At 71.8% G+C, this 53,600-nt stretch carries 57 protein-coding genes; 36 read left to right on the top strand and 21 right to left on the bottom strand.

Going from position 1 to position 53,600, the window contains the following annotated elements:
* The first annotated feature begins 261 nt into the window (after window positions 1-261).
* Window positions 262-681, top strand: coding sequence for a DUF1348 family protein (locus tag AC07FT_RS09975; RefSeq protein ID WP_471196477.1), 420 nt, complete (start codon window positions 262-264; stop codon window positions 679-681).
* A 67-nt stretch (window positions 682-748) separates the two neighbouring features.
* Entirely contained in the window at window positions 749-1,720 is a 972-nt protein-coding gene (locus AC07FT_RS09970; RefSeq protein WP_471196862.1) for an alpha/beta hydrolase, read from the top strand.
* Between the two features lie 15 nt (window positions 1,721-1,735).
* Here the strand turns inward: AC07FT_RS09970 and AC07FT_RS09965 are convergent, their stop codons facing one another.
* The gene (locus tag AC07FT_RS09965) at window positions 1,736-2,323 is read right to left on the bottom strand and encodes an HhH-GPD-type base excision DNA repair protein (RefSeq protein WP_479175486.1); all 588 of its coding nucleotides are present in this window, start codon (window positions 2,321-2,323) and stop codon (window positions 1,736-1,738) included.
* Between the two features lie 163 nt (window positions 2,324-2,486).
* On the opposite strand from AC07FT_RS09965, the gene AC07FT_RS09960 reads away from it, so the two are divergent.
* Complete coding sequence (locus tag AC07FT_RS09960; RefSeq protein WP_479175484.1) at window positions 2,487-3,272, top strand: SigB/SigF/SigG family RNA polymerase sigma factor; 786 nt, start codon at window positions 2,487-2,489, stop codon at window positions 3,270-3,272.
* 33 nt (window positions 3,273-3,305) lie between these two features.
* On the top strand, window positions 3,306-3,974 hold the full coding sequence (locus AC07FT_RS09955; RefSeq protein ID WP_254741219.1) for a dienelactone hydrolase family protein: 669 nt from the start codon (window positions 3,306-3,308) through the stop codon (window positions 3,972-3,974).
* 6 nt (window positions 3,975-3,980) lie between these two features.
* On the opposite strand, the gene AC07FT_RS09950 is transcribed toward AC07FT_RS09955, so the two are convergent.
* A complete protein-coding gene (locus AC07FT_RS09950) occupies window positions 3,981-5,048 on the bottom strand; it encodes an ATP-dependent DNA ligase (RefSeq protein WP_479175483.1) in 1,068 nt (355 codons plus the stop codon).
* 78 nt (window positions 5,049-5,126) lie between these two features.
* Between AC07FT_RS09950 and ligD the strand changes: the two genes are divergently transcribed.
* Entirely contained in the window at window positions 5,127-6,137 is a 1,011-nt protein-coding gene (gene ligD / locus AC07FT_RS09945) for a non-homologous end-joining DNA ligase (RefSeq protein WP_471196467.1), read from the top strand.
* A gap of 58 nt (window positions 6,138-6,195) precedes the next feature.
* Window positions 6,196-7,197, top strand: coding sequence for a GlxA family transcriptional regulator (locus AC07FT_RS09940; protein ID WP_479175480.1), 1,002 nt, complete (start codon window positions 6,196-6,198; stop codon window positions 7,195-7,197).
* A 28-nt stretch (window positions 7,198-7,225) separates the two neighbouring features.
* Here AC07FT_RS09940 and AC07FT_RS09935 read toward each other — a convergent pair whose 3' ends face one another.
* From AC07FT_RS09935 to AC07FT_RS09925, 3 genes are all read right to left on the bottom strand, one after another.
* Window positions 7,226-9,295, bottom strand: a complete 2,070-nt coding sequence (locus AC07FT_RS09935) for a SpoIIE family protein phosphatase (protein WP_471196462.1) — start codon at window positions 9,293-9,295, stop codon at window positions 7,226-7,228.
* A gap of 86 nt (window positions 9,296-9,381) precedes the next feature.
* Complete coding sequence (locus AC07FT_RS09930; protein WP_479175478.1) at window positions 9,382-10,236, bottom strand: caspase family protein; 855 nt, start codon at window positions 10,234-10,236, stop codon at window positions 9,382-9,384.
* Window positions 10,237-10,270: 34 nt separating this feature from the next.
* A complete protein-coding gene (locus tag AC07FT_RS09925; RefSeq protein ID WP_479175476.1) occupies window positions 10,271-11,914 on the bottom strand; it encodes an amidohydrolase family protein in 1,644 nt (547 codons plus the stop codon).
* A gap of 152 nt (window positions 11,915-12,066) precedes the next feature.
* Between AC07FT_RS09925 and AC07FT_RS09920 the strand changes: the two genes are divergently transcribed.
* Complete coding sequence (locus AC07FT_RS09920) at window positions 12,067-12,888, top strand: uracil-DNA glycosylase family protein (protein WP_308358457.1); 822 nt, start codon at window positions 12,067-12,069, stop codon at window positions 12,886-12,888.
* A gap of 30 nt (window positions 12,889-12,918) precedes the next feature.
* Here AC07FT_RS09920 and AC07FT_RS09915 read toward each other — a convergent pair whose 3' ends face one another.
* Window positions 12,919-13,431 (bottom strand): hypothetical protein, encoded by a 513-nt coding sequence (locus AC07FT_RS09915; protein ID WP_479175474.1) that lies wholly within the window; start codon window positions 13,429-13,431, stop codon window positions 12,919-12,921.
* Complete coding sequence (locus AC07FT_RS09910) at window positions 13,428-13,859, bottom strand: ATP-binding protein (RefSeq protein ID WP_479175473.1); 432 nt, start codon at window positions 13,857-13,859, stop codon at window positions 13,428-13,430. The genes AC07FT_RS09915 and AC07FT_RS09910 overlap by 4 nt, the downstream gene beginning before the upstream one ends.
* Before the next feature lie 544 nt (window positions 13,860-14,403).
* Between AC07FT_RS09910 and AC07FT_RS09905 the strand changes: the two genes are divergently transcribed.
* Complete coding sequence (locus tag AC07FT_RS09905; RefSeq protein ID WP_479175684.1) at window positions 14,404-15,219, top strand: SDR family NAD(P)-dependent oxidoreductase; 816 nt, start codon at window positions 14,404-14,406, stop codon at window positions 15,217-15,219.
* Between the two features lie 46 nt (window positions 15,220-15,265).
* Here AC07FT_RS09905 and AC07FT_RS09900 read toward each other — a convergent pair whose 3' ends face one another.
* Window positions 15,266-16,666 carry a hypothetical protein gene (locus tag AC07FT_RS09900; protein ID WP_479175472.1) on the bottom strand — a complete coding sequence of 467 codons (1,401 nt, stop codon included), beginning with the start codon at window positions 16,664-16,666 and terminating at the stop codon, window positions 15,266-15,268.
* A 276-nt stretch (window positions 16,667-16,942) separates the two neighbouring features.
* Here AC07FT_RS09900 and AC07FT_RS09895 point away from each other — a divergent pair, with 276 nt between their 5' ends.
* From AC07FT_RS09895 to AC07FT_RS09870, 6 genes are all read left to right on the top strand, one after another.
* The gene (locus AC07FT_RS09895) at window positions 16,943-17,809 is read left to right on the top strand and encodes a helix-turn-helix domain-containing protein (protein WP_479175470.1); all 867 of its coding nucleotides are present in this window, start codon (window positions 16,943-16,945) and stop codon (window positions 17,807-17,809) included.
* A 1-nt stretch (window position 17,810) separates the two neighbouring features.
* Window positions 17,811-18,050: a DUF397 domain-containing protein gene (locus AC07FT_RS09890; RefSeq protein ID WP_479175468.1), complete on the top strand. Its 240-nt coding sequence runs from the start codon at window positions 17,811-17,813 to the stop codon at window positions 18,048-18,050.
* A gap of 180 nt (window positions 18,051-18,230) precedes the next feature.
* Window positions 18,231-18,824, top strand: coding sequence for a hypothetical protein (locus tag AC07FT_RS09885; RefSeq protein ID WP_479175466.1), 594 nt, complete (start codon window positions 18,231-18,233; stop codon window positions 18,822-18,824).
* Between the two features lie 65 nt (window positions 18,825-18,889).
* Complete coding sequence (locus AC07FT_RS09880; protein WP_479175464.1) at window positions 18,890-19,702, top strand: SAM-dependent methyltransferase; 813 nt, start codon at window positions 18,890-18,892, stop codon at window positions 19,700-19,702.
* 222 nt (window positions 19,703-19,924) lie between these two features.
* Window positions 19,925-20,665 (top strand): polyprenyl diphosphate synthase, encoded by a 741-nt coding sequence (uppS, locus tag AC07FT_RS09875; protein ID WP_479175462.1) that lies wholly within the window; start codon window positions 19,925-19,927, stop codon window positions 20,663-20,665.
* A gap of 152 nt (window positions 20,666-20,817) precedes the next feature.
* On the top strand, window positions 20,818-21,426 hold the full coding sequence (locus tag AC07FT_RS09870) for a hypothetical protein (protein WP_479175460.1): 609 nt from the start codon (window positions 20,818-20,820) through the stop codon (window positions 21,424-21,426).
* A 62-nt stretch (window positions 21,427-21,488) separates the two neighbouring features.
* Here AC07FT_RS09870 and AC07FT_RS09865 read toward each other — a convergent pair whose 3' ends face one another.
* Entirely contained in the window at window positions 21,489-22,715 is a 1,227-nt protein-coding gene (locus AC07FT_RS09865; protein ID WP_471196429.1) for an acyl-CoA dehydrogenase family protein, read from the bottom strand.
* A 168-nt stretch (window positions 22,716-22,883) separates the two neighbouring features.
* Here AC07FT_RS09865 and AC07FT_RS09860 point away from each other — a divergent pair, with 168 nt between their 5' ends.
* Window positions 22,884-23,537, top strand: coding sequence for a TetR/AcrR family transcriptional regulator (locus AC07FT_RS09860; RefSeq protein WP_471196426.1), 654 nt, complete (start codon window positions 22,884-22,886; stop codon window positions 23,535-23,537).
* A gap of 66 nt (window positions 23,538-23,603) precedes the next feature.
* On the opposite strand, the gene def is transcribed toward AC07FT_RS09860, so the two are convergent.
* Window positions 23,604-24,152 carry a peptide deformylase gene (gene def / locus AC07FT_RS09855; protein ID WP_479175458.1) on the bottom strand — a complete coding sequence of 183 codons (549 nt, stop codon included), beginning with the start codon at window positions 24,150-24,152 and terminating at the stop codon, window positions 23,604-23,606.
* Between the two features lie 185 nt (window positions 24,153-24,337).
* Here def and AC07FT_RS09850 point away from each other — a divergent pair, with 185 nt between their 5' ends.
* The 5 genes from AC07FT_RS09850 to AC07FT_RS09830 all read left to right on the top strand — a co-directional run bounded on the left by AC07FT_RS09850 (window position 24,338) and on the right by AC07FT_RS09830 (window position 28,801).
* Complete coding sequence (locus AC07FT_RS09850) at window positions 24,338-25,576, top strand: MurT ligase domain-containing protein (protein ID WP_471196422.1); 1,239 nt, start codon at window positions 24,338-24,340, stop codon at window positions 25,574-25,576.
* Window positions 25,577-25,598: 22 nt separating this feature from the next.
* Entirely contained in the window at window positions 25,599-26,336 is a 738-nt protein-coding gene (locus AC07FT_RS09845; protein ID WP_254741279.1) for a type 1 glutamine amidotransferase, read from the top strand.
* Between the two features lie 166 nt (window positions 26,337-26,502).
* Complete coding sequence (locus AC07FT_RS09840) at window positions 26,503-27,528, top strand: 6-phosphofructokinase (RefSeq protein ID WP_471196418.1); 1,026 nt, start codon at window positions 26,503-26,505, stop codon at window positions 27,526-27,528.
* A gap of 71 nt (window positions 27,529-27,599) precedes the next feature.
* A complete protein-coding gene (locus AC07FT_RS09835) occupies window positions 27,600-28,550 on the top strand; it encodes a cytochrome c oxidase assembly protein (RefSeq protein ID WP_471196415.1) in 951 nt (316 codons plus the stop codon).
* A gap of 95 nt (window positions 28,551-28,645) precedes the next feature.
* The gene (locus AC07FT_RS09830) at window positions 28,646-28,801 is read left to right on the top strand and encodes a hypothetical protein (protein ID WP_479175455.1); all 156 of its coding nucleotides are present in this window, start codon (window positions 28,646-28,648) and stop codon (window positions 28,799-28,801) included.
* A 21-nt stretch (window positions 28,802-28,822) separates the two neighbouring features.
* On the opposite strand, the gene AC07FT_RS09825 is transcribed toward AC07FT_RS09830, so the two are convergent.
* The 5 genes from AC07FT_RS09825 to AC07FT_RS09805 are packed head-to-tail and all read right to left on the bottom strand — an operon-like array spanning window position 28,823 to window position 33,325.
* Entirely contained in the window at window positions 28,823-30,373 is a 1,551-nt protein-coding gene (locus AC07FT_RS09825) for a cytochrome P450 (RefSeq protein WP_479175454.1), read from the bottom strand.
* On the bottom strand, window positions 30,370-31,026 hold the full coding sequence (locus tag AC07FT_RS09820) for a GTP-binding protein (protein WP_479175453.1): 657 nt from the start codon (window positions 31,024-31,026) through the stop codon (window positions 30,370-30,372). The genes AC07FT_RS09825 and AC07FT_RS09820 overlap by 4 nt, the downstream gene beginning before the upstream one ends.
* Entirely contained in the window at window positions 31,007-31,381 is a 375-nt protein-coding gene (locus AC07FT_RS09815; protein ID WP_479175451.1) for a DUF742 domain-containing protein, read from the bottom strand. The genes AC07FT_RS09820 and AC07FT_RS09815 overlap by 20 nt, the downstream gene beginning before the upstream one ends.
* Window positions 31,378-31,794 carry a roadblock/LC7 domain-containing protein gene (locus AC07FT_RS09810; protein WP_479175449.1) on the bottom strand — a complete coding sequence of 139 codons (417 nt, stop codon included), beginning with the start codon at window positions 31,792-31,794 and terminating at the stop codon, window positions 31,378-31,380. The genes AC07FT_RS09815 and AC07FT_RS09810 overlap by 4 nt, the downstream gene beginning before the upstream one ends.
* Window positions 31,787-33,325, bottom strand: a complete 1,539-nt coding sequence (locus tag AC07FT_RS09805) for an ATP-binding protein (protein WP_479175447.1) — start codon at window positions 33,323-33,325, stop codon at window positions 31,787-31,789. Before AC07FT_RS09805 ends, AC07FT_RS09810 begins: the two co-directional genes overlap by 8 nt.
* A gap of 301 nt (window positions 33,326-33,626) precedes the next feature.
* Here AC07FT_RS09805 and AC07FT_RS09800 point away from each other — a divergent pair, with 301 nt between their 5' ends.
* Both AC07FT_RS09800 and AC07FT_RS09795 read left to right on the top strand, forming a co-directional pair.
* Entirely contained in the window at window positions 33,627-34,328 is a 702-nt protein-coding gene (locus AC07FT_RS09800) for a lysophospholipid acyltransferase family protein (RefSeq protein ID WP_479175683.1), read from the top strand.
* Between the two features lie 63 nt (window positions 34,329-34,391).
* A complete protein-coding gene (locus AC07FT_RS09795) occupies window positions 34,392-35,447 on the top strand; it encodes an NAD-dependent epimerase/dehydratase family protein (protein WP_479175445.1) in 1,056 nt (351 codons plus the stop codon).
* 71 nt (window positions 35,448-35,518) lie between these two features.
* On the opposite strand, the gene AC07FT_RS09790 is transcribed toward AC07FT_RS09795, so the two are convergent.
* The gene (locus AC07FT_RS09790) at window positions 35,519-37,183 is read right to left on the bottom strand and encodes an alpha/beta hydrolase (RefSeq protein ID WP_479175681.1); all 1,665 of its coding nucleotides are present in this window, start codon (window positions 37,181-37,183) and stop codon (window positions 35,519-35,521) included.
* Between the two features lie 329 nt (window positions 37,184-37,512).
* On the opposite strand from AC07FT_RS09790, the gene AC07FT_RS09785 reads away from it, so the two are divergent.
* The 4 genes from AC07FT_RS09785 to AC07FT_RS09770 all read left to right on the top strand — a co-directional run bounded on the left by AC07FT_RS09785 (window position 37,513) and on the right by AC07FT_RS09770 (window position 41,161).
* A complete protein-coding gene (locus tag AC07FT_RS09785) occupies window positions 37,513-38,472 on the top strand; it encodes a M28 family metallopeptidase (protein WP_471196394.1) in 960 nt (319 codons plus the stop codon).
* A 400-nt stretch (window positions 38,473-38,872) separates the two neighbouring features.
* Window positions 38,873-39,346 (top strand): C40 family peptidase, encoded by a 474-nt coding sequence (locus AC07FT_RS09780; RefSeq protein WP_479175443.1) that lies wholly within the window; start codon window positions 38,873-38,875, stop codon window positions 39,344-39,346.
* Between the two features lie 100 nt (window positions 39,347-39,446).
* A complete protein-coding gene (locus AC07FT_RS09775) occupies window positions 39,447-39,842 on the top strand; it encodes a VOC family protein (protein ID WP_471196389.1) in 396 nt (131 codons plus the stop codon).
* A gap of 113 nt (window positions 39,843-39,955) precedes the next feature.
* Window positions 39,956-41,161: a nucleotidyl cyclase domain-containing protein gene (locus AC07FT_RS09770; RefSeq protein ID WP_479175441.1), complete on the top strand. Its 1,206-nt coding sequence runs from the start codon at window positions 39,956-39,958 to the stop codon at window positions 41,159-41,161.
* Between the two features lie 12 nt (window positions 41,162-41,173).
* Here AC07FT_RS09770 and AC07FT_RS09765 read toward each other — a convergent pair whose 3' ends face one another.
* Window positions 41,174-41,614, bottom strand: a complete 441-nt coding sequence (locus AC07FT_RS09765) for an ATP-binding protein (protein WP_432010848.1) — start codon at window positions 41,612-41,614, stop codon at window positions 41,174-41,176.
* 264 nt (window positions 41,615-41,878) lie between these two features.
* On the opposite strand from AC07FT_RS09765, the gene AC07FT_RS09760 reads away from it, so the two are divergent.
* Together AC07FT_RS09760 and AC07FT_RS09755 are read left to right on the top strand one after the other, a co-directional pair.
* A complete protein-coding gene (locus tag AC07FT_RS09760; RefSeq protein WP_471196381.1) occupies window positions 41,879-42,748 on the top strand; it encodes a helix-turn-helix domain-containing protein in 870 nt (289 codons plus the stop codon).
* A gap of 9 nt (window positions 42,749-42,757) precedes the next feature.
* Window positions 42,758-43,024 (top strand): DUF397 domain-containing protein, encoded by a 267-nt coding sequence (locus AC07FT_RS09755; RefSeq protein ID WP_479175439.1) that lies wholly within the window; start codon window positions 42,758-42,760, stop codon window positions 43,022-43,024.
* A 5-nt stretch (window positions 43,025-43,029) separates the two neighbouring features.
* On the opposite strand, the gene AC07FT_RS09750 is transcribed toward AC07FT_RS09755, so the two are convergent.
* Window positions 43,030-44,205 carry an 8-amino-7-oxononanoate synthase gene (locus tag AC07FT_RS09750; RefSeq protein WP_479175437.1) on the bottom strand — a complete coding sequence of 392 codons (1,176 nt, stop codon included), beginning with the start codon at window positions 44,203-44,205 and terminating at the stop codon, window positions 43,030-43,032.
* A 160-nt stretch (window positions 44,206-44,365) separates the two neighbouring features.
* Between AC07FT_RS09750 and bioB the strand changes: the two genes are divergently transcribed.
* The 4 genes from bioB to AC07FT_RS09730 all read left to right on the top strand — a co-directional run bounded on the left by bioB (window position 44,366) and on the right by AC07FT_RS09730 (window position 48,457).
* On the top strand, window positions 44,366-45,601 hold the full coding sequence (bioB, locus tag AC07FT_RS09745; protein WP_479175435.1) for a biotin synthase BioB: 1,236 nt from the start codon (window positions 44,366-44,368) through the stop codon (window positions 45,599-45,601).
* A complete protein-coding gene (locus AC07FT_RS09740; protein ID WP_479175434.1) occupies window positions 45,594-46,913 on the top strand; it encodes an adenosylmethionine--8-amino-7-oxononanoate transaminase in 1,320 nt (439 codons plus the stop codon). Before bioB ends, AC07FT_RS09740 begins: the two co-directional genes overlap by 8 nt.
* An 80-nt stretch (window positions 46,914-46,993) precedes the next feature.
* Window positions 46,994-47,698, top strand: a complete 705-nt coding sequence (gene bioD / locus AC07FT_RS09735) for a dethiobiotin synthase (protein WP_479175433.1) — start codon at window positions 46,994-46,996, stop codon at window positions 47,696-47,698.
* A gap of 72 nt (window positions 47,699-47,770) precedes the next feature.
* Window positions 47,771-48,457 (top strand): class I SAM-dependent methyltransferase, encoded by a 687-nt coding sequence (locus AC07FT_RS09730; protein ID WP_479175431.1) that lies wholly within the window; start codon window positions 47,771-47,773, stop codon window positions 48,455-48,457.
* A gap of 214 nt (window positions 48,458-48,671) precedes the next feature.
* Here AC07FT_RS09730 and AC07FT_RS09725 read toward each other — a convergent pair whose 3' ends face one another.
* Both AC07FT_RS09725 and AC07FT_RS09720 read right to left on the bottom strand, forming a co-directional pair.
* The gene (locus AC07FT_RS09725) at window positions 48,672-49,043 is read right to left on the bottom strand and encodes a fic family toxin-antitoxin system, toxin component (protein WP_471196362.1); all 372 of its coding nucleotides are present in this window, start codon (window positions 49,041-49,043) and stop codon (window positions 48,672-48,674) included.
* Window positions 49,040-49,267: a toxin-antitoxin system HicB family antitoxin gene (locus tag AC07FT_RS09720; protein ID WP_471196358.1), complete on the bottom strand. Its 228-nt coding sequence runs from the start codon at window positions 49,265-49,267 to the stop codon at window positions 49,040-49,042. The genes AC07FT_RS09725 and AC07FT_RS09720 overlap by 4 nt, the downstream gene beginning before the upstream one ends.
* A gap of 100 nt (window positions 49,268-49,367) precedes the next feature.
* Here AC07FT_RS09720 and AC07FT_RS09715 point away from each other — a divergent pair, with 100 nt between their 5' ends.
* From AC07FT_RS09715 to AC07FT_RS09700, 4 genes are all read left to right on the top strand, one after another.
* Window positions 49,368-50,177 (top strand): ABC transporter ATP-binding protein, encoded by an 810-nt coding sequence (locus tag AC07FT_RS09715; protein ID WP_479175429.1) that lies wholly within the window; start codon window positions 49,368-49,370, stop codon window positions 50,175-50,177.
* A gap of 71 nt (window positions 50,178-50,248) precedes the next feature.
* Window positions 50,249-50,674 (top strand): GNAT family N-acetyltransferase, encoded by a 426-nt coding sequence (locus AC07FT_RS09710; RefSeq protein WP_479175427.1) that lies wholly within the window; start codon window positions 50,249-50,251, stop codon window positions 50,672-50,674.
* A 201-nt stretch (window positions 50,675-50,875) separates the two neighbouring features.
* Complete coding sequence (locus tag AC07FT_RS09705; RefSeq protein WP_479175425.1) at window positions 50,876-52,300, top strand: hemolysin family protein; 1,425 nt, start codon at window positions 50,876-50,878, stop codon at window positions 52,298-52,300.
* Window positions 52,297-53,301: a hemolysin family protein gene (locus AC07FT_RS09700; RefSeq protein WP_479175424.1), complete on the top strand. Its 1,005-nt coding sequence runs from the start codon at window positions 52,297-52,299 to the stop codon at window positions 53,299-53,301. Before AC07FT_RS09705 ends, AC07FT_RS09700 begins: the two co-directional genes overlap by 4 nt.
* 42 nt (window positions 53,302-53,343) lie before the next feature.
* Here AC07FT_RS09700 and AC07FT_RS09695 read toward each other — a convergent pair whose 3' ends face one another.
* Window positions 53,344-53,568: a hypothetical protein gene (locus tag AC07FT_RS09695; RefSeq protein ID WP_471196850.1), complete on the bottom strand. Its 225-nt coding sequence runs from the start codon at window positions 53,566-53,568 to the stop codon at window positions 53,344-53,346.
* Window positions 53,569-53,600: the final 32 nt, after the last annotated feature.

Here is a 53,600-nt window from a genome sequence, read left to right as displayed (position 1 = left end):
GGACCCGGTGCCCAACCCTCCGGGCCCCGACCCGGTCCCGGATCCGTCACCGGCCCCGGGGCCGCTCACCGAGAACCCGTAGTCCCCACACCGTCCACCGTGCCCCGCCGCGCCCTCGTCGCACGGCGGGGCACGGTGCGTCCACGAGCATCCGCTTGCGCGAGAACGAACGTTCTCCTACCGTGGTGACTCCAGGAGAGAACGATGATTCTCTCTCCTTGGCGCGGCTGTTCGCCGTGCCCGTCCCGAGGAGACGCCGCCATGACCGGTCAGAAGCCCCCGCTGCCGCCCTTCACCGAGGAGACCGCCCGCCTGAAGGTGCGGCTCGCCGAGGACGCCTGGAACACCAGGGACCCCGCCCGGGTCGCCCTCGCGTACACCGAGGACTCCGAGTGGCGTAACCGCGATGTGTTCCTGCGCGGCCGGGGTGAGATCGTCGAATTCCTGACCGCCAAGTGGGAGCGCGAACTCGGCTACCGGCTGCGCAAGGAACTGTGGGCCTGGACCGGCGACCGGATAGCCGTCCGCTTCGAGTACGAGTACCACGACACCGAGGGCCGGTGGTTCCGCGCCTACGGCAACGAGAACTGGGAGTTCGACGGATACGGCCTGATGCGCAAGCGCTACGCCAGCATCAACGACCTGCCCATCACCGCCGGGGAGCGCCGCGTCGCGGTGTGACGGTGGCGGTGGCCGGGCGGACGGCGGCGCTGCCACCGCACGTCGAGGAGAGGCGATGGAGAAGCAGATGTCCCGTGACACCGCCCGGGCCCGCCCGGTACTGGAGCCCGCCGCCGCCGAGTTGGCCGAGGCCAGCGCCAAGCCGCCGTTCCTGTACCAGATGTCGCCCGCCGAGGGCCGCAGGGCGGTGGACGAGGCACAGTCCGGCCAGGTGGACAAACCCGAGGTGGACGAGGAGTGGATCAGCGTCACGGGAATCCCGGAGGGTGGTGTCAAAGCCCGGATCCTGCGTCCGCCGGGGGTGGGCGGCACCCTGCCGGTGATCCTCTACATCCACGGCGCGGGCTGGGTGTTCGGCAACGCGCACACCCATGACCGGCTGGTCCGGGAGCTGGCCGTCCGGGTCGGCGCCGCGGTGGTCTTCCCCGAGTACGACCTCTCGCCCGAGGTCCACTACCCGGTGGCGCTGGAGCAGAACTACGCCGTCGGGCAGTGGATCGTGGCCCACGGCGAGGGCGCGGGGCTCGACCCCGCGCGGATCGCGGTGGTCGGGGACTCGGTCGGCGGCAATATGTCCGCGGCACTCACCCTGATGGCCAAGGAGCGCGGCGATCTCTCCCTGGTCCACCAGGTGCTGTTCTACCCCGTCACCGACGCCGCCTTCGACACCGGCTCCTACGACCAGTTCGCCGAGGGCTACTACCTCACCCGTGAGGGGATGCGCTGGTTCTGGGACCAGTACACGACCGATCCGGCCCAGCGCGCCGAGATCACCGCCTCCCCGCTGCGTGCCGAACCCGCCCAGCTCGCCGGACTGCCCCCGGCCCTGGTGATCACCGGCGAGGCGGATGTGCTGCGGGACGAGGGCGAGGCGTACGCGGCCAAGCTGCGCACCGCCGGAGTGCCGGTCGCCGCCGCGCGGATGCAGGGCATCATCCATGACTTCCTGATGCTCGACGCGCTCCGCGACACCCGGGCCGCGCGCGCCGCCCTGGACCTGGCCGTGGACACCCTGCGCGGCGCGCTGCACACCGCGTGAACCGCCGCCGGGGACTCACTTCCCGGCGGCGCGCTTCGCCTGCCGCTTGAGCTCCTGCTTGTGGGCGCGGACCTTGTCCAGCGAATCGGGGCCGGTGATGTCGGCGACCGAACGGTGCGCGTCCTCCTCGCCATAGGCACCGGCGGCCTCCCGCCAGCCCTCGGGGCACACCCCCAGCCGCTTGCCGAGGAGCGCCACGAAGATCTGGGCCTTCTGCTTGCCGTACCCGGGCAGCTCCTGCAGCCGCCGGAGCAGTTCGGCACCGCTGTCCACATCGCGCCACACCGCCTCGGCGTCCCCGTCGTACGTCTCCACGAGGTACTGGCACAGCTGCTGGATCCGCTTGGCCATCGACCCGGGGTAGCGGTGCACCGCGGGCTTCTGCGACAGCAGCTCCACGAACCGCTCGGGGTCCTGGGCGGCGATCTCCCGGGCGTCCAGATCGTCGGAACCCATGCGCTGGGCGATGGTGTGCGGACCGGAGAACGCCCACTCCATGGGGACCTGCTGATCGAGCAGCATCCCGGTCATCAGGGCCAGCGGGCTGCGCCCGAGCAGGGCGTCGGCCGCGGGCTGCTGGGCGAGGCGAAGGGTGGCGTCCATCCCGGCTGTGTACCCGGCACCGGGTACCCGAATCCCGGACCAGCCCGCATTCCCCCCGAAAAGCGCATGAACACATACCAATATGGCCGAATTGCGAGCGGTTAAGGATCATGCGACGGTGGGGGGAAACCGCCGTGACATCGGACCACGGAGGCGAGTGACCATGTCAGCAACCGCGACTCGCCGACGGCGCCATGACGACACTCCCGACACCGGCGGTGCCTTCCAGCGTCTGTCCCGACTGCCCTCCGGGCCCGAGCGCGACGCCCTGCGCGAGGCCATCATCTGCGCCTGGCTGCCGGTCGCGAAACGGCTGGCGCTGCGCTTCCGCAACAAGGGCGAGAACATGGAGGACCTCACCCAGGTCGCCTCGCTGGCCCTGGTGAAGGCGGTCGACCGCTATGACCCGGACCTCGGCCACGCGTTCCCCTCCTATGCCATCCCGGTCATCACCGGTGAGCTCAAACGGCACTTCCGCGACTACCTGTGGACGCTGCACATCCCGCGCAACATCCAGGAGGTGCGCTCACGCACCCGCTCCGCCCGGGACGCGCTGGAACAGGAGCTCGGCGGCCGCACCCCCACCATCACCGAGATCTGTCTGCGCACCGGGATGCCTCAGGAGGATGTGAAGGCCGGGCTGGAGGCCAGCGCCTCGTGCACCCCGCTCTCGCTCAACGCCGCGGTCCAGGGCGCCGAGGAGCGGCTGCTCGCCGAGACGGTGGGCGCGGACGACGCGGCGATCGAACGGGTCGTCAACCGGGAGGCGCTGCGGGTACTGATCTCGCACCTCTCGGAACAGGACCGCTATGTGCTGTACCTGCGCTTCTTCGCCGGGCTCTCACAGAGCCAGATCGGCGAGATCCTCGGCTTCTCACAGATGCACATATCCCGCAGGCTCTCCCGCCTCTACAGCGAGCTGCGCCAGGGACTCATGGCCTGCGCCTGACGCCTGACACCCGACCCCCGGCAGGAGGTGCCGATGCGCTCCGAGACCGCCCGAATCGCCGTGGACGACGCCATGCTGGTGGGAGATCTCGTGGTACCCGAACACCCCGTCGGCGTGGTGGCCTTCGCGCACGGCAGCGGCAGCTCCCGGCACAGTCCGCGCAATCGCGCGGTGGCCGAGGTGCTCCAGCGGGCGGACCTCGCCACCCTGCTGTTCGACCTGCTCACCGAGGCCGAGGAGCGGGTGGACGCGATCACCGCCGAGCACCGCTTCGACATTCCGCTGCTGGGGCGGCGGCTGGTGGGCGCGGTGGACTGGCTCGCCGGACATCCGGCCACCACCGGGCTGCCGGTCGGCCTGTTCGGCGCCAGCACCGGCGCCGCGGCGGCGCTGACGGCCGCGGCGGAGCGGCCGGACCGGGTGCGGGCCGTGGTCTCGCGCGGCGGGCGGCCGGATCTCGCGGGCGGGGTGCTGAACCGGGTGGGCGCGCCGGTGCTGCTGGTGGTGGGCGGTGACGACCATGAGGTGCTGGCGCTGAACGAACAGGCCGCCGCCATGCTCGCCGCCCCGCACGAGGTCCATGTGGTGCCCGGTGCCACCCATCTGTTCGAGGAACCGGGAACCCTGGAGCAGGCGGCCGAGGCGGCGCGCGACTGGTTCGCGCGGATGAGCCGCCGTCCGGCCCGCGGCGCCCGCCGCTGAGTGTTCCTAGCCGCCGGTGCCCAGCACCTGCCCCAGGTCGTAGGAGACCGGCTCCTCCAACTGGGCGTAGGTGCAGCTGTCGGGGTCGCGGTCGGGGCGCCAGCGGCGGAACCGCGCGGTGTGCCGGAAGCGGTCGCCCTGCATATGGTCATAGGCCACCTCGCAGACCCGCTCGGGGCGCAGCGGCACCCAGGACAGGTCCTTGACCCCGGTCCAGCGGCTGGGCGCGCCGGGCATCCGGGACCGGGCGTGCGCCTCCTCCCGGGCCCAGTCCGCCCAGGGGTGACCCTCGACGGTGGGCATGACCAGCGGCTCCAGTTCGGTCATCAGCTCCTGGCGGCGGCGCATGGGGAAGGCGGCGCACACCCCGACGTGCTGGAGACGGCCGGTGGGGTCGTGCAGTCCCAGCAGCAGCGAGCCCACGACCGGGCCGGACTTGTGGTGGCGCAGTCCGGCGACGACGCAGTCGGCGGTGCGCTCGTGTTTGACCTTGACCATGACGCGTTCGCCCGGCCGGTAGCCGAGGTCGAAGGGTTTGGCGACGACTCCGTCCAGCCCCGCGCCCTCGTACCGCTCGAACCACTCCCGGGCCACCTGCTGGTCGTCGGTCCAGGGCGCGGTGAAGACCGGATCGGTGGCTCCGCGCAGTGCCTCGGTCAGGGCGTCCCGGCGCTCCCTCAGCGGGGCGTCCATCAGGGAGGTGTCGCCGAGGGCGAGGAGGTCGAAGGCGACGAAGCCCGCGGGGGTGGCCCCGGCCAGCATCCGGACCCGGGAGTCGGCGGGGTGGATGCGCTCCAGCAGGGCGTCGAAGTCCAGGCGTCCGCCGCGCACGATGACGATCTCACCGTCCAGTACGCAGCGCGGCGGCAGCTGGGCGAGCAGGGCCTCGGCCAGTTCGGGGAAGTAGCGGGTCAGCGGTTTGCCGGTGCGGCTGCCGACCTCCAGCTCGTCGCCGTCACGGAAGACGATGGCCCGGAAACCGTCCCACTTGGCCTCGTAGCGCATACCGGCGGGGATGGCGGCCGCGGACTTGGCCAGCATCGGGGCGACGGGGGGCATCACCGGAAGGTCCATGGTGTCCGATTGTGCGTCGGCCACGGGCCGCGCGCCCGCCGGGAGGTGACCTTGGGCGGCCGGGCCTAGCGTGACCCTATGGGAGAGACGGTGGAGCTCACGGTCGGTGAGCGTACGGTGCGGCTGTCCAACCCCGGGAAGGTGTACTTCCCCCAGCGCGGGTACACCAAGCTGGACCTCGCCCGGTACTACCTGGCGGTCGGTGACGGGGTGCTGCGGGCGCTGCGGGACCGGCCGACGACGATGGAGCGCTACCCGGACGGCGTAGACGGGGAGTCGTTCTTCCAGAAGCGGGCGCCGAAGAACCACCCCGACTGGATCCCCACCGGCCGGATCTCCTTCCCCAGCGGGCGCTACGCGGACGAGATCTGCCCGACCGAGGTGGCGGCGGTGGTGTGGGCGGCCAATCTCGGCTGTCTGACGTTCCATCCGTGGCCCGTGCGGCGCGAGGACACCGATCACCCCGACGAACTGCGGATCGACCTCGATCCGCAGCCGGGCACCGACTACCGGGACGCGGTGCGCGCGGCGGAACAGCTGCGCGAGGTGCTGGACGGACTGGGGCTGCGCGGCTGGCCCAAGACCTCGGGCGGGCGCGGGCTGCACGTGTTCGTCCCGATCGAACCGCGGTGGACCTTCACCCAGGTGCGCCGGTCCGCGATCGCCGTGGCGCGGGAGCTGGAGCGGCGGGCGCCGGACCGGATCACCACCGCGTGGTGGAAGGAGGAGCGCGGCGCGAAGATCTTCGTCGATTACAACCAGACCGCCCGGGACCGCACCATCGCCAGCGCCTATTCCGTCCGCCCCCGCCCCGACGCCCCGGTCTCCGCGCCGCTGCGCTGGGACGAGGTGGCCGACGCGCGGCCGCAGGACTTCGACCTGGTGACCATGCCGGTGCGCTACCGCGAACTGGGCGATGTGCACGCCGATATGGACGAGCACGCCTTCCGGCTGGAGAGCGCGCTGGAACTCGCCGACCGGGACGAACGGGAACACGGACTGGGCGATCTGCCCTATCCCCCGGAGCACCCCAAGATGAAGGGCGAGCCCAAGCGGGTGCAGCCGAGCCGGGCGAGGAGCGAGGACTGAACCTCCGGTGGACCACCGGCGTTCCGGCCGGATCCGGCCGCCGTGAAAAAATCGGGCCATGGCAGCCTCGCCGTCCTTCGTCCACACCGGCCGTCACCGGGTCGCGGTGCTGGTCCGGCATGGACTGCTGCCGTTCGAGCTGGGCATGGCGCACCGGCTGTTCGGCCGGGCGGTGTCGGCCGCGGGCGAGCCGCTGTACGAGGTGGTGACCTGCGCCCTGGTGCCCGGCGAGGTCCGTACGGACTCCGACGTCACCGTGAACGTCCGCCACGGGCCCGAGGCGCTGGCCGAAGCCGACACGGTGCTCGTCCCGGCCGCCAACGAGGAGGATCCGCCGCAGACCGAGGGGTCTCTCGGCGCCGGACTCGGCGCCGCCTTCGCACGGATCCGCCCCGGCACCCGGATCGCCTCGATCTGCACCGGTGCCTTCGTCCTGGCCGCCGCCGGGTTGCTCGACGGCCGCCGGGCGACCACCCACTGGCAGTCCGCCGACCACTTCCGCAGGCTGTTCCCCGCCGTCGACCTGGACCCCGATGTCCTCTACGCCGACGAGGGCACGGTGCTCACCTCCGCCGGGGACGCCTCGGGGATCGATCTGATCCTCCATATGATCCGGCGCGACCACGGTTCGGCGGTGGCGGGCGAGGTCGCCCGTGGCTCGGTGGTGGCCCCGCACCGGGAGGGCGGACAGGCCCAGTTCATCCGGCGCCCGGTCCCCGAGCGGCGCGGCTCGTCCACCGGCACGGCCCGTGCCTGGGCGCTGACCCGGCTGGACCGGCCGGTCAGCTTGCGGGAGATGGCCGAGCGGGAGTCGATGAGCGTACGGACCTTCACCCGGCGGTTCCGCGAGGAGGTCGGGATGACACCGGTGCAGTGGCTGACCCGGGCCCGGCTGGAGCGTGCCAGGGAACTGCTGGAGGAGACCGATCTGCCGGTGGACCGGATCGCGGCGGACGCGGGGTTCGGCACCGCCGCGTCACTGCGCCAGCATCTGCACGCCGCACTCGGTGTCTCCCCCCGCGCCTACCGGTCCGCCTTCCGCGGCACCCCGGCCCGCTGACCGCCGCCGGACTCCGGACCGCGCCGGACTACGACGGCGCGCGCAGCCGGGCGAGCAGCAGTGCCACATCGTCGTCGGGCGCGCCGTGCAGTGCGGCGAGCACCTGGTCGCAGATCCGCTCCAGGGAGCCGTGGTGCCGACGCAACAGCTGGACCAGGGTGTGCAGTCCGACGTCCAGCGACTGGTGCCGCTTCTCCACCAGACCGTCGGTGAACAGGGCCAGCAGCGCGCCCTCGGCCAGCACGCAGTCGACCGCGGCGAAGGGGACGCCGCCGACGCCCAGGGGCGCCCCGGTGGGGATGTCGATCAGCTCGGCGTCTCCGCCGGGGTGCACCAGCACCGGGGGCAGATGGCCCGCGGTGGACAGTTCGCACCGGCCGGTGCGCGGATCGCAGACCGCGTAGAGACAGGTGGCGATGGACTCGCCGAGGCTGAGGGTGATCTCGTCGAGGTGGCGCAGCAGTTCCACGGGCTCCAGGTCGAGCTGGGAGAAGGCCCGGGTGGCGGTGCGGAGCTGGCCCATGATGGCCGCGGCGTGGATGCCCTTGCCCATGACGTCCCCGACCACCAGTCCGACCCGGCCGTCCTGGAGGGGCAGCACATCGAACCAGTCACCGCCGGCCGCGCTGACCGCGGGCAGATAGCGTGAGGCGATCTCCAGCCCGTCCAGGTCGCGTGGCTGCTGGGAGAGCAGACTGCGCTGGAGAGTGAGGGCGGCGTCGCGTTCCCGCCCGTAGAGCCGGGCGTTGTCGATGCACAGCGCGGCGCGGATGGCCAGTTCGCAGGCGAGGGTGAGGTCCTGTTCGTCGAACGGCCGGGGGTTGACGGTGCGGTGCAGGCTGAGCGTGCCCAGCACACTGCCCCGGGCGATCAGCGGCGCCGCGAGGTAGGAGTGCACACCTTCCCGGTGGAGGACCGCGGCGGCGGCCTCGTCCCGTGCGATACGGCGGACGTCCTGCTCGGTGACGTGCGGAACGAAGATCGGCTGGGCGTCACGCACACATTTGGTGATCAGCCGGGTGGGGTCGTAGCGGGCGATCTCGCCGACCGGGTCGGCCGCGTGCACCGCCTCGGTGGGATAGCCCGCGGCCACGGCCAGGGCCCGGAAGCGGGCCGAGCCGTCGGTGCGCACCCGGGCCATGGCCTCGCGGTGCACCACGGCGTCCAGTACATCGACGGCCGCGAGGTCGGCGAGCCGGGGCACGGTCACATCGGCCAGCTCCTGGGCGGTCTGCCGCAGGTCCAGGGTGGTGCCGATGCGGACCCCGGCGTCGGCGATGACGGCCAGCCGCTCCCGTGCCTCGGCGATCTCACTGGCCGCCCGGTGGCGTCTGGAGACGTCGATGACCGACACCGCGACGCCCAGGATGCGGCCGCTGGGGTCCTCCAGCCGGTAGTAGGAGTCCGACCAGGCGTGGTCGTGGTCGGGGTCGGCGGGGGTGCGGCCGACGCTCTGCTGGTCCAGCAGCGGTTCGCCGGACTCCAGGACGTGCCGCATCGCGCTCTCCATGGCCTCCGCGTCCAGCCCCGGAAGCACCTCGGCGATCCGGCGGCCGCGCACCTCGTCCTCGGTCAGCCCGTTCATCTGCTGGAGCGAGGGATTGGCGCGCACCCACCGCAGCTGGGTGTCGAAGACCGCCATGCCGACGGGCGACTGGGTGATGAGGAATCCGGAGACGGCCAGATCGGTCTCCAGCCGGAGGACGGTCCCCTCGTCGGCGGCGAGCCCGAGGGCGTAGGCGTCGCCGTCCACGTCCCGCAGGCCCATGGTGCGGAATTCGACCTGGAGGGTACGCCCGTCCTGGTGCCGCACCGGGAAGACGCCCGCCCAGGTGTCGCCCGCCCGTACCCGTGCGAAGAGCTCCACGGCCGACCGGCGGTCGTCGGGGTGGACCAGCAGCCGGTCCGCCCGGCAGCCCAGCGCCTCGGCGGCCCGATATCCGAACAGTTGTTCCGCCTCGGGGCTCCACAGCACGATGCGGCCGTCGCCGTCCAGCACCACGGCGGCGACCTGCAACAGGTCGAGCACCCCTCCCGGGGCGGCGGTCAGGCCGCTCATGCCCGCCTCGCCGCCCTGGTCAAGACGGTCATGCGTCATACCGGCACCTCACCGGCTCGTGTGCGCTTCTTCTGTCATACCTCGCCGGGCGGCCCCGCGCACACCAGTGGGATACGCCCGCGCCATCAGATGGTGAACGGACGCTGCCGGGCGAAGGCCGGGTTCGGCGCCCCGGCCAGGAACAGATGGGGGGTCTGGTCGGGGGGCATCCGCTTCACGATCTCCCGGTGCAGCCCCCGGTAGCTGCCCGGGAAGGCGCCACCGCGCCAGACCTCCAGCAGAGTGCCGGTGAACAGCCCGTTGACGATGCCGTCCGCCGAGGTCTGGTTGTCCTGGCAGCCGGAGATCTCCAGCACGCTGGCCTCGATCTTGGCGAGGTCCCTGGCGGTACGGGCCTTCTGGATCCGGTCGTACATCTCGCGGTCGCGCCGGTAGACGGTGGACTGCACCGTCTGGGGCATCGCCCTGATCCTGCGGCCGATCTCGTCGGGGTCGTCGGTGTGGAAGCGGCGGTCCAGTTCGCGGGCGCTCAGGAGCTCCGGCAGCCGGCGGGCCACGGTTCCGCTGTGGCAGCTGTCGGAGAGCATCCAGATCCGCACCCCCTTGGCGAACTTGCCGAACAGCTCGAAGAGTTCGTCGTCCACCAGCTGGCGGTCGTAGAGCACCCAGGTCTCGTCCAGCCGGTCGCCGGTCTCGTCGTGGTTGAGGTCGGGCACCTGGCCGCCGTGGCCCGAGTAGGTGAGGAAGAGGACGTCACCGTCGGCCAGCCGCCCGGCAGCCGCCTCGAGCGCGAAGACGACCGCTTCGGAGGTGGCCTCGGAGGTGATCAGCGGATCGGTGACATCGAACCCCGCGCTGTCGGCGAGCGAGGCCATGTCCGTGGCGTCCTGCTCACAGGCGTTCAGCTCACCGCTCCAGCCGTCGTAGGCCGCGGGGTCGACCCGGTTGAGTCCGATGTGGAGGGAGAGGCCGATTGCCATGGGGAACTCCTGGTCAGAGGTGTCGGGAGGGCGGTCAGGTCAGCAGGTCGGAGAGTTCGGCGGCGTAGTCCGGGGGCAGATTGGGCTCGGCGGCCAGGCTCGCCAGGAACCCGGGGTCGCCGCCGGCGGTCAGACCGTCCAGCGCCAGGGCGGTGAGCGCGGCCTGACCGGCGTCCGGCGGGGCGATCTCGGGTCCGCTGGGACCGGGCCGGACCTGCCGGGCGGCTCCGCGCGGTGCCAGCCGGGGGCGCAGCTCGGTGCCGTTCGGCTCGATCTCGTCCAGGGCCAGCCGCCAGCGCGGGCCCTCGTCCGCCGGGGGCGGGGCCCGTCGCGCGGCCCGTTCGGCGAGGCCGGGCAGATCGGCGAGGGCCCGGCTGAGCCGCTCGGCGGCCTCGGTGAGGGTGAGACCGCCGACCACCGGATCGGCGGAGGTCTGCCGGAGCCGGACGCTGCGCCGGGCGGGTGCCCCGTCGGTGAGCGGCTCCAGCTCAGCGGGGTCGGGAGTGAGCTTGCGCATCAGGGCGGTGGTGCCGTAGCGCGGGACGCCGTCGATGGCGACGAGGACGATGTCCCGGTCACGGGCGTCGATCAGCGCGGTGTACGGGTCGCCGTCCGCCCCCGCGACGGCGATCAGATCGGCGCGCATCCCGGGCCGCAGCGAGCCCAGGGTGTGCTCCCAGCGCAGGATGGCGGCCGCGTCACGGGTGGCCATGGCGACCAGGTCGCGGTCGCCGAACACGCCGTCCGCGGCGGTGGAGGCCAGCCGGGCCGCCTTGAGCTCGCCCAGCAGCCCCTTGCTCCCGGAGACCGACCAGTCCGAGCCGAGCCCGATGAGCATGCCGGTGCGCCGGGCGGCGGCGATGTCCGCGGTGCGGCCGTAGAGCAGCAGGTTGGACAGGGGCGACCAGACCATGGAGCCGCCGTGCCCGGCGAACACCGTGAAGTCCTCGGCGCTGAGCCCGGTGCAGTGGATGCCGACGAGGTTGTCGGTGATCGCCCACCGGCCCCGCTCGAACTCCAGCGCCTGGAAGTGGCCGCGCGCCTCCTCGTCGGTGCCCTCGGCCAGGTGCAGCAGCAGCCGGTGGGGCTGCTGGAGCCGGGTGAGGAACCGGCGGGCGTCGGCCGCCTCGACATCGGCGATCCGGGAGGCGGCCTCGGGCAGCGCGGGGTCATCGGTGGCCTCGACGTTGCGGACGATGCCGCGGTACATCCGGCGGGAGCCGGTGTTGCTGAACAGCGCGATGCCCTGACTGGTGGTGGTGCCGTTGACCAGGGCCTTGGCCTCGACGTAGCGCACCACCGCGGGCATCAGCCCGGGGTCCTCGCCGAGCACCGTCATCGGTCCGGTGACCAGGGTGCGGTAGGCCGGGTTGACCCGGCCGCCCCAGTCGGAGCGGTTGCCGTAGCGCCGCGGGATCCGCCACAGCGGGAGCACGTCGTAGGGCAGGTGGTTGTGCAGCTCGATCAGACCCGGGTAGACCGTGCCGCCGGTGCGGACGACCGGGGTGTCCTCATGGCCCGGGGGCCGGGGCGCGCCCGCGGGCAGCACCGCGTCGATGAGGCCCCGGCCGATGTAGAGCACACCGTCGTCGAGCACGGTGTCCTGCGGGTCCATCGTGACGATCCGGCCCCGCAGTGCGAAGCGCGGCTCCTCCTCGGAATCCACCGGAGGTGGCATGGCTGGTCCCTTCACCTCGCTGCCGGACCGGCGGCCGTCCACGGGCGACCGCCGCCCCACTAAGCGATGATGATGTGACTTATCCAGCTATGCCCTGTTCTCCGGCCCATCCGGTGGAGAGACCGGAAGCCCCCACGGAGGAGGAGTCCGCGGTGCACGACTTCGACACCGGGTACGCCCACGAGCCCTACGCCACCCTGGTCCGCTCCCACCCCGGCCCCGAGGTCTACCCACCGGCGGACTTCCGCGTGGAGTGGGGCCCGGTCTTCCACCGGGGACGGCTCGACGGCAGCGCCCGGGTCCTGGTCATCGGACAGGACCCGGCGGCCCACGAAGCGGTCACCCGGCGGATCCTGGTGGGCACCGCGGGCCGCCGCGTCCAGGGGTTCCTGGCCAAACTGGGCATCGACACCGGCTACGTCATGGTCAACACGTTCCTGTACAGCGTCTACGGACAGGGCGGCGGCACCGCCCATGCCCATGACCCGGCCATCGCCGACTACCGTCACGCCTGGCTGGACGCGCTGATGGAGCACAACCCGGTGGAGGCGGTCATCGCCTTCGGCGGACTGGCCGACACCGCCTTCCGCACCTGGCACGCGACCCCGACGGGCCGCCGCTACAAGGGCGCCTACCAGCACGTACTGCACCCCACCTACCCCGAGAGCGCGTCGTCCTCCGGGAGCACCCCGCTGGCCACGGCGATGGCGAAGCTGCTCGCCGACTGGAACACCGCCCTGGAGGCGCTGCACGGCGCGATCGTCCGCCCCGACCACGCACGCCCGCTGGCCCCGTACGGCGGCTCCGGTTTCGCCCCGGGCGATCTCGCGGCCATCCCGGAGGCCGATCTGCCCGCGGGGCTGCCCGCGTGGATGCGCTCCGCGGAGCCGTGGGCCCGGCGGGAGGGCGCCACCGCCGAGGAGAAGCGGGCCACGCTCGTGGTGCAGATCCCGGAGGGGCTGCGCCCGTTCTGAGCCCGCCCCCCGGCGCTCCCCCGCGAACGCTCAGCGGAACAGGGCGCCCGCGAGGCGGTCGGTGGGCCGGTCGGCGGCCTCTTCCAGCGCGGCGCGCAGGGTGTGGCTGTCGGTCAGTCCGCCACCGGGGCGGATCAGCCACACATGGCCCTGCCGTACGCAGCCGGGCCGGGGGCAGCGCAGGGTCCGGCCCGGTCCGGCCGCGGCCACCGAACGACGCCGGGCGTACGGCGTCCCGGTCAGCCACGCCTTCCACTCGGCCGCGGAGCCGGGCGGTACGAGGAACGAGAGCACATGGCTGGCGGTGGCCAGCATCACCGGACCGGTGGCCGCGTCCCGCCGCTGGAGGGCCTGGACCACCGACGTGCCGATGTCATCCGCCATTCTGACCAGGTCGAAGAGCGGGCCCACCGGAAGGTCTGCGAGACCGCTGCCGCTGGCCCACTGGAGCCGCACCCGGCCGGGGTCCTCACTGGCGGACAGCAGCCAGTCGGCCGCGTCGCCCTCGGCGGCCGGCCTCGTCCGGTGCTCCCCCGCCCTCATGACAGGCTCCCCACGTGCTCGAGCGGCAGGGTGAACCACACCTTCTTGCCCACGCTCCCGGGATCGGGGGGCTCGGTGCCCCAGTCGCTGGCCAGACCGTCCACGATGGACAGCCCCCGGCCGGACTCGGCGGTCGGCGGCGCCTCACGGAACCGGGGGACGACGGGCGAGCCGTCGGCCACCTCGACCCTCAGCTCATGACCGCGGTTCTCCAGGGTGACGGTGATGGTGACGGTGTCGGCGGGACCGGCGCTGCCGTGCTCCACGGCGTTGGCGAACAGTTCGTTGGTCGCGAGGACGGCGCAGTCCAGCAGCGCGTCGAGCCGCCATTCGCGCAGATGACCGGTGACCATACGGCGTACCGCCGAGGCGCGGTCGGCCAGCGCGGGGAACTCGGCGCGGAAGAGACGGCAGGTGTCCACGGACATCATCGGGCTCCCCCCTCGCGGGCCGGGGAGGCCGCGCGGGCCGGACGCGGTGCCCGGTGCGGCGCGGGGGCGGTTCGCGGACGGCGCGAGCGCGGTGGTCGTGGACGGGAACACGGTCGGTTCACCTCCCTCATCGGCCGCCGCCGGCCGCCGCTGCGGCCCTGGGAAGGATCGGCTCACGGTGTCGGTCCTCACGGTCCTCTTCGGTCTGTCGGCTCTGATGGCATACGTGCACGGGGCGTGGTTGACGCCCAGGGGAGCGGGTAAGCGCATTCTGGCGACCGACCACGCCGCATCCGTGCTGGTGAAGGGTGGGGGGCGCGCCCAGCCCGAGCCGCCTGGACCGGCTGCCATGGACGGAGCGGGCCCGGTCGCGGTGAGTGCCGGATACCGGCATGATTCCTCCTTCGAAGGCAGCGCACAGCGTCAACGGCCGCCGTTCATGTAGACAAACGGTTGGACCGACCGGCGGGCGAGAGGGCATGGGGGTTGTCCGGTTGTACGGGCGTAGTGGTTCGGGCTGTACGGTCCCGGCGTGGTACGGATGAACGGCGGCCGGAACGGGCGGTTCCGTCCGAGGGACCGGTCCGGTGTGGAGGGCAAGCGGATTCTGGTCACCGGCGGCACCCGCGGGCTCGGCGAACAGATCGTGCGGCTGCTGGCCGCGGACGGCGCCCGGGTGGCCACCTGTGCACGGACAGCGGCTGACCTGCGCGGACTGTCGGCGTCACTGGCCCACGAGGGATACGGCCCGCTGTTCACCCGGGCCCTGGACATCACCGAGCCGGACCGGCTGGAGGAGTTCGTCCTTGCCGCGGCGGAACGTTTCAGCGGCTTGGACGGAGTGGTGGCCTGCGCGGGCGGGGCCCGTGGCCGTGGCCTGGAGGAGGCCGACGCCCGGGACTGGTCCCTCACCTGGGAGATGAACGTCGGTCACACCGCGCGGCTGGTGAAGGCCGCGGTGCCGCATCTGCGGCGGGCGGGTGGCGGCTCGGTGGTGGTGATCGCCTCCATCTCCGGATGGAAGCCGGGGCCGCAGGCCCAGTACGGGGCCGCGAAGGCGGCCCAGATCCATCTGGCGGGCTCGCTCGCCCGCGAACTGGGGCCGGACGGGATCCGGGTGAACGCTGTCTCGCCGGGGTCGATGCTCATCCCCGGGAAGCGCTGGGACCGGATGCGCGCCGAGGAACCCGAGGCGTTCGCCCGGTTCGCGGCGGAGTTCCCGCACGGCGAGCTGGTGGCGCCGCAAGAGGTCGCCCGAGTCATCGCGTTCCTGCTCTCGGATGCCTCGAGCGGTATCTCCGGCGCACACCTGCCCGTCGACCGCGCTCAGAACGCCCCTACGCCGGGGGGCTACTAGCAACCACCCGGCGCTCCCCCGAAGGGGCGTTGCCGAACGCCACCGGTCAGGCTGCCGTCCCGAGCGCGGTCCGTGACCGCCGCTCGAACTCCCTGACCAGAGGCTCCTTCTGGCGCGGCCGAAGCCGTGCCCGGAAGTCACGCAGCGCCTGGATGGAGCGCTCGCTGTGCACCCCGCTGAGGGTGTCCAGCGCCTCGCTCGCCGTGCCTATCGCCTCATCCAGCCGGTTCTGCTGGAGGTAGGCGGTGGCCAGGACGGACCGGCTGATGGCCTGGCGGCGCCGCCGGTCGGCGTTGGCACGCACCGACTCGGCCGCCGCGTGCTCGGCCTCCGCGGAGTTTCCCAGGTCGCGGAAGCACAGCGCCGCCTCGGCCGCCAGATAGTGGTGGTCGAGGAAGCGCACCCACGGCGATTCCTGTTCGGCGCCACGGCTCGCCTCCAGCTGGGCGTCGGCCGCGCGCAGCGACTTGGACGCCTCCCGGGGCCGGTCGAGGGCGGCATGACCACGGGCCGCCATGGCGTGCAGCCGCATCAGTCCCAGCGGACTGCCCGCGTGCTTGGCGGTGGCCACCCCCACCCGGGCCAGCTCGACCCCCGCCTCGGGCTGACCCAGACTGGTGGACAGATGGGAGAGCCCGGCGAGGATCTGACCGCCGAGCACCCGGTCGCCGCCTTCGGCGCACAGCCTCAGCGCCTGGGTCATATAGCGCTGGGCCAGACCGTATTCGGCATTGTCATAACTGCTCCAGCCGGCCATGGCGGCCAGTTTGGCGGCCGCCGTGAACAGCTGGCGCCGTTCGTGCGGGGGCGCGCCGCGCTGCTGGAGCATGGGGACGACCTCGGTCGACAGATAGAGCACGATACTGGCGCGGACCTGGCCGCCGCCGAACCGGTTGTCCATCTCGTCGAACATGCTGATGGCCGCGTGGACCTGCTCGACGCGTCCACCGTCGGCCGCGGCGGCCAGACGGGCGGAGTCCTGGTTCTCGACCAGCCACAGCAGCCATTCCCGCTGTGGGGTCACCAGCGCGCCGGCGACGAAGGGCACCGCACCCAGCAGGCTGCGGCGGGAGATATCGGTGGAGCCGAGTTCGGCGAGCGTGTGCAAGGTTTCGCTTACGTCCTCCCGGTAGGCCAGCGCCCTGGCGACCACCGGGCGCTGTCGGTCGGCGATGAAGCCGAGCTCGGCGGGGCCCACGGGCCTGCCGAGCCGGTGGGAGAGCACGGCGGCGATCAGCTCCGGAGTGCTGCCGCGCGGCTGTCCGCCCTGGAGCCAGCGGGTCACGGACGCCTTGTCGTAGTTCGACTCGTGTCCCTGACGGCGGCCCAGTTCATTGACCCGGTGGGCCAACGAGGCGTAGGAGCATCCTGCTTCCTTGAGGGCGGCGGCCAGCGCGACGTTGGCGGCGCTCCGGCGTGGGCCCGTGGACTGTGCGTCGTGCGTCACCGTGACCGTCCCGAGTTCGGGCCACGGCGATCTGCGGGATCCCCACCGCGGGGCGCCGACCGGCCGGCCGGACACCCCAACGGCACTGTGGGCAGGGGTGAATGGGAGCCCTCGCCATGGAGGGTGAGATGGGTCACGTGCTCACTATGGGTGGTGACACACTCACCCCGCAACCGTCGTTCTGATAATTTCAAATCGATCCGCGCGTGCTGTATATGTCGCGCAGATGCGTGGCACACTGTGCGGGCATATGACGGCCATTTGGGGAGGCGGGACGTGAGCGAGGCACGCTCGGCCGGGGCCGCACCCACCGTATTGCGCAGGGTGCTGGGCAAGCGGCTGCGTCAACTGCGCGAACGCGCCGAGGTTTCGTTCGAGGACGCCGCCAAGGCCATCGAGGTCACCCCGCTGACCGTCCGCCGGATGGAGAAGGCGGAGGTCGGCCTCAAGATCCCGTACGTCAAGGAACTGCTGCGCAACTACGGTGTCCGGGGTCCGGAGATCGAGGACTTCCTCGCCCTCGCCCGGGAGGCCAACCAGCCCGGCTGGTGGCACCAGTTCCGGGATGTCCTGCCCGACTGGTTCAGCGCGTATGTCAGTCTCGAGAGCGAGGCGACCGTCATCCGGGCGTATGAGCCGCACTACGTCCCCGGGCTGCTGCAGACCGAGGACTACGCCCGAGCGGTACTGCGCACCGGCTTCCCCAATGACACCGAGGAGGAGCTGGACCGGCGTATCGCCCTGCGCGTCCAGCGGCAGGAGCTGCTCACCAAACCGGACGCGCCGACCATCTGGGCCGTGCTCGACGAGACGGTGCTGCGGCGTCCGGTCGGCGGCCACCAGGTGATGCGCGAACAGATCGACCACCTGATCGCCGCCCTGGACCGGCCCAGGATCCGGCTCCAGGTCATGCGGTTCGCGGCGGGTCCGCATCCGGGGGCCTTCGGCCCGTTCCACTACTTCCGGTTCGGGTTCTCCGAACTCCCGGACGTGGTCTACACCGAGAGCCTCACCGGCGCGGTCTACGTGGACCAGCCGGCCGAGGTGGTCGCCTATCTGGAGGTCCTGGACCGGATGGCGGTCCAGGCGGAACCCATCGCCGACACCGGCACCGTCCTGGCCGAACTGCGTAAGGAGTTCTGAGATGCATGACCCCGTCTACAGCGGTATGCCGGCCGAAGGCCTGGGCACGGAGGGCTGGCAGAAGCCCTGGAGCGGCACCAACGGCGGCACCTGCATCGAGGCCAAGCGGCTCCCCGACGGCCGGGTCGCACTGCGTCAGTCGACCGATCCCTCCGGCCCCGCGCTGATATACACCCGCTCCGAGGTCGCCTCCTTCCTGGAGGCCGCCAAGGCGGGCGAAGCCGACTTCCTGATCGCCTGACCGCCACGGCGCCCGCCCGTTGCCGCCGCAGCCGGAAACCACTACGCCCGCACAACCGAACAACCCCGCAACTCACTCCCGCCCCTGGCGTTACGCCACGCACACTGGACGGGCCGTGGCGGGCGGCGGTGTCGTCCCCCTGAACCGAGTGCGGGACGCATGGGACGACGGGACGACAGGATGAACCTTCACCAGCTGGCCGCGAAGCGCCGCACGCTCGTCGTCGAGGGCTGCGACGGGGTCATCAGGGACCGGCTGCTGGGCTCGCTCGCCGAGCACCACGGATACGCCGTCAGCCGGGCTCCCCGGGAGCTGCCGCACCTCGACCCGGTCCGGCCCTACCGCGATGTCCTCCAGCAGGGCGGCGCGCTCGCGGTGGACGCCCACCTGGTCGGTGAGCTGGTCTACGGACCGCTGCGGCGCGGCCATTCCCGGGTGACCTGGATCCAGGCGTTCGACTTCGCCGACGCGCTGGCCGAACGGCACGGCGCCCTCGTCCACGTCCGGGCACCGGTCGCGGTCCTGGAGGACCGGCTGGCCGCCCGCGGCGGCCCGGCGGCCGACCTCCCGGAGATCGTCGCCGCGGTGGCGGCCTTCGAGAGCGCGTTCCGCACCCTCGCCCAGCACGTCCCGGTGGTCACGGTCGACGAGACTCCGCTGACCGGCCCCGGCAGCGGCCCATCCGACCTCTCCGTCGCACTGCCGGTGAGCTCGCTGGCCCGTCGGCTGCCGAGGATCCGCTCCCCCGTCCCGCTCTTCGCACAACCTCACTGAACCACCGGACGGCACCCCCAGGTTGGTGCCCGGCACAGGCAGTCGTACGGCAGGAGACCCTCCCCATGGCAGACGCAGCGTCCACTCCCGACCCGCGGGCCTTAACGAAGATCGACACCTCCGTGCCGCATTCGGCCCGGATCTGGAACTACTGGATGGGCGGCAAGGACAACTACGAGGTCGACCGGGTGGCCGGGGACCAGTACCGCGAGATCGCCCCCAACATCGAGGTCATGGCCCGCGCCTCGCGCGCCTATCTGATCCGTACCGTCACCCATGTGGCGGGCGAGTGCGGGATCCGCCAGTTCCTGGACATCGGCACCGGACTGCCGACCTACGACAACACCCACCAGGTCGCGCAGCGGGTGGCACCCGAGGCCCGCATCGTCTACGTGGACAACGACCCCATGGTGCTGCGCCACGCCCAGGCCCTGCTGACCAGCACCCCCGAGGGAGTGACCGACTACATCGACGCCGATCTCCACGACCCGGACCGGATCCTGGAGGCCGCGGCCAGGACCCTGGACTTCGAGCGGCCGATCGCGCTGATGCTCATGGGCATCCTCGGCCACGTCCAGGACTTCGAGGAGGCCGTGTCGATCACCCGGCGGCTCCAGGACGCCCTGCCGTCCGGCAGCTACTTCGTGCACTACGACAGCACCGACACCGACCAGGCCCTGAAGAAGGCCCAGCAGGGCTATGACGACACCGGCGCGGTGCCCTACGTCCTGCGCAGCTATGAAGAGATCACCCGGCTCTACGAGGGTCTTGAGGTGATCGAACCCGGTATCGTGTCCTGTCCGCTGTGGCGGCCCGGCCCCACCGAGACCGCCATCGAGACCACCGATGTCCACGGCGGGGTGGCGCGCAAGCCCTGACGCCGGCTCGCCCCCACTGCCCCGACTGGCGGTAGCCATAACGAATGGTTCGGCCGGCGGGCAGGTAACCCCCGCCCCCGCGCCCTCGTCAGACACAGCGCCGGAGAGCCGAGGGCGAGGGCGGAGGGACGCGGGGTGTTCGAGGTCGGAGCCTGGAGGGTGCCCTCCGTCAGGCGCTTGCTGCGCGGGGCGGAGCACCCGCCCGGTGAGGTGCCCGCCGTCGTGCGGCAGCGCCGAGGTCCGCGCGAGGAGGAGACCGGAAGGGACCGGCCCCGGCACGTGGGGATCATCATGGACGGCAACGGGCGGTGGGCGGCCTCCCGCGGACTGCCCCGCACCCGGGGCCACGAGGCCGGGATCCGGGCCCTTCCCCGCGTGGTGGACACCGCGCTGGAGGAGGGCGTCGAGCATCTGTCGCTGTTCTTCTTCTCCACCGAGAACTGGAACCGGCCACGCGGTGAGGTGGCCGCCCTGATGCGGCTGACCGCCCAACTCGCCGATGTCTTCCGGGGCTACGGCGAGCGCGGCGTACGGCTGCGCTGGCTCGGCTCGGAGGCCCGGCTGCCCGCCGCCACCCTCGCCGCCCTGCGCCGCGCGGAGGCCGAGACCCGCGGCAACCGCGTCATGACGCTGACGTTCTGCTTCAACCACGGCGGCCGGGAGGAGATCGCCCGTACCGCGAGCTCGCTGGCCCGTGCCTCGGCGGACGGTGCGCTGGATCCCGGGACGATCGACGAGGCCCTGTTCACCCGGCATCTGCCCCATGCCGATCTGCCGGATCTGGACATGCTGGTGCGCACCTCGGGTGAACAGCGCATCTCCAACTTCATGCTCTGGCGGGCCGCTTACGCCGAGCTGTTCTTCGTGGACACGCTGTGGCCCGACTTCACGGGTGAGGAACTGCGCGCGCTGCTGGAGGCGTTCACGACCCGCAAACGGCGCTTCGGCGCCGATGTGGGGTGACCCGCCCCTGGGGCTCGGGACGGGCCACCGGTCCATCGAGGGTCCCACCACCACGACTTCATCACAACTGAACCACTATTCCCGCACACCCTCTTCACATTTCAACCATCCCCGATACGGTCATCTCCTCACGTATCAGCCAAGGGGGGCCCATGTCCTGGGATGGTCACCACACGCCGCAGCCGCCTGCGTCCGCTCCGGCGCCGCCCCGCCCCGCATGGGCGCGCAAGCGCATTCTCCTCCCGGTCGCCGGCGCCCTGTTCCTCGCCGGTGTCGGCATCGGCAGCGCGAACGGCGAAGAGGGCGGCACCGAGAGCGGAAAGCCCACACCGAAGGTCACCGTCACCGTCACCGCCAAGCCGCCGTCCACCCGGGCCAAGGCCGAGCCGACGCCGACCGTCACGGTCACCAGGACGGTGACGGCCCAGCCGAAAGCGAAGCCGAAGCCCAAGCCGAAGCCCGCCGACGAGGCACCGGCGGGAACCGCCGTCTTCAAGGTGTGGGGGTCGGCCCCCTCCGGCGTCGACATCACCTACGGCAGCGACAGCGAGAACCTCGACGGGCACGGGCTGCCGCTGACCAGAACGCTCCGGATCAAGGACGACTCCCTCTACTACCACATCAGTGCGCAGCTCATGGGTGGTGGCGACGTCAAATGCTCCGTCACCATCGACGGAGAGACCGAGAACGGGCACGCACGCGGTGGTTACAACATCTGCTCCGCCCAACTCAACGGAGACTTCTCCGGCGGCTGGGAGTAGGCCGTAGGCCACAGGAGCCCAGGGCCCTCCCCCGATGCCGGGAGGGCCCTTCGCGGGTACCGCTAGCGGATCGGCATGCCCGACAGGGTTCGGGCGATCACCAGGCGCTGGATCTCACTGGTGCCTTCGAAGATCGTGTAGATCGCCGCGTCGCGGTGCATCCGCTCGACCGGGTATTCACGGGTGAAGCCGTTGCCGCCGAGGATCTGGACCGCCTGGGCGGTGACCTCCTTGGCGGTCTCGCTGGCGAACAGCTTGGACATGGAGCCCTCGGCCGAATCGAAGGGCTTGCCGCTCACCGCCATCCACGAGGCGCGCCAGACCAGCAGCCGCGCGGCGTCGATCCGGGTGCGCATGTCGGAGAGCTGGAAGGCGACGCCTTGGTTGTCGATGATGGGGCGGCCGAACTGCTGCCGGGTCCTGGCGTAGTCGAGCGCGACCTCGTACGCGGCGCGGGCGGTACCGACCGCCATGGCGCCGACGGCCGGGCGGGACGCCTCGAAGGTAGCCATCGCGGCGTTCTTCAGCCGCTCGCCGCCCTCCTTGGCCCGCTCCCGGGCGCGCGCAAGGCGTTCGTCCAGCTTCTCCTTGCCGCCGAGCAGGCAGTGGCCGGGCACCCGGACGCCGTCCAGGACCACTTCGGCGGTGTGCGAGGCGCGGATGCCGTGCTTCTTGAACTTCTGCCCCTGGGACAGACCGGGTGTGCCGGGCGGGATGATGAACGAGGCGTGGCCCTTGGAGCCGAGTCCGGGGTCGACCACCGCGACCACCACGTGGACATTGGCGATACCGCCGTTGGTGGCCCAGGTCTTGGTGCCGTTCAGCACCCACTCGTCCTTGGCCTCGTCGTAGACGGCGCGGGTGCGCATGGAAGCCACATCGGAGCCCGCGTCGGGCTCGGAGGAGCAGAAGGCGGCGACCTTCACGTCGTTCGCGTCGCCGTACATCTGCGGGACCCAGGTGCCGATCTGCTCCTCGGTGCCGTTGGCGAGGACGCCGACGGCGGCCAGACCGGTACCGACGATGGACAGGGCGATACCCGCGTCACCCCAGAACAGCTCCTCCATCGTCATGGGGATACCGAGACCGGTGGGGTCGAAGTACTGCTGGGCGTAGAAATCCAGCGAGTACAGCCCTATCTTGGCGGCCTCCTGAATAATCGGCCAGGGGGTCTCCTCGCGCTCGTCCCACTCCGCGGCGGCCGGGCGCATCACATCCGCGGCGAACCCGTGAATCCAGTCCCGCACTGCCTTCTGCTCGTCGTCGAGTTCGAACGAGAACTCCGCCATGGCCCCTCCACCTGCTTGTTACCTGCGGTAACAAGAGTGTGTTACTCACGAGTAGGCCGTGTCAACTCCCCTGGCCGCCCGCGCCGGACGCACCACACTGGTGTTACGTTGCGCAGAGCACAGACGGCCTGGACGTGTGCGGACGTCAGGGGGCGGGGAGGAAGCGCGATGGAGACCGGGACCAGCCAGCGGGAAGATCAGCGGCAAGCGGCCGAGCGGCGGCGCAGGGAACTGCTCGAGGCCGCGGACCGAGTGGTGCTCCGCGACGGCCCCGAAGCCTCGATGAACGCCATCGCCGCCGAGGCGGGCATCACCAAGCCCATCCTCTACCGTCACTTCGGCGACAAGGGCGGGCTCTACCGCGCGCTCGCCAAGCGCCACACCGACGCGCTGCTGTTCTCGCTGCGGGCCGCCCTGGACGCCCCCGCGCCCGACCGGCGCCGGCGGGTGGAGGCCACCCTCGACACCTATCTCTCGGCGATCGAGGCCCGGCCCCAGGTCTACCGCTTCCTGATGCACCCCGCCGACCACGGCCAGCAGCAGGAACAGGGCTTCGACGTCGGCCACCACTCCGCCCCGCTGCTGCGCCGCCTCGGCGAGGAGCTGGCGAAGGTGATCGCCGAGCGGGTCGAGCTGGGCCCCGGCGGCGAGGAGCAGGCCCGGGTCTGGGGCCACGGGATCGTCGGCATGATGCACGCCGCCGGTGACTGGTGGCTGCGGGAACGCCCTTGCTCACGGGAGCAGTTGGTGAGCCACCTCGCGGAGCTGATGTGGGGACGGCTGGCGGTGGCGGACGACCGCGTCGGCGGCCCCACCTTCTGAGGCCGCCCGCCGGGCCGCCCGCGGCCGGAGCCTGCCGGTGGCGTGGGACACATCACACCTCACCGCTCACGCCTGGTCGCGGGCCCAGGGCGCCCGCCGGGCCGCGCGCAGCGCCCGGCGCCGCCGCAGTCCGGTGAGCCGGTCGGTGAAGAGCGTCCCGTCCAGGTGGTCGCACTCGTGCTGGAGACAGCGCGCGAAGAACCCGGTGCCCTCGATCCGCACCGGCTCGCCGGTCGCGGTCACCCCCTCCACCACCGCACGGTCGTGGCGCGGGGTGCCCGCCTCGATACCCGGCAGCGACAGACAGCCCTCCGGGCCGCGCATCAGCACCCCGTCGGCCTCCACCAGCCGGGGATTGACCACATGGCCCAGGTGGCGGCGGTCCTCGTCGTCCGGGCAGTCGTAGACGAAGATCCGGCGGGCCACCCCGATCTGGTTGGCGGCGAGACCGACGCCGTGCGCCGCGTACATGGTGGCGTACATGTCCTCGACCAGCCGGATCAGCTCGACGCCGAACTCCGTGACCTCCGCGCAGGGCGCGCCGAGCACCGGATCGCCCAGCAGCCTCATCGGCCGTACCGCTCCACCGCTGCCGGGGATCACGCCGTTTCGCATGAGAGCCAAGGGTACGGGCCACCCGGTTGGAGCCTGTGGGGGTCACGGAATTCGGGCCAGCGCCCGGATCTCGATAGGCTGATCCCCGACCGTGGCCTCCCGGCTGGAGATTCGGCTCGGAGGGGGCGTACCACCGGTGCTCGGGGGGCAGGAGCGGCGCCGGTATGCGAGGAGGATCTAGGACGATGGCAGGCAACTCGGATCCGCTGTCGCCGCGGGCCAAACTGGCCGTGACAGCGGGCAAGGCCGCGGCCGCGGTGTCGCGGGCGGCGGGCCGCGGCAGCGGATCGGTGATCGGCGGCAAGGTGGCCCTGCGGCTCGACCCCGATCTGCTGGGCAGGCTGGCGCAGCACCTGGACGTGATCCTGGTGTCGGCGACCAACGGCAAGACCACGACCACCCGGCTGATCGCCGAGGCGCTGCGGGCGGCCGGACCGGTCGTCTCCAACGCGCTGGGCGCCAATATGCCGGCCGGTATCACCTCGGCCCTGGCGGGGGGCTCGGACGCCCGTTACGGGGTCATCGAGGTCGACGAGAAGTACCTCGCCGGTGTGGCCCGGGACACCGAGCCCAAGGCCATCGCGCTGCTCAACCTCTCGCGTGACCAGCTCGACCGCGCCGCCGAGACCCGTATGCTCGCGGAGAAGTGGCGGGAGGGACTGACCGGCAGCAAGGCCGTGGTGATCGCCAACGCCGACGATCCGCTGATCGTCTGGGCCGCCTCCTCCAGCCCCAATGTGGTGTGGGTCGCAGCGGGCCAGGAGTGGAAGGACGACGCCTGGTCCTGTCCGTCCTGCGGCGGGGTGCTCCAGCGCCCCGGTGACGACTGGGTCTGTGCCGAGTGCGGCTTCCGCCGCCCGGTGCCCAGCTGGGCGCTGAACGGCGACTACGTCCTCGACCCGCACGGTGCCGCGTGGCCGATCCACCTCCAGCTGCCCGGCCGTGCCAACAAGGCCAACGCGGCCACCTCCGCGGCGGTCGCGGCGACGTTCGGGGTGCCCCCGCAGGTCGCGCTGGAGCGGATGTACCAGGTCCAGGCGGTCGCCGGACGGTATGACGTGGTCACCTTCCAGGAGCGCCAGATGCGGCTGCTGCTGGCGAAGAACCCGGCCGGCTGGCTGGAGACCTTCTCGCTGATCGACCCGCCGCCCACCCCGGTGATCCTCTCGGTGAACGCGCGCGGCGCGGACGGCACCGACACCTCCTGGCTGTGGGACGTGGACTACACCCGGCTCGCCGGGCACCCGATCTGCGTGATCGGTGACCGCAAGCTGGACCTGGCGGTCCGGCTGGAGGTCGCCGGGCTGGACTTCCGGGTCTGCGCCGACGTGGACGAGGCGGTACGGATCGCGCCCCCGGGCCGGATCGAGACCATCGCCAACTACACCGCGTTCCAGGACCTGCGCCGCCGCGTCGGCAACTGACCCCGTACGAGAGGCACAAGACATGCGTAGCACGAGCCAGAACGGCCTGCGCCTGGTGTGGGTCTACCCCGACCTGCTGAGCACGTACGGTGACCAGGGCAATGCGCTGGTGGTGGAGCGGCGGGCCCGGCAGCGCGGGCTGGACGTCTCCCGGCTGGACGTCCGTTCCGACCAGCAGATCCCCACCTCCGGTGACATCTACCTGATCGGCGGCGGTGAGGACCGTCCGCAGCGGCTCGCCGCCGAGCGGCTGATCCGGGACGGCGGGCTGAACCGCGCCGTCGCGAACGGGGCGATCGTCTTCTCGGTGTGCGCGGGCTACCAGATCCTCGGCCATGAGTTCATCAACGACCTGGGCCAGCGCCAGCCCGGTCTGGGGCTGCTGGACGTGATCAGCACCCGCGGCGAGGGCGCGCGCTGTGTCGGGGACGTGCTGGCCGACATCGACGAGCGGCTGGGGCTGCCGCCGCTGACCGGGTTCGAGAACCACCAGGGCGTCACCCACCTCGGCCCGACCGCGCGCCCCTTCGCCCGGGTCCGCTTCGGCAACGGCAACGGCACCGGTGACGGCTTCGAGGGCGCGTACAACGAGACCGTCTTCGGCACCTATATGCACGGTCCGGTGATGGCGCGGAACCCGCACATCGCCGATCTGCTGCTGAAGCTGGCGCTCGATGTGAACGCGCTGCCGCCGGTGGACGACCAGTGGTATGAGGCACTGCGCAACGAGCGGATCGCGGCCGCCAGCCAGCCCGCCTGAGCGGCCTGCGGCCCAGGTGAGCCGCCCCGGGACGGATCCCGCCCGAATGCTGGACACATGGCGGACGGCCGCGACCCCGCCACCCTCGCGCTTGTAGGGTGGCGGGGTCTTCCGCCGGACAGCGCGGTCCGGTCCTCGACCCCTCGCGAACAGAGGAATCCGTGCCATGCGCATTGGTGTGCTCACGTCCGGCGGCGACTGCCCCGGTCTGAACGCCGTCATCCGGTCCGTCGTCCACCGGGCCGTCGTCGATCATGGCGATGAGGTGATCGGCTTCCACGACGGGTGGAAGGGTCTGCTGGAGGGCGACTACCGCAAGCTGGACCTGGACGCCGTGGGCGGCATCCTGGCCCGCGGCGGCACCATCCTGGGCTCCACCCGGGTGCAGCCCGCCCATCTGCGGGACGGTGTGGAGCGGGCCAAGGGCCATGTCGCCGATCTGGGCCTGGACGCGGTCATCCCGATCGGCGGGGAGGGCACCCTCAAGGCGGCGCGGCTGCTCTCGGACGCCGGGCTGCCCATTGTCGGGGTGCCGAAGACCATCGACAACGACATCGCCTCGACCGATGTGACCTTCGGGTTCGACACCGCGGTCGGGGTCGCCACCGAGGCCTTGGACCGGCTGAAGACCACCGCCGAATCGCATCAGCGGGTGCTGATCGTCGAGGTCATGGGCCGCCACACCGGCTGGATCGCGCTGCACTCGGGGATGGCCGCGGGCGCCCACGCGATCGTGGTGCCGGAGCGCCCGTTCCACATCGACGAGCTGACGCGGACCGTCGGACAGCGCTTCGAGGCGGGCAAGAAGTTCGCCATCGTGGTCGCCGCGGAGGGCGCCAAGCCGGTCGAGGGCACGATGGCCTACGAGTCCGGCGGCAAGGACGTCTACGGGCACGAGCGGTTCGCCGGTATCGCCCGTCAGCTCTCCGTCGAGCTGGAGCACCGGCTCGGCAAGGAGGCGCGTCCGGTGATCCTGGGCCATGTGCAGCGCGGTGGGACGCCGACGGCGTACGACCGGGTACTGGCCACCCGCTTCGGCTGGCACGCGGTCGAGGCGGCGCACCGCGGCGACTTCGGCCGGATGACGGCGCTGCGCGGTACGGAGATCACGCTGGTGCCGCTGGCGGAGGCCGTGGAGCGGCTCAAGACGGTCCCGGACGAGCGCTACGCCGAGGCCGAGTGCGTGCTCTGAACTGACCGGTTCTACGCTGGTGCGGGCACATCGGTGCACAGCGGGAGAACAGGGAAGGCCGGGGAGAGTCAATGGATCACGGCGGGCACGGCATGAACATGGATCTGCCGCCGTTCACCTTGTCGCGTGGGCTGGAGTTCGGCGGCGATCCGGTCTTCCTGGTCGGCTGTGTGGTGGCGCTCGGTCTCTACGGCTGGGGCGTGGCGCGGCTGTGGCGGCGCGGTGACGCCTGGCCGGTCGGACGGCTGGTCTCGTTCGCCCTCGGGGTGCTGACCATCGCGCTCGCGATGTGCACCGGGCTGAACGACTACGGCATGGTCATGTTCAGCGTCCATATGGTCCAGCACATGATCATCAGCATGGTCTCCCCGATCCTGCTGCTGCTGGGCGCGCCGGTGACGCTGGCCCTGCGTGCCCTGCCCGCGGCCGGGCGCGGCCGCAAGGGGCCGCGGGAGCTGCTGGTGGCGCTGTTGCACAGCCGCTATATGCGGATCATCACGCATCCGGCGTTCACGATCCCGCTGTTCATCGCGAGCCTGTACGCGCTCTACTTCACCCCGCTCTTCGACTTCCTCATGGAGAGCAAGCCCGGTCATGTGGCGATGATGGTCCACTTCCTCGCGGTGGGCCTGGTGTTCTTCTGGCCGATCATGGGTGTGGACCCGGGGCCGCACCGGCCGGGCTATGTGATGCGGATGCTGGAGCTGTTCGCGGGTATGCCGTTCCACGCGTTCTTCGGGATCGCGCTGATGATGGCGACCGAGCCCATGATCGGCACCTATGAGCACCCGCCCGCCTCGCTGGGCATCGACGCGCTCTCGGACCAGAACGCGGCGGGCGGCATCGCCTGGGCGTTCAGCGAGATCCCGTCGGTGATCGTCCTGGTCGCGCTGGTCTACCAGTGGTACAAGTCCGAACAGCGCCAGGCCCGGCGGGCGGACCGCACCGCGGACCGGGACGGCGACCAGGAGCTCGCGGCGTACAACGCCTATCTCGCCTCGCTCCAGGGCCGCGGCCGCTAGCGGCCGGGCTCCGGCCGCGAGACGATGTGGACCGGCCCGTGGACGGGCCGTGGTCCTGACGATGGGTCGTCAGAACCGCCGTGAGGAGGTCGGGGATGCCCGGATCCGCGAAGGCGATGACGGTGTGCACGGTGGGGGGCCTGGTGCTGGTCACGGCCTACACCGTGACCCTGGGAAGCAATGGCTGGCTCTGGTTCGGCTGGGTGGTGCTGGGTCTGCTGACCCTGGGAGTGATGCTGGCGCGGAGCTGAGCGGGCGGTCGCCTTCCGGCGTCAGGCCCGGTCGGCAGGGGGCTGCTCCGGGTTCGCGGGGCGGCCCGGGTCCGCGTCACGCAGCGGACCCGCCTCACGCACCGGATCCACGGGGCGGCCCACCAGCCACCGCCACAGCGCGCGCCACCACGGCACGGACGCCGGTGCCCCGGGTGCTTCGGCCACCGCCCGCCGCGGCACCGCGGGCGGCTCCTCCGCGCGCAGCCAGCGTGCCCGGATCTCGGGTGAGAGCGTGGTACCCGAGGTGTCCTCCATGATGTCCGGCCGGGCGCGGCGCGGGGCGAACTCGGCGGGCAGCGCCTCCAGCCTCCGGGAGATCCAGGTGGCGTGCCAGCTCAGTTCGGACTCCGGCACGGCCAGCCGGAGGTCGGGCAGCCGCAGCAGCAGGGTGTCGATGGCGGTGTCGGTGATGGCCCGGCCGATGTCCTGTCCGGGGCACTCATGGGGACCGCCGCTGAAGGACAGATGGGAGCGGTTGCCGTACATGGGGGCGCCGATCTCGGGGCGGATGGCCGGGTCCACGTTCCCGGCCGCCAGTCCCAGCAACAGCATGTCCCCGGCCCTGATCTGCTGACCGCCCAGTTCGGTGTCCCCGGTGGCCCAGCGGCCGGGGATGACCGTCAGCGGCGGTTCGTTCCACAGCACATGCTCGATGGCGTCCGGCAGGGTCATATGGCCGCCCGCGAGCGAGGCGCGGAAACGCGGGTCGGTGAGGACCATGCGCAGGGTGTTGGCCATCAGGTTGGTCGTGGTCTCGTTCCCGGTGAGCAGCACCAGTCGCAGATGCTGGACCACCTCCTCCTCGGTGAGCTCCGAGGGGTGCGCCAGCAGCCAGGACGCCAGGTCCTCGGCGGGTGCGGCCCGTCTGCGGTCCACCAGGCTCTGGATGGCCTCGGTGACGTAGGCGTCGCTGCGCAGCGCGGTGTCGGTGCCCTGCATCAGATCCCGGGTGGCGGCGACCAGCCGCGGGCCGTACTCGTCGGGCATACCGAGGAGATGGGTGAGGACCAGCATGGGCAGCTGCTGGGCGAAACCGGCCACCAGATCGGCCTCGCCGTCCGCGCAGAACTCGTTGACCAGCTGGTGGGTCAGGCGGGTGATGTGGCGACGGATGCCGCGCCGGTCGAAGCGGCCCATGGACCCGGTGAGCGCGGCCCGCAGCCGTTCGTGCTCCTCACCGTCGGCGAAGGTGCACATGGGCTGCCAGCCGACGACGGGCAGCAGCGGGGAGTCGGGGGGCAGCGTCCCCTCCTTCCAGGCGTACCAGTGCCGGGAGTCACGGGAGAAGCGCGAGGGGGTGCGGGTCACCTCCAGGTTCTCGCGGTAGCCGAGCAGCAGCCAGGCCGGTACGTCCCCGTCGAGCCGGACCGGGGCCACCGCCCCGTGCTCGGCGCGCAGCCGCTCGTACAGCGCCATCGGGTCCCTGGCGTTCTCCGGTCCGAAGAGATCCGTCGTGGCGCCCTCGGACATCAGGGCGTGGGCGGGGCAGGCGGCGGGGGGCGCGGCCGGGTGCCCGGCACCGCTTCCGGGGTGGTCGGCGGGAGGGATCACGATGTCTCCGGGGTCATGGTGAGGGCCTGCAGATAGCTGACGAGGGTGATGAGGGTGTCGCGGCTGGAGCCGCGGTCACGGGCGTCGCAGTCGATCAACGGGACGGCGTCGGGCAGGTCCAGGGCCGCGCGCAGCTCCTCCACGGGGTACGCGGGCGCCCCCGGGAAGGCGTTGACCGCCACCACGAACGGCACCCCGCGCTCCTCGAGCCGGCCGACCACATCGAAGCTGACCTCGAGCCTGCGGGTGTCCAGCAGGACCACCGCGCCGAGCGCGCCCTCGAAGAGGCCGTTCCACAGGAACCAGAAGCGCTCCTGGCCCGGGGTGCCGAAGAGGTAGAGCACCAGCCGTTCGTTGAGGCTGATCCGGCCGAAGTCCATCGCCACGGTGGTCTCGGTCTTGCGCTCCACCCCGGCAAGGTCGTCCACGCCGACCCCGGCCTGGGTCATGGTCTCCTCGGTGGTCAGCGGGCGGATCTCGCTCACCGAGCCGACCATGGTGGTCTTGCCGACGCCGAACCCCCCGACGATCACCACCTTGACGGCCGCCGCGGCGGAGGCGGGGAGGACGTCCTCGCGGCGCGGTCCGGTGATCCCGCCGACACCGCCGACACCGCTGGTGCCGCCGTCACCGTCAGAGATTCTGTAGTCCATGCATCACCGCCTGAAGCAGTTCGGGGTCGGGCAGTACGGCGGCGGGGACCGGCGCCCGCGCCTCCACCCGGCGTTCCTCGAGCAGTCCCGCGAGGATCACCGAGACGGTGGAGACCGGCAGCACCAGATACGCGGAGATCTCGGCGACGGAGAGCGGGAACTGACACATCCTCAGCACAGCGGCGATCTCGGGCTGCATCCCCGGCTCCGGCTCGATCCGCGCGACGATCAGGCTGACCAGTTCGACGGAGGTCCGGTCGGCACGGTCGGCACGGCCACGGCTGACCGTGTACAGCCGCTCGGGGCCGCCCTCGTCCCAGGGCGTGGCCGGTCCGCCGCTGCCCTGCCCGCTCATGTCAGTCCGTCGGCGCGGGGCGGGCTGCTCAGATGTTCTCCGAGCCGGGCGACCAGGTCTCTCATGCACTGGCCCATCAGCCCCGCGTCCACGCTCTCCTCGGCGAGCACCGCCAGATACGAGCTGACCCCAGCCGCCATCAGATAGAAGAACCCGCCGCCGACCTCGATCACCACCAGCCGCATCCGCCCGTCGCCTTCGGGGAATTCGGCGGCGATCGCCGCCGACAGGCTCTGTAATCCCGCACAGGCGGCAGCCAGCCGGTCGGCGGTGTCCTCGTCGGTCCCGACCTGTGCCATGCACAGGCCGTCCGAGGAGAGCAGGACCACGTGGCGGGTCTGGGGAACGCTGGACGCCAGGTCCCGGAGCATCCAGTCCATGTTGAACCGCGCTTGCCTCACTTGGCTATTCATCCTTGTTCGAGGGGTCCGAGTGGTCTGAGTGGTTCGAAGGGTGCGACGTGGTGTCGGAGACGGCGGTGCAGTCCGGGTCCGGGGACTCACCGGAGATGCCCTTGTGGAACGCCGCCAGCCACATCCCGGGCTGCACCGGTGGGGTGGCCGGTGCGGCGGGCCGGTCGGCGGCGGGCGCCGCGGCCGGGGGTTGCGCGTCGACCAGGATGGGCGGGGTGACCACCGGCATCCGACGGCGGCGCTGCGGCAGTCCGGCGGTGTTCTGGCGGAACCCGGGGTGGTCCGGGGCGGGTTTGGGGGCCCGCGCGGGCATCGGTGTCGGCGTCGCGCGCCTGACCGGTTTGGGCGGGGGCAGTTTGGCCGCGCGGGCGATGGCCCCGCCGGGCGCGGGGGTGGGGCAGGTGATGTCCTGCGGTACGACCAGCACGGCGCGCACCCCGCCGTAGGCCGAGGGCCGCAGGGAGATCTGGAACCGGTACCTCAGCGCGAGCCGCCCGACCACGGCGAGGCCCAGCCGGGGGGTCTCGCCCAGGTCGTTGAGGTCCAGTCCGGTCGACGCCTGGGCCAGCACCAGTTCGGTGCGGCGGCGGGCCTCCGCGGAGAGTCCGACGCCCGCGTCCTCGATCTCGATCGCGATACCGGACTGGACCTCGATCGCGGTGAGGTGCACCCGGGTCTTGGGCGGGGAGTAGCGGGTGGCGTTGTCCAGCAGTTCGGCCAGGGCGTGGATCAGCGGCTCGACCGAGGGGCCGACAATGGCGACGTCCGCCACCGAGTGCAGGTCCACCCGCTGGTACTCGAGGATGCGCGACATGGCGCCGCGGAGCACGTTGAACAGTGGCACCTCCTTCTGCCACTGGCGTCCCGGGCGGGATCCGCCGAGCACCGCGATACTGTCCGCCAGCCTGCCGACCAGCGCGTTGCCGTGGTCGATATGCAGCAGGTCCTCGAAGACCTCAGGGTCCGCACCGTGTTTGTCCTCCAGCTCCCGCAGGTCCTGGGCCTGCTGGTGGACGATGGCCTGCACCCGGCGGGCGATGTTGACGAACGCGCGCTGCGCGGCGTCCCGCAGGTCCTCCTCGGCCCGCACGGTCTCCAGCACCGCCCGCAGCAGCGCCCGGTGGGCGGATTCGAAGTCCGGGTCGAGGGCGGGTGTGTGGTCGATGTCCTTCATGACCTCGTCGACCATGCTGCCGCGCTGCAACCGTGCCACCGCGGCGGGCAGCAGATCGCGGGCCAGCCGCCGGGTCTCCTCCTCCTGCTCCACCAGCCGGCGGCGGAGGACGTCCTCCTGGGCGGCCTGCCGTTCGCGCAGGGTGGCGATCAGCCGGCCGCGGCGCCTCGACTCGGCGGCCGCCGCGGTCACCACCAGCGTCGCCACCACCCCGCACCAGGCGACCGCCGCCCGTGCCGCGGCCGGGACGGCCGTCACGGCGAGGGCCGCACAGACCGCCATGGCGGCGGGAGGGAGGACCCATACGAGCGCGGAGGCGGGCCGTCGGCCTCCGGGTGAGGCGCCAGCGAAAACCATTGGCTTCCTTAGAAAGAGCGGAAGAAAATGCGTGCGAGGAGCTCGCTATGGGCCCTGGAGCTTAGCGGCTTCACCGGACACCAAGACGAATATGCTTTTTTCTCGGAATTGCACTGGCGAGCGAATTCATTCAACACAGGGAATCGATCAGATTCATTCAATTCCTTCCGCGCCCCGAAACCCCACACCCGCAAAAGCTGGTTGATTCATGGTGATTGCGGACATTGTGCGGTGACTCCCCGAGGGGGTACCCGGGTTGTAGAGTCAATCGGTTGACCACAACGGCGTGGAGGGCGGTCACGTGTTCTACCAGGTGCTCAAATATGTGCTGTTGGGGCCGTTGCTGAGACTTCTCTTCCGGCCCCGGGTCGAGGGGCTCGAGCACATCCCGGCCGAGGGGGCCGCCATCGTCGCCGGGAATCATCTGTCGTTCTCCGATCATTTCCTGATGCCCGCGATCGTGCCGCGCCGCATCACGTTCCTGGCGAAGGCGGAGTACTTCACCGGACGGGGTCTCAAAGGGCGGCTGACCGCGGCGTTCTTCCGCGGTGCCGGACAGATCCCGGTGGACCGCGCGGGCGGCAAGGCGGCCGAGGCGGCGCTGCGCTCGGGGCTCGCGGTACTGCGCAAGGACCGGTTGCTGGGGATCTACCCGGAGGGCACCCGCTCGCATGACGGACGGCTCTACAAGGGGCGGACCGGGGTGGCGGCGATGGCTCTCACCGCCGGGGCCCCGGTCATCCCGTGCGCCATGGTGGGCACCTTCGAGATCCAGCCGCCCGGCCGTCTGGTGCCCCGGATCCGCCGGGTGACCATCCGCTTCGGCGCGCCGCTGGACTTCTCGCGCTACGCCGGACTGGAGGAGGAACGCACCGTGCTGCGGGCCGTCACCGACGAGATCATGTACGAGATCCTGCGGCTGTCCGGACAGGAGTACGTCGACGCCTACGCCTCGGACGTGAAGGCCGAGCAGTCCCGGCGCCGCTCCCGGACGCCACGCTGACGGCGAATCTGCTGCCGGCCGAACACCCTGGGCCGCCCGGCCGGCGGGCCGTAGCGTCCCGGCATGACCACAGCAGACGTATGTGTGATCGGGGCGACCGGACAGATCGGCCGGGCGGCGGTGCGCGTGCTGGCCGAGGAGGGTCTGCGGGTGCGCGCGGCCTCCCGCGGCGGGGGCCGTGACGAGCGCTGGCCCGGGGACGTGGAGTGCGTGGCCCTGGACCGGGAGGACGACGCGGCGGTGGCCGCGCTGGTCGGGGACGGATGCGAGGTGCTGCTCGACTGTGTGGCCAACGGCCGGGCACACGCACGGCAGTTGACCGGTCTGGCGGACCGGATCGGTTCGGCGGTGGTGATCTCCACCGGCGCGGTGTACGAGGACGGCCGGGGCCGCGGCTTCCACACCCAGGACCAGCCGGACGGCGCCCCCGAGTACCCGGTGCCGATCCCCGAGTCCCAGCGCACCGTGCCCCCGGGGGACACCGCCGGGAACCGCAAGGTCGCCCTGGAGCAGGAGCTGCTGGCCGCGGGCGACCGGCTGCCGGTGACCCTGCTGCGGGCCGGGGCGATCCACGGACCGCACTGCCGCACCCCGCGGGAGCTGTACTTCGTCAAGCGGGTGCTCGACCGGCGGCCGGTGCGGGTGCTGGCCTACGGTGGCCGCAGCCGGTTCCACCCGGTGCACGTGGACAATCTCGCGGAGCTGGTGCGGCTGGCCGCCCGCCGGCCCGGCTCCCGGGTGCTCAACGCGGGCGATCCGCAGGCGCCGACGGTGGCCGACATCGCAGCCGCGGTGGATGCCGTGCTGGCGGCACGCTCGGAGCTGGTGCTGATCGACGGCGGGCCACCGCGCCCGAACGTGGGCGTCACCCCGTGGAGCCTCCCCCACCCGGTGATCTACGACATGACGTCGGCGGAGCGGGAGTTGGGCTACCGCCCGGTGACGGGCTACGCCGAGTCACTGCCGCGGACGGTGGAGTGGCTGGCCCGGCGGCTCACCGACGGCGGGGGCTGGCCCGCCGCGTTCCCGGAGATGGCCGCGGCCTACGGCCCGCGGGTCGATCTGTTCGACTACGCGGCCGAGGACGCGTGGCTGGGCACCGGCGGCCGGACCCGCTGACCACCGCCCCGGAAACGGACCGGGCCCGGTTCCGTACGCGCCGACACGTACGGAACCGGGCCCGGCGGCCGTCACTTGACGGCGGTGGCCTTCGCGACCTTCGCCGCCTTGGCCGCCTTGGCGGCCGAGTCGGACTTCGCGGGCACCGGCGTGGCGTGCGGGGCGCACGTCACGTCCTTGGCGTCCACCGTGCCCTTGAGCAGGTAGGCGTCCACCCGGTTGTTGATGCAGCTGTTCACCAGTCCGGTGACACCGTGCGAACCGGCGTCCTTCTCGGTGATCAGACGCGAGCCCTTGAGCCGCTTGTGCAGTTCCACGGCACCGTCGTACGGGGTGGCGGCGTCGCGGGTGCTCTGCACGATGAGGGTCTTGGGCAGACCCTTGGACGCGCCGACCTCCAGCGGGGTGTGCTGCTTGGCACCCCAGGTGGCGCAGGGCAGGTTCATCCAGGCGTTGGACCAGGTCAGGAACGGGTAGTCCCGGTGGAGACGGGTGTTGTCCCGGTCCCACTTGGCCCAGTTGGTCGGCCACTTGGCGTCGGCGCACTCGACGGCGGTGTAGACGGCGTTGCCGTTCTCCGAGGCGATGTTGCCCGCGGTGTCGGACATGTCCGGGCCCGCGGCCTCGATCAGCGGCTTGTCGTCACCGGCGAGGTAGGCGCTCCACACCTCCGCGACCTGGGTCCACGCGGAGTCGTAGTACGGGGCGCTCTGGAAGAATCCGAGCAGCTCGGAGGGGCCGACGACCCCGCCGATCGGGCTCTTCTTGGCGGCCGCGCGCAGTGTGTTCCACTGCTTCTGGACCTTGGCCGAGGTGTTGCCGATGTGGTAGGCGGCGTCGTTCTTGGCGACCCACGCCTTCCAGTCGTTCCAGCGCATCTCGAAGGCGACGTCCTGGTCCAGGTTGGCCTGGTACCAGATCTTCTCCCGCGAGGGGTTGACCACGCTGTCGACGATCAGACGGCGCACATGGTTCGGGAACAGCGTCGCGTAGACGCCGCCGATGTACGTTCCGTAGGAAACGCCGAGATAGTTGAGCTTCTTGTCGCCCAGGGCGGCCCGGATGACGTCGATGTCACGCGCGGTGTTCGGCGTCGTCATATGGGGCAGCATCCGGCCGCTGCGCTCCTTGCAGCCCTGTGCGTACGCCTTGGCCAGCTTGCGCTGAACGCGCTTGTCCGCCTCACTGTCGGGCACCGGGTCCATCTTGGGTGCCTTGACGAACTCCTGCGGGTCGACGCAGGAGATCGGGGCGGAGTGGCCGACGCCGCGGGGGTCGAAACCGACGAAGTCATACGCCTTCGCGGCGTTCGCCCACACCGGGTTCTTGTTGGTGACCCGGGTCGGGAAGCGCATACCCGAACCGCCCGGACCGCCCGGGTTGTAGACCAGCGAACCCTGGCGCTCCGAGGGCGACCCCGTGTTGCCGATGCGGTCCACCGCGATCTTGATCTTGCGGCCTTCGGGCTTGGCGTAGTCCAGCGGCACGGTGACGTAACCGCACTGGATGGGCTTGGCCAGACCCCAGTCGGCCGGGCAGTCCTTCCAGTCGATGCCCTTCTTCGCGGCCTTGGCCGCGGCGATGGCGACACCACGGGCCTCGGCGGCGCCACCCGGCGTCGGCTCCGAGGCACCCGCGGTCGGGGCGACGAGCGCCCCAGTTATCAGCGCACCGGTCATCACACCACCGGCCACGCCGAAGAGTGCTGTGCGTCTCACGTAGTTATCCCCCTGCATGGTTGCGCCGCTCATGGCGGCGATGATCACAGAGTGTCAGGAGGATTCTTGTGTCTGGCTTACTGCCAAGTACAGGGCAAACCACCGTTTCTTTATCAACACGTGAACATCAGCCCAGTCACCTCAGGTGTCTCCCGGCCATCTGTCCGCTCCACGTCAACATCCGTTTGACGGTGCGTTGTCGCAGGTGGGAGGGGGTTGTTCCGCTCGGCGGAGCATGCCGTCCGATATTTGCCCTTGACGGAGGCCCTGTTGAACGTCGATTCTCATGTGCGCACAAATGATCCACCGCTCCGCAACATCCCCCCACATCACTACGGAGCCCAACTGTGAAGCGAATAGTGCCCGTCCGCCGTGGAGTTCTCGCGGCGGGCGCCAGTGCCGCCCTCGCCGCCGCCCTGCTGTCCGGCGCGTCGATGGCCCAGGCCAACATCTCCGACACCGCCACCGTGGCGGCGCCCGACATCGACGTCGAGGCGGTCAAGGGAGATCTGAAGGAACTCCAGTCCATAGCGGACAGTAACGGCGGCAACCGTGCCCACGGCCAGCCCGGTTACAAGGCGTCCGTGGACTACATCAAGAAGAAGCTGGACGACGCCGGGTTCAAGACCGCCATCCAGGAGTTCGACAGCGGCGGGGCGAAGGGCTACAACCTCATCGCCGACTGGCCGGGTGGCAGCGAGGACAAGGTCGTCATGGCCGGCGCCCATCTGGACTCGGTCTCCGAGGGTCCCGGAATCAACGACAACGGATCGGGCTCCGCCGCGATCCTGGAGGTCGCGCTCGCCGCGGCCAAGGCCGACCTCAAGCCCGCCAAGCACCTGCGGTTCGCCTGGTGGGGCGATGAGGAGGACGGCATGGTCGGCTCCACCAACTACGTGGACAAGCTGGCGTCCGGCGACAAGTCGAAGATCGACTCGTATCTGAACTTCGACATGCTCGGCTCCCCCAACCCGGGGTACTTCGTCTACGACGACGACACCGAGCTGGAGAAGGTCTTCACCGACTGGTTCGCGGCCAAGGACATCAAGACCGACCCGGAGACCGAGGGCGACGGCCGCTCGGACCACGCGCCGTTCAAGGACGCCGGCGTGCGGGTCGGCGGTCTGTTCACCGGCGCCGAGGCCACCAAGAGCCAGGAGCAGGCGGACAAGTGGGGCGGCAAGGCGGGCGAGCCGTTCGACCCGTGCTACCACTCCGCGTGCGACAAGACGTCGAACATCGACGACAAGGCCCTGGACCTGAACACCGACGCGATCGCCAACGCGATCTGGACGCTCAGCTCCTAGGCGCGTACGGGACCGGCCACGCGCCGGTCCCGTAGGCCACCCCTTCCGACCCGGTCGCCGGTCCCCGGCGGCCGGGTCGCGGTGTGTCGATCCGCTCGGGCGGATCACCCCGCCTCCGGCCGCGGAGGGCCGGAGCGGTCCCCCGACCGGCGTAACCGCTCCCGGTACGGGGACGTGCCGCCCACTTGCGCCGAGCACCGCCGCAGCCCGGTGAAGCGGAGATCGTCACTGGTCAGAGCTCTGGCGTCAGAGAGGGCCGGTCACCCGAACGGACCATCCGTGAGCACCGTCACACGGAGGCGTCCCGACGCGGAACCGGCCGCCGGGATGCGTGACGATCTCGGGGACAGGACCCCGCCGCAGCATCCGGGGTGGGGTCGGCATATGAAGGGGGTGCGCGATGACTGCGCACATTCGGATCCCCAGGATGGTCTCCCGGGCGAGTGCCGTCTCCGCCCTCACCGTCGCCGCCGTCGGCTCGACCGTCGCGGTGCCGGGGGCGACCCCGGAGGCGGAGGCGGCGAGCGTCGCGGTCAAGGCGCTCCGCATCGCCGCGTCGAAGAAGGGCGCGCCGTACGTCTGGGGCGCGGCGGGACCGCACCGCTTCGACTGCTCGGGGCTGACGCAGTACGCGTACAAGCGGGCCGGGAAGCGGCTGCCGCGGACCGCGGCGGCGCAGTACAACCGCACGCGCCCCATCAAGGCTTCCGCCCGCACCCATGGTGACCTGGTGTTCTTCCATGGCAGCGGCGGTGTCTACCACGTCGGCCTGTACGCGGGCGGCGGCCGGATCTGGCATGCGCCCAAGACCGGCACCGTGGTGCGGCTGGAGCGGATCTGGACCCGTCAGGTCTCCTACGGCAAGGTCCGCTGATCCGGGCCGGGTTGGCGGCCCCCGCCCCAGGTCCGACGGTCGGTGGCCGGGGGTAGGTTGACGGGGCAGGGGCGCCACCCCGTCGACCTTCGGAGACCGCATGTCCTACCTCAACCCGGTCCGGCACATCACCTTCGACGCCCATGATCCGTACCAGCTGGCGCAGTTCTGGTCCCGGCTGACCGGCTATCCGCTGGAGGACTCGGACCCGGGCGATGACGAGGTGCTGATCGCGCCGGACCAGCCCGGTGTCCCGGGTCTGCTGTTCCTGCGGGTGCCGGACGCCAAGACCGTCAAGAACCGGGTCCACCTCGACATCCAGCCGCCGTCGGGCACGCGGGACGCCGAGGTGGACCGGCTCATCGGACTGGGCGCGAAGGTCGTGGACGACCGGCGCACGGACGACGGGATGGGCTGGGTGGTGATGTCCGACCCCGAGGGCAATGAGTTCTGTGTGGAGCGCAGCGCGGTGGAGCGCGGTCTGGTGAGGTCCTAGGGCGTGTCCCCGGCCGGGGCCATGGTCCTCCGCCGTCTGGAGCGGATCCGGGCCAGGCACTAGCGTGAACCGGTGCCGGCCGTGCGCGGGCCGGCACCGGGAGGGGGCGCGTGGTGACCGAGCAGTTCCAGCCGGACCGGACCTACGACCAGGTGTATCTCGTCTTCGTCGACACCTCCGGGTATTCGACGATCGTGCGCTCCAACCCCAGGGACCGGGCCGCCCACGCCTTCGACCTGCTCCGGGAGCGGATGCGGGCGCGGATCGCCCAGCTCTCCGCGCAGTACCGGTGCGCGCGCAGCGATCTGTGGAGCTGGCGCGGTGACGGCGGGTTCTTCGCGGTCCACGACGAGAGCGAGAGCGTGGCCCGCGATGTGGCGCTGGAGGCCGCGCGGACCTTCCTCACCCTCGATCTGCGCCATCTGCGGGACGAGTTCGCACAGGCCGGGGTGGACGGTGAGCTGCATGTGCGGATGGCGGTGCACAAGGGGGCCATCCGGCACAGCGCCGAGGGCCGGACCGGCTCGATCCACTCCCCCGACATCAATCTCGCCGCCCATCTGGAGAAGGTGACCCCGCCGGACTGTCTGGCGGTGTCGGAGGACGTCTACCGCACGGCCGGTCCGTACGCGCGGCTGTTCGCGCCCGTGGGACGCCATGAGGGCAAGGATGTCTATCTGATGGCGGGCGACGGCGGACCGGAGGTGGCGGCCAAGGCGTGGCTCGCGGGCCGGGGGCTGGCCGAGGGCACACCGGTGCACGCGTATCCCGAGCGGCCGAGTTCTCAGGAGAAGGCGCGGCTGCTGGACGCGGCGGCCGAGGAGGTCCTCGACATGGGGACGGCGCTGCGCACCTCCTCCAGCCGTCTGGTGACCACCGAGCGTCCGGCCCGCTACCGGGACGCGGTGCTGGGGCTGTTGCGCCGGGGCGTCACCTACCGCTGCTATCTGCTGGACCCGTCCTCGGAGGCGGCGGACACCCTGTCCCGCCAGTACGAGGAGGACATGGCACGGAAGATCAAGGACTCGCTGGAGCGGTTCGGCCGGTTCAAGGAGCGCTACGGCGCGGAGGCGGACGGGCTGCTGGTCTACCAGACCGACGGGTTCCCGGGGTTCTCGGCGCTGGGGATCGATCTGGGCCGTCCGGACGGGCTGATCCTCTACTCCTCGTACCTCATGGGCGCGAGTCCGTACGGGGTGATCGAGCGCGGGGACATGCCGCACTATCTGATCGGCCCGGCCGCGGGGCGGGTGTTCACCCGCATCCGGGAGCTGGCCGGGGCGCGTTCCGCCACGGGGCGGGTCGAGCGGGTGCTGTAGCCGGGGCGCGGATCAGTTGACCCCGGCGGTCCACGGCAGCGCGATCCAGACGGTCTTGCCGCCGTCGGCGGTGGGCGTGATGAAGACGTCACCGCCGGATTCGGCGGCCAGGGAACGGATGATGACCAGACCGCGGCCGTGGTCACGGCCGTGGTCCTGCTGGGTGGCGGCGGGGGGCCGGACCGGCCACCGGGGGTGGCTGTCGGTGACGCCGATCTCCAGTCGCCGGGTGTGGTCGAGCCGGAGGTCGACGGTGAAGGTGGGTGACCGTCCCACGGTGTGCTGGACCGCGTTGGTGGCCAGCTCGGAGACGATGAGCCGGACGGTGTCGGCGGCCTCCGCCCGCGCGCCGAGCCCCCATTCGGCCAGGACGTCCGTCACATAGGCACGGGCCGCGGGGACCGAGGCCGGGGCGCTCGGCAGAGTGACGGATGCTTCCTGCTGGTCTGCCATGGCGGCCTGTCCCTTTCCGCCGGGGGAGCGGCGAGGACGCGTCGGGGTGGTGCCGCGCCGCCGGGGTTCCCCGGCGGCTTCGGCGGGCTCAGCGCCAGAGTGCCATCGATGCCCTCCGTGACGGGGCCGATCCACCGGCTTATGCATATATCTGTCGCCCGAAGCGGTGAACTCTGCTACGGAAGACCGGATTTGGGCGGCAGACTGGGGAGCGAAGCGCGGCAGAGGGCGCGCGCGGGGGCGCGCGGGCAGGAGGGAGAACGGATGCGGTACGGCCCGGCGGTGCGCCGCCGCAAGCTGGGCGCGGAGCTCCGCCGTCAGCGCGATCTGGCCGGGCTCACCAGTGGTGAGACCGCACGGCTGCTGGGGTGGCACCAGTCGAAGGTGAGCCGGATCGAGACCGGCCGCAGCGGGGCCAAACCCGCGGATGTGACCCGGTTGCTGGATCTGTACGGGGTCGCCGACCCGGAGCTCCGGGCGCTGCTGGAGGCGCTGTGCGGCGGGGGTGCCTCGGATCCGGAGGGGTCACGGCGCGGCTGGTGGCACGCCTACCGCGATCTCCTGCCGCCCGCCTACCGGGACTTCATCAGTCTGGAGGCGGAGGCGTCCGGGGCGTGCACCCTGGAGACCACGGTGGTGCCCGGACTGCTCCAGACCCCGGACTACGCCCGGACGGTCACCCGGGCGGCGCTGGCCGATCTGCCGCAGGCGCGGGTGGACGCGCTGGTGGAGGTGCGCATCGCCCGGCAGTCGGTGCTGCACGGCGGGCAACCGCTGCGGCTGCACGCGGTGCTGGACGAGGCGGTGCTGCGCCGCGCGGTCGGCGGACCGGAGGTGATGGCGGCCCAGCTGAGACATCTGGCCGCACTGGGAGAGCTCCCTCAGGTGTGCTTGCAGGTGCTGCCATATTCCGCTGGAATGCCCATTGGCATTACCAGTCCTTTCATTATCTTCTCTTTTCCGCACATTACTGACCTCGACGTGGTAGTTCTCGACCACTTGACGAGTAGCCTCTATCTGGAGCGGAAAGAAGACCTCCGGGCGTACAGCGCGGCGTTCGACGTGCTGCGCACCCACGCCCTGGCACCTGAGGAATCACTCACCTTCATCAGCGAAATCGGGGGCGGCGCCTGAGGGGGCTCCATGTCCGCACTGCCGGCCGCATCGGCCGTGACCGCTCTTCCCACCCCGTCCGTCGGACCCGGCGGCTGGCTGCGCAGCAGCTACAGCGTCGGGATGAACAACTGCGTCGAGACCGCCCGGCTCGGTTCCGGGCTGCTCGCCGTGCGCGACTCCAAGAACACGGCAGGTCCCGTCCTGCGGTTCACCCCGGCCGGCTGGGCCTCGTTCCTCGACGGCCTGACCGGCGGAGGGTTCGGCCCCGGCGGGTCCCACCCCACCGGGGACTGATCCGCTCAGGCGGTCGGCGCGGTCCCCACGATCACGCCGACCGCCCGCTCGATCTGCTCGTCCGTCAGATCCGCGCGTGCGGTCAGCCGCAGCCGGGAGATGCCGTCGGGGACGGACGGCGGGCGGAAGCAGCCCACCTGAAGACCGGCAGCGCGGCAGTCGGCGGCCCAGCGCACCGCCTGCTCCGGTGACGGCGCCCGCACCGACACCACCGACGCGTCCGGCCGCACCGCGGACAGCCCCGCGGCGGTCAGCCGGCCGTGCAGCGCGGTGGCGACCGCGCGGGCACGGACCGCCCGCTCCGGCTCCGCGGCCAGCAGCCGCAGACTCGCCAGCGCCGCGCCCACCGCGGCCGGGTTCAGACCGGTGTCGAAGATGAAGGTGCGGGCGGCGTTGACCAGGTGCTCGATCACCCGGGCTGGCCCCAGCACCGCCCCGCCCTGGCTGCCCAGCGATTTGGACAGCGTGGCGGTGACCACCACCTGCGGCGCGCCCGCCAGTCCGGCTGCGTGCACCGCCCCGCGTCCGCCCTCGCCGAGCACCCCCAGCCCATGGGCGTCGTCCACCACCAACGCCGCCCCGTGCGACCGGCAGGCCGCGGCGAGCGCGGGCAGCGGGGCGGCGTCCCCGTCGACCGAGAAGACCGAGTCGGTGACCACCAGCGCGCGGCGGCCCCCGCCGCCGGCCTCGTGCCCCTCGGCGTCGAGGACCTTGCGCACGGCGGCGGGGTCCGCATGCGGCACCACCTCGACATCGGCGCGGGAGAGCCGGCAGCCGTCGATGAGCGAGGCGTGGTTGCCCGCGTCGGAGACCACCAGCGCGTCACGGTCGCTGAGCGCGGAGACGGCAGCCAGATTCGCGGCATAGCCGGATGAGAAGACCAAAGCAGCCTCGAAGCCGCAGAACGCCGCGAGTTCCTCCTCCAGCGCCGCGTGCAGCTCGGTGGAGCCGGTGACCAGCCGGGAGCCGGTGGCCCCCGCGCCCCAGTGCCGCGCCGCCTCCGCCGCGGCGGCCGTGACCTGCGGATGCCGGGCCAGTCCGAGATAGTCGTTGCTCGCGAGGTCCAGCAGCGGGGAGTCGGCGGGGCGGGGGCTCAGCCGGCGGACCAGTCCGGCGCGCGAACGCCGCTCCCGCTCGCCGTCGATCCACCCGAACGGGTCGTCCTGTCGGTCCTCGGCCATGCGCTGTCCTCGCCTTCCAGGGGGCACCAACTGTGGGGTCCGGATAGAACGTAGTCCCCTCCATGCATGGTCAGGGTGTGGTGATACCCACACCCCCAAGTCGCGGTCTTGTACGGTTCCTCCTTTGCCGGGAGCGGCGGCGTAGGACAGGATCGGCGCCATGGACCTGCTGAACACGCTGGTGGACAAGGGGCTGCGGCGCGAATCGCCGACCCGCGAAGAGGCGCTCGCCGTACTGGCGACCTCCGATGACGATGTGCTCGATGTGGTGGCCGCCGCGGGCAAGGTGCGGCGCCACTGGTTCGGGCGGCGGGTGAAGCTCAACTACCTGGTCAACCTCAAGTCGGGCCTGTGCCCCGAGGACTGCTCGTACTGTTCGCAGCGGCTCGGCTCGACCTCGGAGATCCTGAAGTACACCTGGCTGAAGCCCGACCAGGCGGCGGCCGCCGCCACCGCGGGGGTGGCGGGCGGCGCCAAGCGGGTGTGCCTGGTGGCCAGTGGGCGCGGCCCGACGGACCGGGACGTGGACCGGGTCTCCCAGACCATCGCCGCCATCAAGGACCAGCACCAGGACGTGGAGATCTGCGCCTGTCTGGGACTGCTGTCCGACGGACAGGCGGAGCGGCTGCGGGACGCCGGTGCCAACGCCTACAACCACAACCTCAACACCTCCGAGGCCACCTACGGCGAGATCACCACCACCCACACCTACGCCGACCGCGTCTCCACGGTGCAGCAGGCGCAGGCGGCGGGCATGTCCGCCTGCTCCGGGCTGATCGCGGGCATGGGCGAGTCGGACGAGGACCTGGTCGACGTGGTCTTCTCGCTGCGCGAGCTGGACCCGGACTCGGTGCCGGTCAACTTCCTGATCCCCATCGAGGGCACCCCGCTGTCCGGGGACTGGAACCTCACCCCGCAGCGCTGTCTGCGGATCCTGGCCATGGTCCGGTTCGTCTGCCCCGATGTGGAGGTGCGGCTCGCGGGCGGACGGGAGATCCATCTGCGGACCCTCCAGCCGCTGGCCCTGAACCTGGCGAACTCGATCTTCCTCGGCGACTATCTGACCACCGAGGGCCAGGCCGGCAAGGACGACCTGGCGATGATCGCCGACGCGGGCTTCGAGGTGGAGGGCACCGACACCACCACCCTGCCCGAGCACCGCGCCGACGCGCTCGCCGCGGCGGCCGGGGGCTGCGGTTCACACACCGGGGCGGCCGGCGGCTGCGGTTCGCATGGTGCGGAGGGCGGCGGCTGCGGTCCGTGCGGCGGCGAGGCCGCGCCCGAGGCAGAGGCCGAGCCTCAGCCCGCGGCGGTGGCGGCGCGCGAGGACTCGCACGCCGATCTGGTCGCGGTGCGCCGTCGGGGCGTGGGTACGGACCTGCCGCCCAATGCCTGAGCCACTGACCCCCGGTGAGCTGCGGGAACTGGACCGGCAGCACGTCTGGCACCCCTACGGTCCGATGCCCGGACGTGAGGACCCGCTGGTGGTGGAGTCCGCGTCCGGGGTCCGGCTGCGGTTGGCCGAACCGGTCGAGGGCGCCCGGGAACTGGTCGACGGCATGTCGTCGTGGTGGTCCGCGATCCACGGCTACAACCACCCGGTGCTCAATGAGGCCGTACGCGGCCAGCTGGGGCGGATGAGCCATGTGATGTTCGGCGGACTCACCCATGAGCCAGCCGTACGGCTGGCCGCCAAGCTGGTGGAGATCACCCCCGACCCGCTGCGCCATGTCTTCCTCGCCGACTCCGGTTCGGTGTCGGTCGAGGTGGCGGTGAAGATGTGCCTCCAGTACTGGCGGTCGCTCGGCCGGCCGGAGAAGCGCCGGATGCTGACCTGGCGCGGTGGCTACCACGGCGACACCTGGCAGCCGATGGCGGTGTGCGACCCGCAGGGCGGAATGCACCAGCTGTGGTCGGGGGTGCTCCCCGAACAGGTCTTCGCGGACGCCCCGCCGGCCGGATTCGACGCCGGTGCCGACCCGGCCTACGAGGCCCATCTGCGCGAGCTGATGGCCCGGCACGCCCATGAACTGGCCGGAGTGATCGTGGAGCCGGTGGTCCAGGGCGCGGGCGGGATGCGCTTCCACTCCCCCGCGCTGCTGCGGCTGCTGCGCGAGGTGTGCGACGAACACGACGTGCTGCTGGTGTTCGACGAGATCGCCACCGGCTTCGGCCGCTCCGGCGAGCTCTTCGCGGCCGGTCACGCGGCCGTGAGCCCCGATGTGATGTGTCTGGGCAAGGCGCTGACCGGCGGATACCTCACCATGTCGGCCACCTTGTGCACCACGCGGGTGGCGGAGGGCATTTCGCGCGGCGAGGTGCCGGTGCTGGCCCACGGCCCGACGTTCATGGGCAATCCGCTGGCCGCGGCGGTCGCCAACGCCTCGATCGAGCTGCTGCTCGGCTACGACTGGCGGCAGGAGGTCAAGCGGATCGAGGCGGGGCTGCGCGACGGTCTCGGGGAAGCGCTCGAACTGCCGAACGTCCGGGACGTACGGGTGCTCGGCGCGATCGGCGTGGTCCAGCTCGACCGTCCGCTCGACGCGGCGGGCATGTCCGCGGCCTCGCGGGCCGCGGTCCGCGAGGGCGTCTGGCTGCGGCCGTTCCGCGATCTGCTGTACGTCATGCCGCCGTACATCACCGGCGATGACGATCTGGCCCGGATCTGCACGGCGGTGCGGGCGGCCGCCGCCGCGGCGGGCCGCTGAACCGAAGGCCGTGGCCCGCCGTCCGGGGGACCACCCCCGGGCGGCGGGCCGCAGAACCCAGCGAAAGGCACGGAAACACCATGTCAGTACTGGTCGTCTCGGGCACCGGCACCGAGATCGGCAAGACCGTCACCACGGCTGCCGTCGCCGCCTGCGCCCTGGCCCGCGGCCGGTCGGTGGCGGTGCTCAAACCCGCGCAGACCGGCGTCGGCGCGGAGGAGGCGGGCGATGCCGCCGAGGTGGCCCGGCTCGCCGGAGAGGTCACCACCCTCGAACTCGCCCGCTATCCCGAACCGCTGGCCCCGGACACCGCGGCCCGCCGCTCCGGGCTGCCGACGGTCCGTCCGCACGAGGTGGCGGAGGCGGCCGGGAAACTGGCCGCCGAGCACGATCTGGTGCTCGTCGAGGGCGCGGGCGGACTGCTGGTGCGCTTCGACGAGGAGGGCTCGACGCTCGCCGACGCGGCCCGGCTGCTGTCCGCCCCCGTCCTGGTCGTCGCGCATCCGGGCCTCGGCACCCTGAACATGGCCACGCTGACCACCGAGGCGCTGGCCGCCCGCGGGCTGGACTGTCCGGGGATCGTCATCGGGAGCTGGCCCGCCGAGCCCGATCTCGCCTCCCTCTGCAATGTCGGCGATCTGCCCGCGTCGGCGGGCGTACCGCTGCTGGGCGCCCTCCCGGAGCGGGCCGCCGCACTCGGCCCGGCGGCCTTCCGCGCCGCGGCTCCCGGCTGGCTGGCCCCGCAGCTGGACGGCGTCTGGAACCCGGCGGCGTTCCCGGCGTAGTCCCACCCCCGCCCTGGGCAGACTCCCGGTAACGGTCCTGGACCGTGTCGTTCGCATCCGAGGGGGTCCCCCATGCCCGTACGCCGCCGCACCGCACCGCCCGACGCCGTGCACCACCCGATCTTCGCCCGCTGCTGGGACCGGCTCTCCGCGGTGGCCGACGAGCGGGCCGGGGTGGCGGAGCTGCGGAGTGAACTGCTGACCGGGCTGTCCGGCCGGGTGATCGAGATCGGGGCGGGCAACGGCCGCAACTTCCCGCACTATCCCGAGACCGTCTCCGAGGTCGTCGCCATCGAGCCGGAGCGCCATCTGCGGCGGCTGGCCGCGCGGGCGGGGCTGCGCTCGGCGGTTCCGGTGGACGTGGTGCCGGGGGTCGCGGAGGCGCTGCCGGTCAAGAGCGAGGCGTTCGACGCGGCGGTGGCGTGTCTGGTGCTGTGTTCGGTGCGTGATGTGCGGCGCGCGCTGGCCGAGCTGACGCGGGTTCTGAAACCCGGCGGCGAACTGCGCTTCCTGGAGCACGGCCGGGCGGACGGCCGGGTGATGGCCACCACGCAGCGGGTGCTGGACCGCACCGTGTGGCCGCTGGTGTTCGGCGGCTGTCACACCGCGCGGGAAGTACGGGCGGAGCTGGCGGCGGCGGGCTTCGAACCGGTCGGGCACCGGCTGCTGCGGGTCCCCGAGCGGGGGCTGCCGATGCCGACCTCCTCCTGTGTGCTGGGCACGGTCCGCCGTCCGCCGCTACCAGACGCCGTGGGCTGACCCACGAAGACCGACAGGACAGGACCTAGTGCCCCATCAACCACGGTTTGCCCCGCTCGCCGCCCTGGCACGGCCGCCCCCGGCTACCGCTGGGAGGTGCCCCCTGCGGCGTTGCCGAACCGGCCGAGCAGGCCCACTACGAGGCCGATCCGGCGCCTTGCAGCCGACCGCACCAGGACACCTCGCTACCGGGCACACCTCGGCTGACGCGGCACTAGACGCTCCAGCTGCGCAGTTCGTCGGCGATGGCGCGGACGTCGGCACGGCCGTCCCGGACCAGCCGGGCCAGGTCCCGCACCCGCTCCGGCGAGGTGGTGATCTTCAGCCCGCTGGCCACGAGATAGGCGTAGGCGACGGCGGAGGCGAACAGCGCGTTGCCCCGCTCCAGCGCCGGGACCAGGAGCAGCAGTTGGAGCAGGGCCGCGGCCCGCTCCTGGGGGTCGGTGTAGACGGGGATGCCGAATATCTCCGCCTCGTGGCGGCTCACGGCGGCCACCAGCGCACCGTAGTCGGTGACGCGCGGATCGCCGGGGGTGTGATGCTCGGCGATCATCAGCAGCCAGGCGAGGTCGATACGCACGGTCAAGGGCGGGGCTCGCCCTCCTTGCCGAACTCCTCGTCGAACACGGCCCGGTACTGCTTCATGAAGTCGGCGGCGGCCTCCACGAAGGTGTGGCCCGCCTCGCCCGCGTCCTGCCGGACCAGCTCCTCGATATAGCGGTTCATGCTGATCCCCCGCTGGAGGGCGCGCTCCCGGGCCTTCTCCGCGGTGGTCTCGTCGACCCGCACGTTCAGCTGTGTCTTCGCCACACGGTCACGCTAGCGCAGATTTGCTAGCGCATTCAAGGGCGCGCCGGAGCGGCCGGATCCCTACCATCGAGGTCTGAACCGTTCCGACACGGGAGGCAGGGTGTCCACACCGGCGGCGACGAAGACGGACGGATCGGCGGAGGGCGGAGCCCGCGCGGCGGCCCGCACACGCTCCCTCACCAAGGCGTACGGCACCGGCGAGACGGCCGTGATCGCCCTGGACGCGGTGGACGTGGAGATCGAACAGGGCAGATTCACCGCGGTGATGGGCCCGTCCGGCTCCGGCAAGTCCACCCTGATGCACTGTCTCGCGGGGCTCGACACCGTCTCCTCGGGACAGGTGTGGCTGGGCGAGACCGAGATCACGGGCCTGGACGACCGGCAGCTGACCCAGCTGCGGCGGGACCGGGTGGGTTTTGTGTTCCAGTCGTTCAACCTGCTGCCCACGCTGAACGCGGCCGAGAACATCACGCTGCCGATGGACATCGCGGGACAGAAGCCCGACCCCGCGTGGCTGGACCGGGTGATCGACACCCTGGGGCTGCGGGACCGGCTGAAGCACCGTCCCGCCCAGCTCTCCGGCGGCCAGCAGCAGCGGGTGGCCTGCGCCCGCGCACTGGCCTCCCGCCCCGACCTGATCTTCGCCGACGAACCGACCGGCAACCTGGATTCGCGGTCCGGCCTCGATGTGCTGGCATTCCTGCGGGAGGCGGTCGACGAACTCGGGCAGACGGTGGTGATGGTGACCCATGACCCCGGCGCCGCCGCCCACTCCGATCTGGTGATCTTCCTCAGCGACGGCCGGATCGTGGACCGGATGGAGCGGCCCACGGCCGAAGCGGTGCTGGAACGGATGCAGATCTTCAGCCAGACCTCCGCGGCCGGGGCGGAGCCGGACCCGCTGGGCTGACCCCCCCATCAGCCCCCGGACGGCGGGAATCCCGTCGACCCCGCGGGCCGTCCGGTGATGGGATGCGGGATATGGACGATCTTCGGATACGGGCCGCGACCCCCGACGACCTCGACCGCGTACTCACCTTCTGGCAGCAAGCGGCTGAGGGGCGGAGCATCAGCGACGACCGGGACGGGGTGGCCCGGCTCCTCCACCGGGACCCGGAGTCGCTGCTGCTGGCCGAACGGAACGGGATGCTCGCCGGAACCGTGATCGCGGGCTTCGACGGCTGGCGCTGCCATCTGTACCGGCTGGCCGTCCACCCCGCCCAGCGCCGGCGCGGTGTGGCGACAGCGCTGCTGACGGCGGCCGAGGAGCGGTTCGTGGTCCTGGGCGGACGCCGTGGGGACGCCATGGTGCTCAAGGAGAACACGCTTGCCCACAGCGCGTGGCAGGCGGCCGGCTACACCTCCCAGCCCCAGTGGAGCCGCTGGGTCAAACCGCTGGACTCGTAACCGGGCCGGGGCACCCGCACCCGGGCACTTTGCCGACCCTTTACCATGGACGCAGGCCACGGCGCCCCGGTGCGCCGTGGCCTTCCACCCACCAGCCGAAAGGTGTGAGCGTCCGCCCATGGGCGAGCCTCCCAGTAGTCCCCGGACCCGACATCGCGCGTTCCTTCCCTCCCTGCCGGATCATGGGACGGAGGTGAACCGATGACCGAAGTCCTCCTCCTGGTCGTGGCGCTCCTGCTGGCGCTCGCCTGCGGCGCCTTCGTCGCGGCGGAGTTCTCGTTGACCACGGTCGAGCGCGGTGAGCTCGAGCGCGCGGTGGAGCGCGGGGAGCGGGGTGCGGGGAGCGCCCTGAAGGCCGTGCGGAGCCTGGCCTACCAGCTCTCCGGCGCCCAGCTCGGCATCACCGTCACCAACCTGATCGTCGGCATGCTCGCCGAACCGTCGGTGGCCGCACTGCTGGCCGGGCCGCTCACCGCCATCGGGGTCCCGGAGTCGGCGGTCCCGTCGGTCGCCCTGGTGACCGGCACCGCCCTGTCGACCGTGGTGCTGATGGTCATCGGTGAGCTGGTCCCCAAGAACTGGGCGATCTCCCGGCCGCTGCCGGTCGCCAAGGCCGTGGCCACTCCACAGCGGATCTTCAGCGCGGCCTTCCGGCCGCTGATCACCCACCTCAACAACACCGCGAACCGCACCGTCCGCCGGATGGGTCTCGAGCCCGCCGAGGAGCTGGCCTCCGCACGCGGACCGCAGGAGCTGGTGGCGCTCGCCCGGCACTCCGCGAAGGAGGGGGCGCTGGAGGAGGACACCGCCGAGCTGTTCGTCCGCACCCTGAGCCTGGCCGGACTCACCGCACAGAGCGTGATGACCCCGCGGGTGCAGGTGATCGCGCTGGACGAACGGGCCTCCGCCGAGGACGTGGCGAACGCGACCCGCGCCACCGGGCTGTCCCGCTTCCCCGTCTACCGGGGCAGTCTGGACACCGTCGGCGGGGTGGTCCACATCAAGGACGTGCTGGCGATCCGCGCCGACGAGCGGATGCGGCACCCGGTCTCCCGGCTGATGCGCGAGCCGCTGTTCGTCCCGGAATCGCTCACCGTGGACCGGCTGCTGGACCGGCTGTCCGCGAAGCGCAGCATGGCCGTGGTCATCGACGAGTACGGCGGCACGGCCGGTGTGGTCACGCTGGAGGACATCGTCGAGGAGGTGGTCGGTGACGTCCGCGATGAGCACGATCCGCAGGAGACCCCCGATCTGGCCCCGGCGGGCGAGGACGCGGAAGGCCACGCGCTGTACGACGTGGACGGCTCGGTCCGCGTCGACCAGCTGGAACAGGTCGGGCTGCGGGTGCCGCCGGGACCGTACGAGACGCTGGCCGGGCTGATCGCGACCGAGCTGGGCCGGATCCCGGCCGCGGGCGACACCGTCGAGCTGGCGGGCTGGCGCTCGGAGGTGGTCAACGCGGCGGGTCACCGGGCCGCCCGGGTCCGGCTGCGGGCGCCGCTGCCCGATCAGGACGAAGACGCCCGGGCCGCCGGGACGGCCGAGGACGGCGACGGCTGCCGGGCACACGGCCGGGGCCGCAGGGGCGCCGGTCACACCAAGGGCGAGAAGGGGGCGGGCCGATGACCGCGATCCAGTTGATCATCGGTCTGCTGACCCTGGTCGTCAACGCGTTCTTCGTCGGCGCCGAGTTCGCCCTGATCTCGGTCCGGCGCAGTCAGATCGAGCCCCACGCCGAACAGGGCGACCGCCGGGCACGCGCGGTGCTGTGGGGCCTGGAGCACGTCTCCGCGCTGCTGGCGGCGGCACAGCTCGGCATCACGCTGTGCACGCTGGTGCTCGGTGCCGTCGCGGAACCGGCCATCGCCCATCTCCTGGAGCCGGTCTTCCACGCGGTGGGGCTGCCGCTGGGGCTGATCCACCCGGTGTCGTTCGTGATCGCGCTGAGCCTGGCGACCTATCTGCACATGCTGTTCGGCGAGATGGTGCCGAAGAACGTGGCCCTGGCCGCGCCGGTGCGCACCGCGCTGGTGCTGGGGCCGCCCCTGGTGGGGCTCGCCCGTGCGCTGCGTCCGGTGATCTTCACGATCAACGCCTTCGCCAACGGTCTGCTGAAGCTGTTGCGGGTGGAGCCCAAGGACGAGGTCGCGGCCACTTTCTCCGATACCGAACTGGCCCGTATGGTCGCGGACTCCAGTGAGGCCGGACTGCTGGACGACCGGGCCACCGAGCGGCTGCGGGAGGCCCTGGAGCTGGGCCGCCGCCGGGTGCGGGACGTGGTGCTGCCCATGGACCGGGTGGTCTCCGCCCGGCTCGGGGTGACCCCCGAGGAACTGGAGGAGCTGTCGGCCAGCTCGCGCTTCTCCCGGTTCCCGGTGGTCGACGACTCCGGGCGGATCGTGGGCTACCTCCATGTGAAGGACGCACTGGACGCCCGGCCGCGCGATGTGCCGTTCCGCCTCGACCAGCTGCGGCCGATCCCCCGGGTGCGGTCCCAGACGGCGCTGGACGACGTGCTCACCGCGATGCGTGACAGCGGTACCCACCTCGCGGCGGTGATCGGCGCCGAAGGTCGGCTGGAGGGGCTGGTGACCATGGAGGACGTGCTGCGCGAGCTGGTCGCCTAGCCGCGCCCGGTGCGGGCGGGGGCGGGGTCACGGTCCCGCCCCTCACTCGTCGGCGCGTCTGGACTCATGGGCGATGATGCACGCCTGCCAGTGCGCCAGTGCCTCGGCCCGGCCGCCGCCGCTCTCCTCGGCGACCGCCAGCAGCGCGTCGGCGGCCATCGCGGCCAGCCGCACCGCGACCCGGCTCACATCGCGTCTCTCCAGCGGCTCCAGCAGGGCCGCCGCGCCCTCCCCGTCGTCGGCGAGCGCGGCGGCGACGATGGCCATGGTCGTACGGTCGCATTCGAAGGCATCCACGC

The organism is Streptomyces sp. NPDC045899 (genome assembly GCF_056431485.1).
The sequence above is the reverse complement of the archived record's forward strand: the minus strand, read 5'-3'. Positions and strand labels throughout refer to the sequence as shown.

What these genes read in the sequence shown, in the direction of transcription:
- AC07FT_RS09805 (WP_479175447.1), bottom strand. Translation starts at nt 33,325, where the DNA reads ATGGTTTTCGCTGGCGCCTCACCCGGAGGCCGACGGCCCGCCTCCGCG.
- AC07FT_RS09755 (WP_479175439.1), top strand. Translation starts at nt 42,758, where the DNA reads ATGTCCGCACTGCCGGCCGCATCGGCCGTGACCGCTCTTCCCACCCCG.
- AC07FT_RS09890 (WP_479175468.1), top strand. Translation starts at nt 17,811, where the DNA reads ATGCATGACCCCGTCTACAGCGGTATGCCGGCCGAAGGCCTGGGCACG.
- bioD (WP_479175433.1), top strand. Translation starts at nt 46,994, where the DNA reads ATGTCAGTACTGGTCGTCTCGGGCACCGGCACCGAGATCGGCAAGACC.
- AC07FT_RS09925 (WP_479175476.1), bottom strand. Translation starts at nt 11,914, where the DNA reads ATGCCACCTCCGGTGGATTCCGAGGAGGAGCCGCGCTTCGCACTGCGG.
- AC07FT_RS09740 (WP_479175434.1), top strand. Translation starts at nt 45,594, where the DNA reads ATGCCTGAGCCACTGACCCCCGGTGAGCTGCGGGAACTGGACCGGCAG.
- AC07FT_RS09860 (WP_471196426.1), top strand. Translation starts at nt 22,884, where the DNA reads ATGGAGACCGGGACCAGCCAGCGGGAAGATCAGCGGCAAGCGGCCGAG.
- ligD (WP_471196467.1), top strand. Translation starts at nt 5,127, where the DNA reads ATGGGAGAGACGGTGGAGCTCACGGTCGGTGAGCGTACGGTGCGGCTG.
- AC07FT_RS09710 (WP_479175427.1), top strand. Translation starts at nt 50,249, where the DNA reads ATGGACGATCTTCGGATACGGGCCGCGACCCCCGACGACCTCGACCGC.
- AC07FT_RS09845 (WP_254741279.1), top strand. Translation starts at nt 25,599, where the DNA reads ATGCGTAGCACGAGCCAGAACGGCCTGCGCCTGGTGTGGGTCTACCCC.
- AC07FT_RS09965 (WP_479175486.1), bottom strand. Translation starts at nt 2,323, where the DNA reads ATGGACGCCACCCTTCGCCTCGCCCAGCAGCCCGCGGCCGACGCCCTG.
- AC07FT_RS09955 (WP_254741219.1), top strand. Translation starts at nt 3,306, where the DNA reads ATGCGCTCCGAGACCGCCCGAATCGCCGTGGACGACGCCATGCTGGTG.
- AC07FT_RS09730 (WP_479175431.1), top strand. Translation starts at nt 47,771, where the DNA reads ATGCCCGTACGCCGCCGCACCGCACCGCCCGACGCCGTGCACCACCCG.
- AC07FT_RS09820 (WP_479175453.1), bottom strand. Translation starts at nt 31,026, where the DNA reads ATGGACTACAGAATCTCTGACGGTGACGGCGGCACCAGCGGTGTCGGC.
- AC07FT_RS09935 (WP_471196462.1), bottom strand. Translation starts at nt 9,295, where the DNA reads ATGACGCATGACCGTCTTGACCAGGGCGGCGAGGCGGGCATGAGCGGC.
- AC07FT_RS09885 (WP_479175466.1), top strand. Translation starts at nt 18,231, where the DNA reads ATGAACCTTCACCAGCTGGCCGCGAAGCGCCGCACGCTCGTCGTCGAG.
- AC07FT_RS09870 (WP_479175460.1), top strand. Translation starts at nt 20,818, where the DNA reads ATGTCCTGGGATGGTCACCACACGCCGCAGCCGCCTGCGTCCGCTCCG.
- AC07FT_RS09940 (WP_479175480.1), top strand. Translation starts at nt 6,196, where the DNA reads ATGGCAGCCTCGCCGTCCTTCGTCCACACCGGCCGTCACCGGGTCGCG.
- AC07FT_RS09905 (WP_479175684.1), top strand. Translation starts at nt 14,404, where the DNA reads ATGAACGGCGGCCGGAACGGGCGGTTCCGTCCGAGGGACCGGTCCGGT.
- AC07FT_RS09910 (WP_479175473.1), bottom strand. Translation starts at nt 13,859, where the DNA reads ATGTCCGTGGACACCTGCCGTCTCTTCCGCGCCGAGTTCCCCGCGCTG.
- AC07FT_RS09880 (WP_479175464.1), top strand. Translation starts at nt 18,890, where the DNA reads ATGGCAGACGCAGCGTCCACTCCCGACCCGCGGGCCTTAACGAAGATC.
- AC07FT_RS09790 (WP_479175681.1), bottom strand. Translation starts at nt 37,183, where the DNA reads ATGCAGGGGGATAACTACGTGAGACGCACAGCACTCTTCGGCGTGGCC.
- AC07FT_RS09835 (WP_471196415.1), top strand. Translation starts at nt 27,600, where the DNA reads ATGGATCACGGCGGGCACGGCATGAACATGGATCTGCCGCCGTTCACC.
- AC07FT_RS09795 (WP_479175445.1), top strand. Translation starts at nt 34,392, where the DNA reads ATGACCACAGCAGACGTATGTGTGATCGGGGCGACCGGACAGATCGGC.
- AC07FT_RS09930 (WP_479175478.1), bottom strand. Translation starts at nt 10,236, where the DNA reads ATGGCAATCGGCCTCTCCCTCCACATCGGACTCAACCGGGTCGACCCC.
- AC07FT_RS09840 (WP_471196418.1), top strand. Translation starts at nt 26,503, where the DNA reads ATGCGCATTGGTGTGCTCACGTCCGGCGGCGACTGCCCCGGTCTGAAC.
- AC07FT_RS09775 (WP_471196389.1), top strand. Translation starts at nt 39,447, where the DNA reads ATGTCCTACCTCAACCCGGTCCGGCACATCACCTTCGACGCCCATGAT.
- AC07FT_RS09830 (WP_479175455.1), top strand. Translation starts at nt 28,646, where the DNA reads ATGCCCGGATCCGCGAAGGCGATGACGGTGTGCACGGTGGGGGGCCTG.
- AC07FT_RS09750 (WP_479175437.1), bottom strand. Translation starts at nt 44,205, where the DNA reads ATGGCCGAGGACCGACAGGACGACCCGTTCGGGTGGATCGACGGCGAG.
- AC07FT_RS09950 (WP_479175483.1), bottom strand. Translation starts at nt 5,048, where the DNA reads ATGGACCTTCCGGTGATGCCCCCCGTCGCCCCGATGCTGGCCAAGTCC.
- AC07FT_RS09815 (WP_479175451.1), bottom strand. Translation starts at nt 31,381, where the DNA reads ATGAGCGGGCAGGGCAGCGGCGGACCGGCCACGCCCTGGGACGAGGGC.
- AC07FT_RS09705 (WP_479175425.1), top strand. Translation starts at nt 50,876, where the DNA reads ATGACCGAAGTCCTCCTCCTGGTCGTGGCGCTCCTGCTGGCGCTCGCC.
- AC07FT_RS09765 (WP_432010848.1), bottom strand. Translation starts at nt 41,614, where the DNA reads ATGGCAGACCAGCAGGAAGCATCCGTCACTCTGCCGAGCGCCCCGGCC.
- def (WP_479175458.1), bottom strand. Translation starts at nt 24,152, where the DNA reads ATGCGAAACGGCGTGATCCCCGGCAGCGGTGGAGCGGTACGGCCGATG.
- AC07FT_RS09810 (WP_479175449.1), bottom strand. Translation starts at nt 31,794, where the DNA reads ATGAATAGCCAAGTGAGGCAAGCGCGGTTCAACATGGACTGGATGCTC.
- AC07FT_RS09850 (WP_471196422.1), top strand. Translation starts at nt 24,338, where the DNA reads ATGGCAGGCAACTCGGATCCGCTGTCGCCGCGGGCCAAACTGGCCGTG.
- AC07FT_RS09780 (WP_479175443.1), top strand. Translation starts at nt 38,873, where the DNA reads ATGACTGCGCACATTCGGATCCCCAGGATGGTCTCCCGGGCGAGTGCC.
- AC07FT_RS09975 (WP_471196477.1), top strand. Translation starts at nt 262, where the DNA reads ATGACCGGTCAGAAGCCCCCGCTGCCGCCCTTCACCGAGGAGACCGCC.
- AC07FT_RS09915 (WP_479175474.1), bottom strand. Translation starts at nt 13,431, where the DNA reads ATGAGGGCGGGGGAGCACCGGACGAGGCCGGCCGCCGAGGGCGACGCG.
- AC07FT_RS09865 (WP_471196429.1), bottom strand. Translation starts at nt 22,715, where the DNA reads ATGGCGGAGTTCTCGTTCGAACTCGACGACGAGCAGAAGGCAGTGCGG.
- AC07FT_RS09695 (WP_471196850.1), bottom strand. Translation starts at nt 53,568, where the DNA reads ATGGCCATCGTCGCCGCCGCGCTCGCCGACGACGGGGAGGGCGCGGCG.
- AC07FT_RS09970 (WP_471196862.1), top strand. Translation starts at nt 749, where the DNA reads ATGTCCCGTGACACCGCCCGGGCCCGCCCGGTACTGGAGCCCGCCGCC.
- AC07FT_RS09960 (WP_479175484.1), top strand. Translation starts at nt 2,487, where the DNA reads ATGTCAGCAACCGCGACTCGCCGACGGCGCCATGACGACACTCCCGAC.
- AC07FT_RS09700 (WP_479175424.1), top strand. Translation starts at nt 52,297, where the DNA reads ATGACCGCGATCCAGTTGATCATCGGTCTGCTGACCCTGGTCGTCAAC.
- bioB (WP_479175435.1), top strand. Translation starts at nt 44,366, where the DNA reads ATGGACCTGCTGAACACGCTGGTGGACAAGGGGCTGCGGCGCGAATCG.
- AC07FT_RS09760 (WP_471196381.1), top strand. Translation starts at nt 41,879, where the DNA reads ATGCGGTACGGCCCGGCGGTGCGCCGCCGCAAGCTGGGCGCGGAGCTC.